Source organism: Kitasatospora sp. NPDC001683 (assembly GCF_053596495.1).
The window spans coordinates 1-44,084 of sequence record NZ_JBSFGK010000066.1 but is presented as its reverse complement, the minus strand read 5'-3'; the positions used below and the strand labels follow the sequence as shown (position 1 = coordinate 44,084).

Below are 44,084 nucleotides of genomic sequence, written 5' to 3'. Positions count from 1 at the left end.
TTTCGGTGAACCAGAGGTTGCCGTCGGATCCGGTGGTGATGTCCAGCGGGCTCGAATCGGTGGTCGGAATCGCGTACTCGGTGATCGAACCGCCGGTGGTGATCCGGCCGATGTCGTTGCCGGCGTTCTCGGTGAACCAGAGGTTGCCGTCCGGTCCGGTGGTGATGCCCCACGGGAACGGGAAGAAGAGGGTGTCCGTGAGGTCGTAGCCGGTGAACACACCCGCCGTGGTGGCCTGTCCGATCTGGGTTGCTCCGGCATCGGTGAACCAGAGGTTGCCGTCGGGCCCGGAGGTGATGCCGATGGGCAGGGAGAACAGCGAGGGCACCGTGTATTCGGTGATCGTGCCGTCGGTGGTGATCTGACCGATGCTTCCGGTCAGCACTTCGGTGAACCACAGGTTGCCGTCCGACCCGACGGTGATGCTCAGCGGGAAGGCACTGGAGGTGGGGAGCGCGTACTCGGTGACCGTGCCGCCGGTGGTGATCCGGCCGATGTTGGCGGCACCGGGCTCCGCGAACCAGAGGTTGCCGTCCGGCCCGACGGTGATGCCCCACGGGTAGGCGCCGGAGGTCGGGAGGGCGTACTCGGTGACCGTGCCGCCGGTGGTGATCCGGCCGATCTGGTCGACGTTCGACTCGGTGAACCACAGGGCGCCGTCCGGCCCGGTGACGATCTCGGCCGGCCCGGCGCCGGTGGTGGGTACCGAGTACTCGGTGAAGGTGCCGCCCGTGGTGACCCGCCCGATCGCGTTCGCGGAGTTCTCGGTGAACCACAGGGCGTCGTCCGGCCCAGCGGTGATGCCGACCGGTTCCGCGTCGGCCGTGGGCGTCGCCAGTTCGCTGATGGCGGGCGTCTGGCGGGTCTGTGCCCTCCGCGGTTGGGGGTGCATCCCGCGGAGGCAGGCGATGAGTCCCGCCGGCCCCCGGTGCCGGACGCAGGACTTCACCCACGGGCGCAGGGATCCCGGGGGGCGGTGCGTGGAGTCGCCCAACGCCACGGAGCCGGGCGCTGCGACGACGGCCGTCAGAACCAGGACGGTGAGCACACGGTAGAGCCGCCTGAGGCGGCCAGGACGGTGGGACATGAGACCCCTTTCCGAACGACACGGCGGGAGCCGGAACGCCGAACCCGTGCACCGGCGGTCTCCCCGCCCCGAGCCGTGACCGACAAGCACAGCGTGACGGCCGAAAGCCCGCCCTGCCCCGATTGCTTCGAAAGCGGTATGTCACACACGGACAACGTGGCGCCCATCCGGTATGAAGAATCCCCCGGAAACCGCATGAAACACCCACAAACACCAGACGGACAGGGTGAGCTGTAGGCGCCGGGGCTGGAGGGGTGCGGCGGTCTACCGTCCGGTGCGGAAGCAAAGCCAGCGAGGCTGGCCGCCCTGGCGCGGAGGTCGGCACTCTGCCGGAGTGTCAGCCGGCGGTGATGCGGGCGAGGGTGGCCTGGAGGCGGCGGACGGCGTCCTCGGCTTCGGTGTAGTGCTCGGGGGTCGGGGGACGGCGCCGAAGGCGTGGTCGTCTGCGGCGGGCAGGGCGCGCCAGCGCAGGACGGGTTCGAGCGCGGCGACGGCGCGCGGTGGAGATGTACCGCTCCGCCGACCCGAAGCCGGTGATCCGGCAGATGGCCCGCGATCTCGGGGTGCACCACGAGGCCCTGCGGAACTGGATCCGCCAGGACGAGGCCGACCGGGGCGAGCGCGACCATCCACACCCGTCCTGACCAGGTAACAGCACCTCCCGCACAACGGGGGAAGCTCAGGGCAGCTGGAAGCCCTCGGGGTGGCCTGGTAGGCCCGCCCAGCCTTGGGTGTCTTACGCACGGCGATCCGGGAGCCGCACGGGCCGTCAGTCGTCGGCCGATCCGCCGTGCTCCGCGAGCCACGCGCGGGCGATCGCGCCCAGTTCGGCATCGCGGCCGGAGAGCATCATGCCGATCATCCGCGCGTCCCCGCGCAGGGACCAGACCGGGTGTCCGAAGGTGGCCGGGTTGTTCCCCTCGACGAGGAAGTGCGCCGGCCAGGCCGTGCCGTACCCGATCAGCGGAAGGGCCACCAGCCGGCGCTTCAGGCCGCGCGCCAGGCCATGGGCGCCCACCGCGAGCCCGGTGAGGGTGCCCACCAGGTGCACCCACCTGGTGGCGGCCTTGGAGTGCATCGCCACGTAGTAGGGCCAGAACTCCTCGAAGGACGCGAAACGCCTGCTCTCAACCATGCCAGGACGGTAGCGCCACGCCGACGCTCCGCCCAGGGCACGGTCGGATGAGCCGACGACGCGACCGGGCGCCGCGTCGTCGACCCCGCCCTACGCGTTCGGGTCCCAGGCGAAGAGTCGCTCGAAGATGACCTGGTCGCCGTCGATCTTCACCGAGTCCAGCGGGGCGCGTCCGTAGAACCACAGGACCAGCTCACCGGCCGTGCCCCGGACGGAAGCGTCGGCCGGGGCCAGGGCCTCGCCCTCGCCGGCAGCCGGGAGGCGGACGGCGCGGGCGCCGTCCGCCTCGACCGTGAAGCGCCAGGAGCGGCCCTCGGTGGTGTGGTAGTCGACGACGGCCGACTCGTGCGGCCAGACGCCCGACCACGCGCAGCAGGTGAACAGGAAGTCCTCGACGCCGTCCAGCGCCACCTCCGCCGGCAGCGGCTGCGCGGCGCCCACGGTGAGCTGGGCGTCATAGGTGTGCATCGCGATCTCCTGAAGCTGGTGCCGGGCGACGGCACCGCTGGTCCGCGGCGACTGCGAGGCGCCCCACCACGTCCAGCACTCGGCGTCCGGGCCGACCTTCCGCAGGGTGTCCAGCAGCTCCTGCGTCGACGCGGCCAGCCAGGCCACCAACGCCTCGCGCTCCCGGGGCGCCTGCGCCTCGGCGCGCGCCGCCACGGCCTCGGCCGGCGGGGCGTCGGCCGGACCGGCCTCGACGACGGCGGCCCAGAACGGGCGGCCCGAGCCCAGGTGCCGTGCCAGGTCGAACAGCGTCCACTCGGGACAGGTCGGCACCTGCACGTCCAGGCTGGGCGCGGCGGCGATCGCGGCCCGGAAGGCCGTCGCCCGCTCGTCGATCAGTCGCAGCAGGTCAGGGAGTTCAAGATTCTTCTGCACTACGACTGTCTATCACCGCCCTCCGGCGGCCGAAAGCGAGTTTCCCGGCCGCCGCCTGCCGCCGCGGGCCGCTCCACCCCCGGGCCCGAGCAGCAGCAGTGCTTCGAGGACGGCGCGAAGACCATGCGGGAGCTGAAGGACCTGTACGGCCCGCTGGGTCGTCCGGGGCGGATGACCTGTTCGCAGCCCGGGCACTCCAGCCGGTTGGGGCCAGCCTCCTCCCGCAGCTCCAGCTTCGAGCCCTCCTTCCCGCCGATCGAGCCCCGGCACGTCCAGCACGGGCGCAGGGAGGCATTCGCCGTACCGCCGGACGAAGACGAAGGGGTAGTGCCTCGAGGGGCTCGGTGGAGTCGGAGGAGGACTGGGCTATGTCCGGGGCGGGGCATCCACCGCCCCACGCGCGATGCGGCCGTCCCGGCGGCTCCGACGACGTCGGCCACGCCCAGCCCGGCCACCTTGGTTCAGTCGCTGAGCTGCCCAGACGTCACCTGGCGCCTGGGACGGGGGTGCTGGCATCAGGAGCCACATCGGGAGTTACAGCAGGAGCCGCATCGGGAGGTCCGGGAAGGGCTCTTCCCGGGCCGCACACCCGGGGGGACGGTGCGTCAGGGCGCGGGAGCCGCCGCCAGGGGCCGTCCGTGGGGCTCGGCTTCCCCTGGAGGGCCGGTAGCGGTGTCAGTTGGTGGTGATGCGAGTGAGGGTGTCCTGGAGATGGCGGACGGCGGTCTCGGCGTCCGTGTACTGCTCGGGGCTCGCGGGGACGGTGCCGAAGGTGCTGCCGTGATCGGCGTCCAGGGCGCGCCAGTGCAGGACGGGTTCGAGCGCCGTGATGGCTCCGGAGAGGAACCAGGCCAGGCGTCCGTGGGTGCGGGCCAGGGCGATCGCAAGGACAGCGAGCACCTCCCGCAGACGCTCCAACCGGTCCTTCTCGGACCGGAGTTCCTGGGTGTCCGGCGAGCCGACGGCTTCCCGCAGGCCGGCCTCGGCCTGGAGCGCGAGGCTTCGGTCGCTGGGTGTCAGTTCCCATACCCCGTCGCGGATCTGCCGCTCGGCTTCTTCGGCAAGGCTCGCGACCGTCGTCTGCATGTTCACGTGGCTCACCGTAGTGGTGCGTCCCGGCCTGGCGGGGCCCGGGGGCGTCCGGCCTACGCCGGGCGCTCACCACCACCACGACCCCGCAGGGTGCAGACCCCTGCCGGCCGGACCGCCACCCACCACCGCCCTCCACCTACCAGCGAGCCGGGCAAAGGGATGGACAGAAGGGGTCGTCGCATTTTCCGGCCGCCCGAAAGTGGCCTGTGAGCTGCAGGAACGCGCAGAGCCCGCTGGGAGCGGCGGGGTACCTACGGCGGTACCTACGGCGGTACCTACGGGGCTGCCTACGGTGGCACATATGGGGCTGCTGTGACCCGGAATGCTAGACCCGCGCGACGCTCGCGAACAGGCCTGCGACCTGCAAACTTTCGGCCGCGGACATGCCAGGAGGTCAGAAATTTCTTACTCGCGGCCAGCCAAGAGCACCTGACCGGATTCGGGACCGGGATGCCTCGGGCTATGGCCGCTACTGTCACACCGTCGGCTCGGTCTCGAGGTCTCGCGTGCAGAGGTGGGCGGTCGGGCAGGCCGGGCATCCGCGGGCGTCGATGAGGTGGGCGACGGCGTCGAACAACTGCTGGGCACGCTCCTCAGTGCCGACACCGTCGAACGACGCGTACTCCTGAGCAGGCCTACCAGCAGCAGTGCCGCCGGCCCTGCTGCTCCTGGGCCTCGTCTCCGTGACCACCCACCGCCTCTCGGCCGCCGTCCCGGCCTGGACACGGTCACCGTCCTGAGACAGTGCCTGGCGCGAGTGCAGAACGAGCGAGGTCCCCTGGCGGTCGAGCGAGATGTCCGAACGTGTCGACCCGCGCGCCAGGGAGCCTCGCTGTGCTGGTTCAGGCTTCCGGTCGGCGGACGCACTCGATCAGGTAGTCGCCGGTGACAGTCTCGACGGTGACGCCGTGCGCCTCGCTGTGGAAGCCGGGGAAGGCCCTGTCGAAGGACTCCAGAGCGCGCAGGTAGCGCAGGAGCGGTCCGTCGGCGGCACCGGTCGACTCACCGGGCATGAGCACCGGGATGCCCGGAGGCGTCACCGTGACCATGGCGGCCGCGACCCGATCGGCGGCCGCGCTCAGGCGTACGCGTTCGGTGCCCCCTCGGATCAGCCGCTGGTAGCAGCGCTGGGGCGGTTCCACGGGCTCGGGAAGCTGCTGGAACGCGGTGTCGAGTGCGGTGATCAGCTCCGCGCGGGTGAGGTGCTCGTGCATCCGCTGACACAGGTCGCGCAGCGTCGTGCCCGCGTACCGGGAAGGGAACTGGGCAACGAGGCCGGGCAGCACCCGCTCCAACGGCGCATCGGTGTCGTAGAGGGACTTGAAGTCCATCAAGGCGTCCATCAAGGTGCCCCACTTGCCCTTGGTGATGCCCATGGAGAACAGGATCAGCGTGGTGTAGCTGTCGGTCTTCTCCACGACGATCCCGCGGGTGGCCAGGTACGCCGTCAACACGCGCGCGGGAATGCCCCACGGCGAGGTCTCGCCCTTCGCCGTCACCCCGGGGCAGGTCAGGGTGACCTTGATCGGATCGAGCATGCAGTAGCCGTCTTCGAGGCCCTCGAAGCCGTGCCAGTCGGCGCCCGGTTCCAGGAGCCAGCAACTCGCCTCGTCGCGCAGCAGCGCCGCGGGGGCGTCGGCGAAGGGCATGCGCCGGCCGGTGGCCGGATCGGTAACCTCGTCGGGCTGCCAGATGCCGAAGAACCAGTCGGGCCGGTCTCCCGCGTCGACGATCCGGCGCCCGGTACGGATGACGGCCTGGCGGAAGCGGATGGCCTCGGTGAGCGCCTCGTCGATCAGCCACCGGCCCTGTGGGCCGTCCATCATCGCGGTTGCCACGTCGAGGGAGGCGATCGCCGGGTAGAGCGGTGACGTGGTGCCGTGCATCATGAACGCCTCGTTGAAGCGCTCGTGTTCGACGGGCGCGCGGGGCGAGGTCCTGACGTGCACCATGGCGCCCTGCGACAGCGCGGCGAGCAGCTTGTGCGTGGACTGCGTGGCGAACACGGTGGGCCGCTGCGGGCCCTCGAAGGTGTCCGGGCCGACGGCCATGCCGTAACGGCGGGCGTAGAGGGGGTGGAAGCGGGCGTAGGCGAACCACGCCTCGTCGAAGTGCAGGCGCGGTGTGCTCGGGGCGAGAGCGTGTGCCGCGGCGAGGGTGTCGTAGCACAACCCGTCGTAGGTGGAGTTGGTCACCACCGCGTACTGGGCCCGGTCGGACACCGCTCCGGCCGTCAGCGGGTTGGCGGCGATGCGGGCGGCCACGGCGTCCGCGGCGATCTCGGCTGGCGGCAGCGGGCCGGCGAGGCCGTAGCCGTTGCGGGTGGGAACCAGGTACACGGGACGGGCACCGGAGATCACCAGGCCGTGCAGCACGGACTTGTGGCAGTTGCGGTCCACGAGCGCGATCTCGTCGGCGGTGACGCTGTAGTGCCCCACCATGCGGTCCGCGGTGGAGTTGCCGTGCAGGACGAAGTAGGTGCGGTCGGCGCCGAAGACCCGGGCGGCGTTGCGCTCGGCCTCCCCGATCGGCCCGTTGTGCTCGAACAGCGACCCGAGCTCTCCCACCGAGATCGACAGGTCGCTACGGAAGAGGCGCTCGCCGAAGTAGTCGAAGAAGGCCCGCCCCGCCGCGGACTTCAGGAACGCGACACCGCCGGAGTGCGCGGGGGTGTGCCAGGAGTACTCGTGCGCGTCGTCGAAGCGGCGCAGCGCCTTGAAGAACGGCGGAAGGACGTCCCGGTGGTAGGCGCGGGCGGCGGCGGTGACCCGGCCGGCGATGAAGGCGGCGGTGTCCTCGAGCGGCCAGATGTAGCCGACCACGGCCTCCGAGACCCACAGCGGCAGCCGCTCCAGGTCGTGGTCGGACTCGTCCGCCATGAGCAGGAAGACCGGGAGGTCCTTGAACCGGCGCTGGATCAGCCGCAGGACGTCCGCGCCGCCGTCCTCCTGGTCGCCGCCGTCGTCGCCCGGCAGGTCCCAGGCCACCACGGCCGCCGCGAGCCCCGACTCCGTGCGCAGGACCGCCCGCGCGTCCCGGGCGGTAGCCGCCCAGCGGAGGGCCAGGCCCTGGTTCTCCAACTCCTTGCCGATCCGCCGCAACTGCTCGGTGCTCACCCCTCCTTGCAGCGGGTTCTCGCGCAGCGCCAACAGCACAGTGCCGCTCACCATGACAGCCCCCTCCCTGACCCACGGCGCCCTTCGGCGCCCGGCACAGTCTCGTCCGGCCGGGGCACGTCAGCGGCGGTATTCGCTGTGCTTCACTCGAAGGCGCTAACGCCTGACAGCGTTCCCATGGGGTGAGGGGTCTCCAGCCACAGGTCTGGGTGGCGGCGCGGTACAGCTGAGCTCCACCCTCGTCGGCGACTTCGGCCGCCAGCTCACCCGCGCCCTCGCCGCCCTTCCCGCCACCTGCGTCATGGCCTTCCCCAGCCGCAGCGAGAGCCTCGCCAACGTCCTCTTCGAAACCGGCCTGTGGGCACAGCACGGCAGCGCCGTCGTCCTCACGCCCGCCCGCAACGGCTTCCCCAGGCCGGTCGACGGCCTCACTGTCAGCGGGGTGGGAGGGTTCTTGGTACCGATTCTTTACAAGAGGGACGCCAGCACTGCCAGCGGTCGTTTTACCGGAGACCGGACGGGTGGTGTCCGGCAGTGGGATCCTCGGGGAACTTCAGTGCTCGCAATGTAGGTGACATAGGCGAATGACGGTTCGGTGCTGCTGCCCATGATGTGCTCCGCTCGCTCGTTCTCCACCATGGCAGTGTGGACGGAAAGCCGGTGTACGGCGGGGCCGAGCCGGTCGGCGCGCTCGAGGTGGCGCCGACGGCCCGGACGGCGGTGGCGTGGCTGCCGCCGCAGGAGCTCTGGCCGGCGATCCAGGACATCCGCTGGGAGCATGATCCGCAGGTACGGCGGTGGCCGCCGCATGTGAACCTGCTGTTCGGCTTCGTGCCGGAGGAGGAGTTCGCGCGGGCGGTGCCGCTGCTCGCCGCCGGAGCGGCGGAGAGCGCGGCGTTCGCCGCGCGTCTGGCCGGCGTGCGGTACTTCCGGCACCGGCATTACGCCACCGTGTGGCTCGACCCGGCCGCGGCGGGCCCGGCGCCGTGGGCCTGTCTCCACCGGGCGCTGGAGCAACGGTTCCCGCTCTGCCGCGGGCGCGGTGGCCGTTTCATCCCGCATCTGTCCCTCGGCCGCACACAGGACCCGCGGCAGCTGGCCGCCGAGTGCGCCGCCAGGCTCGGCGCACTGTCGGCGGTGGTCGAGGAGGTGGTCTTGCTCTCCCGGCGCGGCGACGAACCGATGCGGCCCCGGGCCGCGATCGCGTTGGGCACGGGCGAGGTCCGTCAACTGCCGGATTGCTAGCGGCGAGAGGCCGCGACCATCGGCCCGCGCGGCCAGGCACGGTCATGCCGGGCGCCTGGCGCGACCCTGGGCTTCCCCCGCTGTGCGGGAGGTGCTGATTACCTGGTCAGGACGGGGGCGGGTGGTTCGACGGCCACCGGTTCGGCCGTCGCCTGGTCGGCGTAGTACTTCGCCTCGTATTCGTCGGGGCTGAGCCAGCCGAGGCGCTTCCGGATGCGGCGGGTGTTGTACCAGCCGTCGACGTAGGCGAACAGGGCAAGGCGAGCGGACGGTGTTGGCGGCCATCAGGACGGAGACAGCGGCGCCGGAGAGCAGGAGCCTGCCATCCTCGCGGCGGCCACCGCCGGCGTAGCGCTCACCCGGGTCTCCCGTCGATGGGTGTGGCGGTGGTGAGGGACGCACGACGAGTTGCGCGGCCGTGAGCGCCGGTGCTGCGTAGATGAATCCGATCTTCGTCGGCCAGCCGGCCCGGGGCCCCTCGACGGCGGTGGCCATCAGTGGCAGCAGGTCTCGGCCGGGCGCGTACCGCAGGCCGGTCTCCTCGAACGTCTCGCGCACCGCGGTGTGGAGCGGGGTCGGGTCGGTGAAGTCTGCGTCACCGCCGTGAATTGAAGTCCCTTGGCGGGGTTGGTGGAGTGCAGCAGGACCACCTTGCCCTCGGCGGTGGTGAGGAAGGGGTCGGCCCACATCGTGGCAGCGGGGTACCGGCCAGGTAGGCGCGCAGGGGTAGGGCATGGGCTGGGCGGCATGCCGGCCGATGAGGTCCCGCTCGTGCTCGGCGAGCAGGTCGGGAAGGTCGGCGGGCAGCACCCATCGGTGCGCGTCGTGCTCGGCGCCGAGTACGACATCCTGCGGGTGGTCGAGGGCGGCGGCGAAGGCGGTGACCCGCGCTCCGGTGATGCCGGTCTCCTCGGCCAGTCCGCGCTGCGCGGCCGCCAGGAGGCTCTCGCTGCCTGGATTCCGCCACCGGGCAGCTCCCACGGACCGCCCGCCGGCGCGGTAGCCGCGCGGCGCACCAGCAGCATCTCGCCGCGGTGGTTGACCAGCAGGACCGCGGCGGCCAGGCGTTGCGTGCCGGCGGCCCTGGCATCGGCGAGCAGGTCGAACGGCGGCCGGTCGGTCATCGGGCGCTCCAGGCCAGCGGGGTCGGCCCGGCGTGATCCCGGTAGCCGAGCGAGCGGGCCTGCTGTGGACCCTCGACCTGGGCAGCCCACGCTGACCGTCGAGGTCGTAGCCCCGCGCCCTGCGGCGAGCCGATCATGCGCTCGACCCTGGTGCGCTCGTCAACAGTCGAAGTCGCCCGGGCTCCCACGGAACCGCACGCGACGCCACTTACGCACCCATCGTCCGGGTTGGCCCTGCGATGCCCATGAGCGTGGCGAGCACGGAGAGCACGGCGATCAGGCACGTGGTGGACCGGACCATTGTTCAACGGTGTGACGGCACCCCTCCCCCGGGTCCCAGACCACAGGCCCCACAGCCGGTGTCCGGTCCTGACGCCGCGGTGCCGGCCCCCTTGTCCCCGTCCGGCGAGGCCTTCGCCGGACGGGTCCACCTGGTGGTGGTCGGCGGCCTGGTCCCCGTCGTCGGGGTCGGGTGCGGCGGGCGAGGTGGTGGCCATCGGTGGCCTTCCGTCAGCAGGAGACCGGCGCGGGCACGGTAGCCGGCTCCGGCACCCGGGCGAGCGCCCGGACGCGGCCGACCTTGCACGCCGCCCCCTCGTCCGCGGTCTGACCGCACCCCTCCAGCCAGTCCGGACCGGCCGCCGAAGCCGAGCTCGCCGGCTGCGACCACCACACGGTCCGGCGCTATGTCCAGCTCCGGGGCCAGGGCGTCGACCCGACCGAACGGGCGGTGCGATCGAAGCTGATCGACGACTTCCTGCCGAAGGTGGAAGAACTGGTCGAACGGTCCCGCGGCAAGGTCGTAGCCGACGCTGGCGGTAGGCGGCGTCGGCGGTGGTGCCGTCGGGGGTTTCGGGGGTGCGGTCGAGGCGGGCGTTCAGGCCGCGGCAGACACGGTCGATGGCAGTGTCGGGCGTGGTTTCGAGGGTGGTGAGGTGGTCGACGTGGTCGAGGGCGGCGCGGTTGAGGGCGTCGCGGGCGTCGTCTTCCTCGCGGGCGGTGTGTTCGGGTTCGAGGGCGAGGCCGGAGCGGTTGACCACGGCGGCCAGGGTGAGGCCCTGGACGACGAGGGTGAAGACGACGACTGCGGTGGTTGTCACCGCCGCCCACGCCTTCCTCACCCTCCGCCGACTCGACCCAAAAGTCCAAGCACCGGCCTGATCCTCTACCAGGTCCTCGACCAGCTCCAGGACCTGCTGAGCTGCTGGACCGGTGTCTGCCACACCTGCCAACGTCCGCTTCCCACAAGAAGATCCACAAACCGCACCCGACAGCCCGCCCCGACCTAACGAAGTACTACTAGTGTTGATCACGTAAGGCTTGATGTCGGCGAACTCGCTACACAGCAAAGTGATTGACGGGGGAGAAGTGAATGGCAGCGGGAGACATGCCAGTGGGTCGGGCCTGGTTCGGTGCGGCGGCGCTGGCCTCGGGGGCGTTCCCGGTTGTGTTCGCCGTGGCGACGTGGGTTGCGGACTGGGACGCGAACCATCCGGTGTCCGCCGCCGGTGACGGCTCGCCCGGCGGGGGGAACATGGGGGTCGCGCTCGCCGTGCCGTTCTTCGCCCTTGCCGCAGTCGTCTGCCTGGTCTTCCCGCTGCTGTGGGGGATCACGGTGATGCGCACGCGGAAGGGGCGGTCGGCGCGGGAGCTGCTGACGGCCTCCGCGATCGTGCAAGGGCTCACCCTGCTGCTGGCCCTGCCGGTCGCGGCGAGCCTGCCGTACGGCTGGGCCGGTGTCACGGCCCTCATCGCCGCGGAGCTGATCGCCCTCCGCATCGCCCTGCAACCGCTCTGGTCGCGACACCGGGCTGCGACCGCCTAGCGCAGAGCCTCTCCTGCGCAGGAAGTCGGCCGGTCCGACTTCCTGCGCAGCACCACCTGTCGCCTGCTACTGGACCCGGCCGGCCAGCGTCTCGATCGGGCCCAGGTTCGGATTGGGCTCACGGGTGAGGTTCGCCAACTCCTCGGGCGGTTCGCTCCCGTCCCTGACGATCGTCACGTAGTCCTTGGCGTCCCGCAGGCTCATCCGGAGGGCCTGCTTGCGCAGGTGCTGCATGGCGGCGGCGGTGCCGACGGAGTCCGCGAGCCGGAGGACGTCCGCGGCGAGGGGGTCGGGCGCCCGGATGCCCTTGGTCTGCCGGAGGTAGTCCTCTTCCCATTCGTCGGTCCAGTGGACGCCGGGTACGACGTGGATGCTCCCGTCCTCCCGGTCGACCAGGTAGGGGCCGCCCAGGAGGGTCCCGCGCAGAGCCGGGTCGCGGGCGCCCTCCTCCGAGGTCCAGTAGACGAGCCACCCGACCGACCGCTCCTCGACGGCGTAGACGGCCAGCTTCGGAATCAGCCTCGCCCAGGCCCAGTTCGGGCGCTCCCGCTCCAGGTAGGACTCGACCAGCTCGACCGCTCGTTCACGGGAAATCACGCCTCCCATCCTTCACCCCGGGTCAACCGGATTCCGCGCCTGACGACGCTCAGGCCGGAGGCGGCGCGTGAGACGGCCTACGAAGGCGACGACGCGGCCGAGTGCCCGTCGTAGAGCTTCATCGCCTGCAGGCCATGAGCCAGCGATCCGCCGGCACGCACCGCTCCGGCGACGAAGATGACCTCCGCGAGTTCCTCGGGGGTGACGCCGTGTCGGCGGGCCTGGGCGGTGTGCACGTCGAGGCAGTACGAGCACTGGGTGGTCAGCGCCACGGCGATCGCCACGAGCTCACGGTACTTGCGCGGCACAGAGCCGTTTCCGCGGTCGACGACCTCCTGGAAGGTCTGCCAGGCGGCGAACTCCTCGGGAGCGAGCCGGCCGACCTGCCGGGCGCGTTGCAGATCGGCCGGCTCGGCGTAGCCGTGGCTGTGCTGGTGCATGCGAGTGCCTCCGTCGGTGAGCAGGGGATCGGCCAACGATCCGGTCGATCGCGCCGGGACCAGCTCACCAGCGCACCCGAGGGGCCGTCCAAGACCGTTTCGATACTCCTCGGACCGTCTCGATATCGTGCACGGCATGGATCTTCGCCGCCTGCGGTACTTCGTCGCCGTGGCCGAGGAGTTGCACTTCGGTCGCGCGGCCGCGCGGCTGCACATGTCGCAGCCACCGCTCAGCCAGCGCATACGCGAGCTGGAGAACGAACTCGGCTGTCGGCTGTTCCAGCGGTCCGCGCAGGGCGTCCGGCTCACTGAGGCCGGCTCGGTCCTGCTGGACGAGGCACGGGAGTTGCTCGACGCGGCAGAGCGGGCGCGGGAACGGGTACGGGAAACGGGCCGGCGGCGCACCATCGTGGTGGGCACCGTTGCCGGAGCCGGTCTCGAATTCGGCCCCCGCGCAGCCGCAGCCTTTCGCCGTACCCATCCCGACGCGCAAGTACGGCTGTGCGAGGCGGACATCAGCGACCCGACGGCGGGGCTGCGGTCCGGTCGGGTCGACGTCGCGCTGACGCGGCTCCCGTTCGACACCGCGGGCCTCACGGTCCGGCTGCTGGAGACCGAGCCGCTGGTCGCCGTGGTTCCGGCGGACGACCCCGTGGCGCGGCGGCCCCACCTGCGGGTCGGCGACCTGCTGGGTCGACCGTGGATCCGCCTGCCCGAGGACGCCGACGCGGCCTGGCGGCGGTACTGGCTCGGCGAGGCCGACAGCGGCGAGGCGGTGGAGCGGTCTGCGGGCACCGGCTCTGGGCCGGTGGTCCGCACGGTGTCGGAGTGCCTGCATGCCATCGTGTGGCAGGGTGCCGTCGGCATCCTTCCCGCCGGTGCGACCCACCGCCACCGAACCGAGGGCATCGCCTTCGTCCCGCTGACCGACTACCCGCCGAGCCGAGTCGTGCTCGCCTGGCCGTCAGAGGCCCCCGACCCTGCGGTCCTCGCCTTCGTCGAGGCGGTCGGTGCGAGGACCGTTCCGGACACGGACGGAGCGCCAGGTACCGCCTACGACCTCTTCAACCGGCCGCCGGACCTGCTGAACATCCCCTGACCGGACCGCTTACACGATCACCTGGACTTTGAGAGGGCATCTCGCGTGAGTAGTTTGTCCTTGATGCCCCAGTACGTACCTCGCCGGGTTGGTGTGGTCTCGTCCGTCTTCGAGCAGTGCCCGCACCGCATGGCGCCGACTCCCCGGCAGATCGGTATCGCAGCGCAGGCCACCGTGCTGCCTGTCATTGAGATCAACCGGCATCCGACAGGGCAGTAGCGCTCAACGGCCCAGCCGGTGCCGAACGTAATCCGGCTGGGCCGCACCGACCTCGATGCGGTTCTCGTCAAGGCCGTTGACGATCCGCAGACAGTCCCCGGCGAAGACGAACTCCACCGCCACCGTTCCGGCTGCCAGGTCATGCTCTGCCGGCCGCCACTCGAGCAGCGCGACCTCGCACAGCTCCTGGCCGACGAACGGCTCCAGGCGTTCATCACTGCGAGACCACTGGGGTGTGAGCTCGAACCACTCCCAACCGGTGATCGTTGCCGCGGTGTCGCTCGTGTCCCAGCCGATCGAGAGGAGGTCGAGCTGCGAGTGACAAACCTCCACCTGCACGCCGTCGAAGTCCAGCACCACCGGGCAGTCGGCGAACCAGTCCCCGTCCTCGACGAAGCGCACCAGGGCGAACCCCGTCAGCTGCCTACCGGCGAGCGCCGCCAGACGTGATCCGTGCGCCTGCCGAACCACCTCGACCCCGACCAGGAAGGACGGCTTGAAACCAGAGATCCCCATGTCCACAGCAGCGAGTCTCCCGGGCTTCAGCCCGACCGGCCAGCGCATATTCGAAGCAGCAGGATCCTCAGCGCCACTTGACTCGGATTCCACAGAAGGCGACGAAGATGGTCCTCTGGGTACGGCCGATCTCCAGAATCGCTTGGCAGGTGGGGTGGGAGGCGGCCCTGGTGCGTCGGTAGTCTCCGCGGGTGTCGTTGACTCAGTACGTCTACTTTGCGATCTCCAGCGTGGGCACCACTGCCGACGAGATTACCCAGCTGCTTGGCGTGGAACCGGACACTCCTTTCTGTTTCCGCATCTCGTGGGGATGCGGATCGAGTGCATGGAGGTGCGGGACGGCCGTGTGGTGATCGAGGCATCGACGCCGGAGGCCGTTCCCGCGAGCGGCCGGGAAGGACGCCTCGCGGTCGACCCCCGCCGACTTCCTGCGCTGTCCGCGCCTCTCACTCACCGGGGGCGAAGGCCGCCTCCATCAGCTCCGTGAAGAGGCCGAACGGCTGGCCCCAGTCCGCGTTCAGGTGCTGGGCGACGATCGTTCCACCGTCCCGAGTCCCGTACAGGTACGACCAGTTGCCGTTGATGAAGCCGCCGTGGCCGTAGACCGTCACGCCGTTGGCCAGCGTCACCGCCGAGATGCCCAGGCCGTAGCTGTACCCGTCGAGCCACTTCCCGTCCGGGACGGGCGTCAGCGCCATCAGCTCCTCCATCTGCGCTGGCTTCAACAGCCGCCCGCCCAGCAGCGCGCTCAGGAAGGTGGTCAAGTCGCCCACCGTGGAGATGACTTCACCCACTCCGTAGCCGTACGACGGGTTCAGCTCAGTCAGGTCGTGCACCGCCGCGTCGGGCTCGGGCGACATCAGCCTGGTGTAGGCGCGGCAGTGCGGTCCGCGGAACCCGGTCTCGTCCCCCGGTGCGTACGTGTCGCTCAACTTCAGTACGCGGGCGATCCGGTACTCGATCGCCTCCGCGTACGACATTCCCGTCGCCCGCTCGATGATCAGCGCCGCGAGCACGAAGTTGGTGTTGCAGTAGCCGAAGTCCTCACCGGGCCGGAAGTCCGCCGGGTGGGACATCGCGAGGCGGACCAGCTCCTGCGGGGTGAACTTGTCGTAGCGGTGCTCAAGGACCTTCTCGCTGTGGAACCGTCCGAGCAGGTCCTCGTCCAGCGTGTAAGTGAACAACCCGCTGGTGTGGTTGAGCAGTTGGCGGATCGTGATCGCCTCGCCGCCCTCGACCAGGCCGGACAGGTGCCGTTCCACCGTGTCGTCCAGCCCGAGCTTGTACTCCCCGGCCAGCTGGAGGATCACCGCCGAGGTGAACAGCTTGGTGATGCTGCCGACCCGGAACTGCTCCTCCGCCCGCCGTGCGACGCCGCTGCGCAGGTCCGCCACCCCGGCCGTGCCGAACCAGGCCTCTTTGCCCTCGCGCACCTCGGCGATCATGCCCGGGTAGCCCTGGCCGTCGCCGGTGCCGTTGCCGGCGACGGCGCCGTCGATGACGAGCTGGACGGCGGCGGCGCGGATCTGGTCGATGGCCATGTCGGTTTCCTCCGTTGAGCGTTGCCGCTCTCTTCGAGACACGAGAAAGGCTAAGTTGCGTTCACAATTTTGACAATTGCATGGACGCCGACGAGTGGACATTTCAGCAGCTCAGGGCTGCTGAATTGCTGCAATGAACATGATGGCAAGTGCAACATATCGCATCCACGTGTTGCAATGACCTGAATATGAACGCCACACTGTGACCCGGCCGCACACCCACCGCACCAGGAGGCAAACCCCCCATGCCCGGAGGCAGGCTCACCCAGCAGGATCGTCGGCAGATCGCCGCCGGACTCGCCGACGGGCTCTCGTACACCGAGATCGCCAAGCGCCTCGAACGCCCGACCTCCACCATCACCCGCGAGGTGATGCGCAACGGCGGCCCCAACGACTACCGCCCCGACCAGGCGCACCGCGCCACCGAGCGCCGCGCCAAGCGCCGTCGCCCGACCGCCCAGTCACCCGCCGCCTCGCCGGCGCAGCCCGACCCGTACGGTCGCGACCCCGAGGCCGTCCAGGCCTTCGAGACGCACCTGACCGACCTCTTCGAGGGCACCGGCTTCCCGCGCATGACGGCCAGCGTCCTGGCCTGCCTCCACACCACCGACAGTGGCAGCCTCACCGCCGCCGAACTCACCGAGCGGCTCAAGGTCAGCCCGGCGTCCGTCTCGAAGGCCGTCGGCTACCTGGAGGCCCAGGAACTGGTCCGCCGTCGGCGCGACCCGGGCGCCCGGCGCGACCGGTACGTCATCGACGAGGACGTCTGGTTCCGCGCGATGATCGCCAGCGCCCGGATGAACGCGCCCCTTGCCGAAGCCGTCCACAAGGGCTCCGGCATCCTCGGCCCCACCACCCCGGCGGGAGAGCGGCTGGAGGACATGGGCCAGTTCCTGGAACACATGGGGCGCGACCTGATGCGGGCGGCCGAGCACTGGCGGGAGGTCTTCTCGGCGCGGGAGGCGTGACGAGGACCGGGGCAAGGGCCGGGGCGGAACCGGACAGCGAGACGCGGGAGGTGGAGATCACCTCCACCGCCGAGCCACTGCGGCGCCTGGCCGCGTGCGGGGTTGCTCCGAGGTTCGGCGGGCCTCCCAAGAGCAAAACGGGTTGTCGGGGGTTGGCTCGGTGACAGGATCGGTGCGGTGAACGATCCATCCCTCACCGAACGTCACGCCCAGGTCGTCCAGGCGGTCCGGCTCGCCGAACTGCACGGTCGGGATCGTGCAGGCAGCGCGGCGCAGCACCTCGAAGTCCTCCGCCCGCTGCTGGGCAGGGCCAGCCAGCACACGGTGAACCAGACCATGCCTGCGGCCGCGATCGCCCAGGCGGAGGGTGGAGGCGGTGGCAACGTGCAGCGCGTGCGCAGGCCACACCGCGCACCCCGGCGGAGCTCTCGGCAACGGGCAGAGCGTGCCCTACCGGGCATCCAGCCCTACTGGGGAGCCGGCCACCGGCGTGGCAACCGCCGGCCCGAAACGTCGGGGACTATGCAGGACCCATGTCCTTCCGGCATCCCGCCGAACGCGCCGATGGTAGCCATGGCCGTTTCGAGCGCATGGCCGAGCGTGCCTCGAACTTCACCAGCTCGCCCGCGTTCTTCCTGCTGTGTCTGCTCCTGGTGGCCGCCTTCATCGCCGTCCACGCAGTCGGCCTTTCCCTGAGCCGCCAGTTACTGATCGGCGACCTGATGACCGCCGTCACTCTGCTGCTGCTCGCGCTGCTGAAGAACGCCGAACGCCGTGCCGAACACGCCATCCAGCGCAAACTCGACGCGATCGCTGCCGCTCTGCTGGAACAACGCAGCGGACACACCGACAAAGCGGTCGAGTCCCTGGAGGAAGCGATCCGACTCGAGGACGAAACCTGAACCACACGCTGGGGCGTCCCCGGCGGTCTCGCTCGGATGCCGAGCGGAACCACTCCCCGTCCACGGGGTATGTCCTCGAGCGGCGGTCCGTCGCTCATTCCCACACATCGGGCCCGCCGCCCCGCCATTCGACGACCTCGGGATCCTCGATCAGCGCCGCGTCCAGACCGGCGCGCCGCATGAACTCGGTGACATCGGCCGCGCTGTAGGCGTTGCCCACCGGCATCCCGTCCACGTCCACGCGCCGGGTCGCCTCGCCCGAACCGTCGTCGCTCACCGGCCGGACGATCACGTGCGTCCCGCGCCCGGCCCGCGTCTCCGGAGCACCCATGCACGCAACCTCAGTGGCCAAGGGCGTTGGCGAGCTGCTTCTTGTTCATCTTCGAACGCCCGTGGATGTTGCGCTGCTTGGCTTCGTTGTACAGCTGCTCCTTGGTGGGGCCTTCGGAGCCGGAGTGCGAACGCTGTCCGCCACGCCGCGAGGAGGACATGTCGTGGGTCGAGGAACGGCTGGCCGTCTTCGACTCGCCGTGCCGGGCCCGTTCCTTGTTCACGGTCCGGGCCGCGATCTCCTTGGCCCGCTTCTCACTCTCGCCACGGTCCAGGGCGCTCTCCTTGACGTGCTCGTACTGACGTTCACGCTTCTTGCTCGAACCGGCAGGCATGACGCCTCCTCCTGGGGTGATGCGCTACGGCGTCTACCCAGAACGTAGTTCTCCACGCCCTCGCGCGCCTGGCCAGGGAGCCGGCCGGCCCTCGCCGTCGCCGTCGCGTAGATCCGACTCGGCGGGTATCGGAACCCGAAGCCGGGCCTCGTGGCATGGCGGCACCGCGGTTCTGTCTCCTGCCGGGGTGACACCGCTCGACAAGGCCCAACCGGTGCCGACCCAGCTCAGCTGATTCCCCCTTCACATCGGCCCGCCCGTTCCGGAACCCCCGGTACAGGCGGGCCGCTTTCTTTTTCCTTGGGCCTCACGTGTTCATCGACTCCCGCGCAATGGCGCGGGCAGTAGGACTTCCGGTACGACCTGTATTGGGACCGGTCCTCTTCCGCGCCCAGCCGCTTGTCCTGCGCGCTGTCCCGCTGCCGTGATCGCCGGAAGTCATGTCCCGGGTCGTGCCGCCCGGCGTTTGCCCGTGCGTAGCGCGATCCAGGGCAGCACGAGCCAGCAGATGGCGAACCAGAGCATCACGGCTCCCGCGACCACCCAGGCGGCGGGTGAGTGGGTGGCGACGTGGAGGAGCAGTACGAGGGCGGCGCCGACGGTGATGCCGAGCAGGACGAGGCCCAGGACGATCATTTTGGCGCCGGCGCGGACCAGTTCGGGCATCATCTGGTGGCCGGCGAGGAAGCGGTGGAAGGCGACCGGAGCGATCAGCGTGCCGGTGGCGACCGCCCCCAGGACCACGGTGACGTCGTACAGAGTACGGTCGGCCGGGCTGATCTGGGTGAACCGCGGGGTGAACACCACGCTGATGAGGAATCCGAAGAGGATCTGCGCGCCGGTCTGGGCGACCCGGACCTCCTGCAGCATCTCCGTCCACTTGCGGTCCGCCTTCTCCTCCGACTCCTCGCTCTCGCCCACCATCACATGGTTCTCCATCGGCTTGACCGCGCGGGGGCAACCACGCATTGCGGCCGGCACGCGTCCTTCGATCGGCCCACAGCTCTGCCGATCCCACCGAAATCGCCTGCTACATCTGCTTCTGCCTGGCCGGAACCGCACTCGAGGAAATGGTCCGGGTCGCGGGACACGGTGGATGGCTGAGGAATGCTTCCTGACCGCGAAGAACGAGACCGGACTTGACCACTATCAGGTTCGCGACTACACCGCCTGGTACCGGCACATCACCCTCTCCATGGCAGCCCTCGCCTCTCGCCACCCTGCGAGCAAAGGTAAAAAAAGGGGATGAGGACACCCGAACAAATGACGCCCTCATACCCATCACCATGAACGAGGCAAGGCGACTATTCAACCGCGTCTCCTCTCCCGTACGCCATGCAGTCCGGCATGCGCTCACCTGGTCCCTATGGCGCAGGAAGACCCAAGCTCGCGCACGGGCCAGTCATTTCAAGCGACGAGGACATCACGGAGTGTCGTTGCAGTTACTAGGTGTCGATCGGTTCGCTGTCCGTCAGCGGCTTCCCCAGTTGGACCAGGGCTCCGTTGGGACGCTGGGGCTGTCCGGTGCGCCGGTCCACGGGGATCGGCAGCGGGGCCAGGGGGTGCCGGCGGAGGTGCCAGGTCTGGTAGGCGATCAGGACCAGGAGCAGGGCGCTCAGCGCCGCGGTGCCGCCCGCCGTGCCCCAGCCCAGGCCGCCCTGGGCCGCGGGCTTGGTCAGCGCGTCGCCGCCGGCCGCGCCCAGGGGGCGAGTGAGGACGAACGCCAGCCAGAACAGCACCGTCTGATTGATCGACGTCAGGTAGTACGCGGCCACGATCAGCGCCATGGAGCCCACGATGACCAAAAAGGCGTTACGGAAGCCCAGACCGGTGTCGTCCGAGAGCCAGTCGCCACTCGAGGTGCCCAGGGTGTTGGAGACCAGGATCGCGATCCAGTACAGGATCTCGCCGGTGCGGCTGGAGATGTTCTCCACGTCGTACGTCTGCCCGGTGCGCCACCACACGAGGAAGACCAGCGCCAGCAGAGCGCTGAGGAGCATGGCGCCGGAGGCGTAGCCGATGCCGTCAGGGGCGCTGGCGTGGCCGAATCCGCGGTTGAGGAAATCGGATACCTCGGTGCCGACCATGCTCGTGCCCAGCACCACCGACCAGTACAGCGCCGGGTGGAACCGCTTCGCCCGCACCTGGGCCACGACGGCGACCAGGAAGAACGCGAGGAAGAGGAACGCGGTGGTGACGTAGCCGAGTTGGAGGCTGATGCCGAGCAGGTCTCCGGCGGACTCTCCGAGAGTCACGGCGACCGTCTTGAGCATCCAGAACAGCACCGTCACCTGCGGGAGCTTGCGTAGCACCACGGTCATGCCGTCCAGCGGTGCGTGTGCGCGAGTGTTCGAGGCCATCCCTGTCGTCCGTCCGTCGGCCACCAGCATCGGGCGCGCCATTGTGCAGGCGGCGCTGCGGGTCCGCCGGGCTGTTCGCGGCCGGTGGCGGCCGATCGCCACTCGAAGGAGCTGCTCGGTAGGCCTGAATGGACTGTCGGCTTCGGGGGCGCCCGTGCGGCGGGGAGTCGACGGACCGCCGAGCACGCAGGGCATGGCGTCCGGGTCGACGCCCCGATCGGCACTGATGACTCTGCGCGACCCATCGATTACCCAGCGCTATGATATTGATCATGTTCATTCTTGACCTGACCTACGTCGCGCCGCTCGATCGCATCGAAGCGGCCCACCCCGAGCACGTCGCCTGGCTCGACTCGAACTACGAATCCGGTGTCTTCATCGCATCGGGCCCCAAGGACCCCCGCGATGGCGCGGTCATCGTGGCGGTCGGTGTCGACCGGGCGCGGATCGAGGACATCGCCAAGAGCGACCCGTACTCGGTGGCGGGGCTGGCCGAGTACACCATCACGGACTTCCGTGCGATGAGGACGTCGCCGGCGCTGGAGGAGTACCGGCACCAACGGCCGGCGTAACAGGTCAACCGGTCACCGCTCCCGGCGGACGGCGAGCAGGGCCGCGTCGTCCGGCTGCTGACCTGCGCCGACGCCCGAAGCTCACCAGGTCGGGCTGGCAACCCCACCAGCGCCCCGGAGCGAAACTCCCCGGTGCAGGTCAGCGGGGGTGTCGAAACTCCCCGGTGCAGGTCAGCGGTCTGTGCCGGGGCGTGGGGCCGGGTCACGCACATCGCCACCTGGGCCGGAGTCGTCTACGCCGCTTTCGTCGTGGACGCCTTCTCCCGCCGCATCGTCGGCTGGTCGGCCGCGACCTCCAAGGAGACCCGGCTCGTCCTGGACGCGCTGGACATGGCGCTGTGGCAGCGCGACCGCGACGGATTCCCTCACCAGCAAGGCGAGTTGATACATCACTCGGAGGCCGGGTCAAGCCCGCGCGTCTACCCCCTCCGTGCCAACCGACCCAGCCGCCTACGGCGTTTCCGCCGGCCGGCGGTTCACCGGCCGCCACGGGTCCAGCGTGTCGCGCGCCGTCGTGGCGGCCGGTGCGGCCGGTGTCAGTCGTCCAGTGCGGCGAGCGCCGCCTGGTACTGCTCCGGATCCACCAACTCCCCGGTGACCAGCAGGAAGTCACCGATCGGGGTGGCCAGCAGGGTGCCGGCGCCGACGGTGCGGGTCCGGGAGAGCAGGTCCGGGCCGGGCTGTTCGGGGCGGCGCAGCAGCAGACCGTGCACCGGCTGCCCGGCGGCCAGCGCGGCGGCCACCTCGGGCGACGTCCCGGCCCATGCCGGACCGTCCGTCCCCTCGGCCGGGGCGTCCGGTGCCCCGGCCGCGGCCCGGCGGTCCGTTTCGCGGGCCGCCGGGCCGGCCAGGGCGGCCGTCAACTCGTCGGGCACCCCGGTGCGCAGGGACGGCACGGTGCGGACGCTCTCGCACAGCTCCAGCAGTTCGGGGGCCAGGTGGTAGTGCTCGGCGGCGGCCACGAGTGCGGCGACCGGCGCCTCGGCCGAGGCCAGCACGACGGCGAGGTCGAGCCGGTCCTTGGCGGTGAACGGGCGCTGGAAGCGCTCCTCGGCGAGCGCGAGGACGTCGGCCAGCAAACGGTCCTCGGGCGGGGTGGCGCGCATCGGCACCAGGCCTGGCTCCCCCGGGTAGGCGAAGGTACTGATCTCGATCTTCGGTTCGGGGTCGAGCATCGGATCCTCGGCCGGCCAGCGCAGGGTCACCAGCAGGTGTCGGGTGCCGCCGTCGTCGAGCAGCGACACGTCCAGCTCGTCCACCGGCCAGTCCCGGAGGACCAACCGGGCGGCGTCCCAGAGCGCGGCCTCGTCCGGGACGACCACGTCGAGGTCGCCGAGCGGCCGCAGCACCCCGGCGGGGTAACGGGCGGCCAGCGAGGGGCCCTTGAGGACCCGCGCGCCCCGAACGGTGTCCAGGTCGGCCGTGATCCGCTCGTAGAGTGCCGCCCGGTCGCGCATCCGGCGCAGTTCGTCGCGCGAGCCCGGCCCCATGGCGGAGCCCGCCAGCTCGGCCACCGAGAGCACCAGTGGCGGCAGGTGCCCGCGCACGGCTCGCGCGTTGCGCAGCAGGACGATCGGCGGCCAGTGGTCCTCGACGTCGAGCAGCTCGTGCAGCAGGGCGAGGTCGATGGGCAGCGGTGCCATCGGGGCGGTCCTCTCGGTAGGTTTTCCGACGTTTCGTCACGCCCGGTGCGGCGACGAGGACGTCACAGGCCGGCCACGTGCTCGGCCCGCAGGGCGGGGGTGACCGGGCGAGCGACGGCGTCGCCGGGGCGGGCCGTGGTCGTCCCGGCGCGTGCGGCGCGGTCGGTTGATGACGGCGCCTGGGCGGGCGCGGTGGTCGGCGGGGCGGCGGCCGGGGTGCGCGGGGCGGGGGCGGTGCCGCGGTCCGTGCCGAGCGTGGCGTAGCGCGCCAGGAAGCCGAGCGCGATGGTGAGGTCGCGGACCGGTTTGACCAGCAGGAAGGTGAGCCGGTGGGCGAACAGCGCGCCGTGCAGCGCCCGGTGGTGGGCCGCGCTGCTCAACACCACGGGCAGCGCGGCCGCGGTCGCGAGCCACGGGTTCAGCACGGCGCCGGCGGCCAGCGCCGCCAGGACCGCGAACCAGGCGACCAGGGTCCGCCACGGCCGCCAGCGGCAGTGGGCCCAGAACTCGGCGCCGTGGCGGCGGGCGCACTGCGCCATGCCCCGTCCGGACTGGAGCGACTTGCGGAACAGCGCGCGGAAGCCCAGCTGGTCGTGGTGGTCGACGGCGAGGTCCGCGCGGAACTGCACCAGCCAGCCGCGCCGGGTGGCGCGCAGCTGGAAGTCCACGTCCTCGAAGGCGCTCCTGGCGAACATCTCCTCGGTCAGGCCGAGTTCGCGTGCCGCGGCGACGTTGACGATGGTGTTCCCGCCGGCGCACAGGGCCCGCGGACTGGTGGTGGCCGCCTGCGGGGCGGCCGCGGCGAGCGCCAGCTTGCGCGAGTCCCGGGTCTCCATCGCGCGGATCAGCGAGCCCACTCCGGGACCCAGGACGGGGTAGCGCGGCCCGTACACCAGGGCGGTCCGCTCGGCCTCGGCGCAGGCCGCTAGCGCGGCCTGGGTCCAGCCGGGCAGCGGCACGCAGTCGTCGTCCAGGAAGGCGATGAAGCCGCGCGCACGGTGCTGGTCGACCAGGAACTGCCTGGCCTCCCCGATCCGCATGGCGCGCGGGGTGCAGACCGCCTGGACGCCCCACGCCGCCTGGAGGTCGGCGACCGCCCGGGTCGCGGCGGGCGAGGGCGCGCCGGTGTGGAACAGCACGATCCGCGCCGGGTCCTCGCCGTCGGCGCACAGGGCCCGCAGGACCGGCTCCAGCGTGTCGGGCAGGGTGTGGGTGACGACCGCGACGAGCAGGTCAGGTCCGGAAGTCAGCGGCATGACGCAATCCTCAGCAGGAGACGATCGATGACCTTCGCGACGGTGTGCCGCGCGGCGGCCCGCGCTGTCGCGGCGCTGAGCCTGGCCAGTCGGCCCTCGTCGAGCAGCAGCGAGCAGACGTCGGCCACGAAGCGGTCCCGGACCTCGCCCGAGGTGATGTCGCCCTCCACCAGGACACCGGTGGCGTCCGGGACGACCCGCTCGCGCAGCGCCGCCACGGCGGACAGCACGGGCACCGTGCCCAGTGCGCAGGATTCCAGCGCACTGATGCAGCACATCTCCTCGTAGCCGGTCGGGTAGAGCATCAGCTCCGACTCGCGGACCGCCCTCGCGTAGCTCAGCCGGTCGACGGCGCCGAGGTGGCGCACGCCCTCGGGCGGCGAGGCGAGCCGCGGCACCTCGCCGGCGGTGAGCGCGCGGGCCTCCTCGGCGGGGTAGCCCCACAGCTCGTAGCCGCCGAGGACGACCAGCTCGGCCTGCGGGACCCGTTCGCGGATCCGGGGCCACAGCGCCAGCAGGTGGGCAAGCCCGCGGTAGGGCGCGGCCATGTGCACGCACTGGTAGCGGCGGCGGGCCACCGTGCCGGGATCGGGCAGGGCGTGGCCGAGATTGTCCACGTGGAAGCCGTGGCGCGGGCGCAGGGCCGGGGAGTAGCGCTCCCAGGCCGCCAGGGAGCCGACCAGGGCGAGGTCGCAGCGGCCGGAGGCGGCCAGTTCCGCGAGGCCGGGGGTGACCCGGTCACCGGTGAACAGCACGCCCAGCGGGCCGGGCGGGAGGTCGGACAGCGGGGCGGCGTCCCGGAAGGCGACGACGACGTCCGCCCCGGCCGGGCCGGGGTAACCCGCCAGCGCCTGCCAGCCGGGCTCGGTCGGGCCGGGCGGCGCTTCGGCGCCCAGGTACACCCGCACGTCGACGCCGCGCTGCAGCAGCTCGCGCCGCCACAGCACCAGGGTGGCCTCGTTGCCGCCCAGCCCGCGCCCGTCGAGGTCGCCCGGGTCGAACCACGGACTGCGCGGGGCGATCACGTCTATCCGCATGACGCCGCTCCCTGCCGGACGTCCCCGGCGGAGGCCTCGAGTGCCTGCCGGGAGGCGTAGGAGAGGAAGACGTCGAGGGCGTCCAGCGCCGGCAGCCGCACCCGGCGGGTGCGGTAGGCGGCGACCGCCTGGTCGACGGTCAGGCCCTGGCGGACCAGGAGCGCCAGGGCGACCACGCCGGTGCGGTCCAGGCCCAGGGTGCAGTGCAGGATCAGCTGGCGGCCGGGGGCCAGGTCGCGGATCTCCTCCACCAGCTCCCCGAGCAGGCCGGCCGGGTCGGCGGACTCCCAGTAGGTGAACGGGCGGTGGTGGACCCGGACGATCTTGCGGGTCGAACGGTCGTACACCTTGGGCACGGTGCGGGACAAGCAGACGACTTCGGTCGGCCGGTCCGGCAGGTCCCAGGCGTCGGCCCGGACACCGGCGGCGAAGATGCCGGGCAGCACGCGCCAGGCCCGGTCGGCGTCGCCGGAGGTGTCCGCCGGCCAGACGGGCGCGGTGCGGCCGGTCTGGTCAGTCAACGTACTCGGCCTTCGCGTCCGTGCCGGCGAGTTCGACGCCCAGGGAGGCGGCCGCCACCACGGCCGCCGTCTCGGCCTGCGCGGTGCCGTGCTCGCCCCACTGCAGCAGGCCGGGCGCGCGGTCCAACGAGGTCATCAGACGGCGATAGGTCCGGCCGGTGGACTCGTCGGGCGCCCGCTCCAGGAACTCTTCCAGCAGGCCTGCGAGCCGGACCTGGGCATAGGGTTCCTCACCCGGATCCTCGACCCGCACGTACCCGAGGTAGGCGGTGCGGCCGATGGCGACCTGGCTCTCCTCCAGCGACTCGCGCGCCAGGATGGTGTGGTAGTCCTCCTCGCCCGGTTCGGGCTTGCCGCCCGGCAGGTTGAAGCGGCCGAGGTCGTCCTGCAGCAGGACGCGGCCCTCTCCGTCGAAGAGGTAGCCGTAGACCTGCCGGACCGGAAGGCCCTGCGGCACCGGTGCCGCGTACCAGCGCATCATCGTGTTCCCACCCTTTCGTGTGCCTGGACCAGTGCGGCGATGCGGTCGGCGACCGTCTCCGCGCTCAGGCTCGCCGTATCGATGAAGATGTAGCCCGACTGCCGGGCCAGCTGCGTGAGTTCGCTCTCCAGCTCCCTCTCGAACCGGTCCGCGGCGGCGGCGAAGCGTCGCTCGTCGCGCTCGTTGGGGGTCCCGAAGCGCCGGTAGCGGCGGCGTCGTTCGTCCAGCGGGCAGTCGAGCCAGACCCAGAGGTCGACGTGGCCGGCCACCCGGGTGCCGAGCCGGTCGGCGACGGCGGCCAGCAACCGGCGTCCGCTCGCTCGGTCGTAGGCCAGCACCCGGTGGATGTAGCTCTGCTGGACGATGACCTCGCCCGGGCCGGCCCGGCGGGCCAGGTGGACGTCGGCCAGGTAGGCGGCGTGGTACACCGCGCTGCGCAGCAGGGACGGCAACCTGCGGGCCTCGTAGACGCGCTCGACCGTCTTCTCCACCCAGCCGCCGGACAGGCAGCTGGTGGACTCCACCACCCGGGTGCCGGACGCCTCCAGGCGCTGCCTTACCAGCTCGCAGACGGTGCTCTTGCCGGCGAAGTCCAGGCCCTCCACGACGATGGTCGTCATGACCGCACCGCCGATCGGCGCGGCGTGCGGCGCGGCGCGGGGAGCCGGCCGGGACCGGGGTCGCCCGTGGCCGGCCGGGCGCACTCGCGGGCCCAGCGCACCACGTCCGCCACGATGCGGTCGGTGCCCGCCTGCGAGGTGTCGATGAACCAGACGTCGCGATGGCGCCGGCCGGCGGTGCGCAGCGCCCGGGTGAAGGCCTCCTGGAACTCCTCCCCGGAGACCGAGCGGTGGTCGATCACGTTCGCCTCCTTGCGGCGTTCCAGTCGGCCGCGCCGGATCTCCAGCGGGGCGTGCAGATAGAGGGCCAGGTCGAAACCGGTGAACAGGTGCGGGAACCGCAGGGCCAGCCGGGCCGCGGCCCAGGGCCCGTTGGCGATGCCGTAGGCCAAGGAACGGTCCACGTAGGACTCCTGGATCAGGATGCCGCTGCGCTCCCAGGCCGCTGCGCCGCGCAGCGGGCGGTCGAGCGCACAGGCCACCAGGTAGGCGGCGTTCAGCAGCGCACTGGTGGGGTGCTGCGGGGCACTGATCCCACGCCGTTCCAGCAGGGCGGCCACCGGGTTGCGCGGTGCCAGCACTCCGCGGTGGTGGACGACGGCGGCGCCTTCGGCCCGCAGGGCCTCGGCCAGTTGCTTGGCCAGCGTCGTCTTTCCGGTGAGGTCGAGGCCGTCGATGAGGATCCGCATGAGGTGACTCTCCTGATCGGGTTCCTGCGGGAACGGCTGGAACCGGCGGGCACGGTGGCGGCCGGGGGCGGGTCGGGCGGGGCGACTGCGGTCGGGCGGGCGCGGTCAGGCGCTCGGGAGCGCGCGCCACCAGTAGCTGTGGTGGTCGCGCCAGCCCTCGTGGCGCAGGCCTGCCAGGACGGCGGCGGCGTGTCCGCCGTCGGCGGGCGCCGGGTGCGGGTGGACCACGTGGCCCAGCAGCGGCAGTCGCACCGCGGCCGCGTGATGGCGGGCGGCGGCGACCAGCGCCGCGCGGGCCGCGCGGGCCTGCGGTCCCGGTACGACCAGGACGTCCACCAGTTCCAGGTGTCCGGCCCCGGTCAGCTCGTCCTCGAAGGGCACCAGCGTCACGTGCCCCAGCAGTGGTTCGCCGGTCGTCATGGCTTGGTCGGACTCGACCGCCACGAAGCTCACCCGGTCGGGGTCGTCGGTGACCGCGCCGGCCTGTTCGAGCGCGACCGCGGAGTCGGGCACCGCACCGAGGTCGCGGGCGCCGCCCTCGATCGCCTCGGCCAGCCAGCGGCGGACCTGGCCGGTGTCCGCGGCCACCGCACGGCGGACCGTGTAGCCGGCGGTGTCGCGGATGCCACCCGGGTCGGTGTCGGCCCGGGTGGCTTCGCCGGTGTCGCAGGGCAGTCGCAGGTAGGTCTGGCGCGGCAGCCACGGCGCCGGCAGCACGCCGGGGGCGGCGACCCGCACCACCAGCGCCCGGGCGGCGGGGTGCTCCGCGCACAGCTGCCGGGTGAGTTCGCCGAGCGCGGGAGCGGTCAGCAGCGCGGGATCGGCGTACTCGACCAGGCAGCTGACCTCGCCGGTCACCGGATCGGTACTGAGGCCGGCCACGTAGCGACCGGCCGGGTGCTCGGCGAGCAGACCGGCGTCCTGCGCCAGCTCCAGGTAGGCCTTGCTCGGCGCACCGTCGACGGTGTCGCTCATGTCGCCTCCGGCCTGACCACCCAGATGAGCCGGGCGCCCAGCTCGGCGGCGGCCCGGCGGACCGCGCCGGCGTCCACCGCGTCCAGTTCCGCGACGGCTTGGTCCAGGCTCCACGGGCGGGTGCCCCACAGAGTGCCCGTCGCCAGCCTGGGGCTGAAGTGCTGGGGCTGCTCGCTGTCCAGGACGAGCTCCATGACGGCCTGGCGGCGGGCGGCGGCGAGGTCGTCCGGCGCCGGGCCGTCGGTGCCGAGCAGGTCGAGCAGCTCCCGGACGACGTCCAGCGCCCGGGCCGCGTTGCCCGACTCGAGCCCGAGCAGCACCCGCCACGCCCCGGTGTCGGTATAACCGCGCGACCAGGCGTAGAAGTTGTAGACCAGTCCCTCGTCGTCGCGCAGCCGCTGGAAGAGCAGCGACGAGGCGCTCGACCCCAGCAGCTGGGCCAGGACGGTGTAGGCCGGCCCCGCGGGATCGCCCAGCGCCGGTGCCCTGCCGCCGATGCAGATCCAGCAGAACGCGTCCTGCGGGACGCGCAGCGGCCCGGTGTCACCGGTCAGCCGCTCCAAGGGCAGCGCCGCCGCGACGGAGGGCTGCCCGTGGTCCGGGTCGGCGGGCGCGAGGGCGAAGGCGGAAGCGTCGGCGGCTTTGCGAAAGGCGTCGCCGTCCAGCCCGCCGATGCCGAGCAGGGCGGACCTGCGGCGCGCGAACAGCTCGTCGTGGACCGCCAGCAGGTCGGCCGCGGTGGTCCGTTCGATGTCGTGGACGGTGCCGCCGACCGGCCGTCCCAGTGGATGCGACGCGAACAGGCGCGCCAGGAAGGCGTCCTGGACCACGTCGCTGGGATCGGCCGCGGCGGCGGACAACTCCTGGAAGACCACCCGGCGTTCCGCGTCGAGGAGGGCGTCGTCGAAGGCGGGGCGGATCAGGGCCTCGCCCATGAGCGCCAGGACGGCCGGCGCGTCCTCGTTGAGGACCTGCGCCTGGAACACCATGGAGTCGAGCCCCGTCTGGGCGTTCACCAAGCCGCCGAGGTGCTCGACGCGCCGGGTGAGCGAAGGGCCGCCGGCCACCGGTGCGGTCATCAGCAGGTGCTCCAGGAGGTGGGCCGCGCCACTGAGTCCGGCCGGGTCGTCCCTGGAGCCGAAGTCCACCGAGAAGGTCAGGGTGGTGATCCGGTCCTGCGGCCTGACCGCGGCGATGGCAGTGGTCGTCGGCGAGAGCCGGTGCACCTCGTGCTGGGTCATGTTGGTTCTCCTGCTTCGACTCTCGGCCGCGGCGTGGGCGGCCCGGGAGGGGCCGGGAAGCCCGAGGGCTTCCCGGCCGTCCGGCTCAGCGACCGGTCTTGATCTTGTCCAGGCGCGGGCGGAGGCCGACCTTGTGGTTGCGGGACATGCGGAACACCTCCTCTCGGGTCTCGGGCCCGTCGGCCGCCGGCGGACCGGCGGCCGGAACGTGCGGGGCTGACGCGGGTGACGCGCACAGGGAGGCGCCACCCGTGGACCTCCCCCTGGGCCGAGGCGCCGCGGAGGAGGGGCAACGGGGATCGGCGGGACGCGGTGGCCACTCGCCACTCGCGCAGGGCCGCCGGGCGGAGTGCTTTCCGCCGGGGCGATCTACGCCGCCGCCTTCATGACTGAAGTCTGCTCGGGTCAGTCATGCTTGTCAATAAGATATAGTCATAGCCGTCATAGGTCTGCGGCGCGGCCTCCCGGAGCACGCGGCCGTGCGGGCGAACGCCGCCGCCCGGGCCCCTGGACAGGGGACCCGGGCGGGGTGGCGGGGCGGCGGAGCGCCGCAGGCGGTCAGGCGGTCAGGCGGTCAGGCGGTCAGGCAGAGCGGGACGCCCCCAGGCCGTTGCCCTGAACGCCGAAGAAGCTCCGGTGGCCGAGCAGCTGCATGCCCTGGCGGTAGGCCCAGAGCGCGCGCTCGGTGTCCCCGGACGAGGCCAGCACCTCGGCGAGCTCCGCCCACGCGAAGGTGGCCTGACGGCTCGCGTCGGACGCCTCCAGGTGCAGCGCGGCCCGCTCGTAGACCTCCCGGGCCTCGTCCGTCCGGCCGGTCTGCAGCAGCGCCGCCGCCAGCACCACCAGCAGCCGCGCGGTCTGCAGCCGGTGGCCGGGGCCGAGTTGGTCGAGCCCGCGGCGGGCGTGCTCGACCGCCGATTCGGATTCCCCCAGCAGCAGCGCCGCCCGGGCCAGACCCGACTCGCAGTACGCGCGGTCCACCGCGCTGCCGCCGATCGAGTCCAGCGACAAGAGGACCTCCTCCAGCGTGGACTTGGCCAGCCGGGGCCGGACCTGGTCCCCCTGGAGCAGCACCGAGGCGTGTGCGATCCGCAGCCGGGCGACGCTCCGGTCGTTGTCCCCCTCGGCGTATATGGCCAGGGCGCGCTCGACCAGCATGCGGGCGTCGGCGACGCGCCCGGTGCGGTGCGCGACCAGCCCGGCGTTCCAGTAGGCCGCACCGAGCGCCTGCCGGTCCTCCACCGTGCGGGCGGTCTCCACCGCACTGGCGGCCAGGTTGCCGGCGCTGTACAGGTCGCCGCGCTCGCTGTAGAGCCCCACCAGGGTGGAGATCACCTCGATGCTCTCCCGGGACGGCGCCAGGTCGAGGTCGCGCAGCTCGGAGAGGGCGGACTCGGCCAGCTCGACCCCGCGCGTCAGGTCGCCCAGCTCCCGGTAGCAGCGGCAGAGCGCCACCACCACCAGCAGCGGGGCGACGACCGCGGCGGTCGGCTTGGCCCGGTGGAGGCGTTCGTAGTCGGCCGCGGCCTCCTCCAGCCGGCCCAGGTTCTCCAGCGCACGGGCCCGGCCCCACAGGGCCCGCGCCGCGAGCGACTCGTCCGCGCGCGCCTGGGCCTGCTCGTGGAGGACCGCGAAGGCGTCGTACGCCGCCTGGGCCTGCCCGGAGCGCAGCGAGAGCTCCGCGTACCGCAGTTCGAGCTCGACGTCGTCGTCCGACTCGGGCGTCTCGATCAGTTCGAACAGCACCTCCGGATCGCAGTCCAGCCGGGACGCCAGGGCCCGGAGGATCTCCTTCGACGGGCTCCGCTTGCCGGACTCGATCAGCGAGACGTAGCTGGCCGACAGTCCCTCGCCCGCGAGGTCTCCCTGGGAGAGCCCCTGGCGCTTGCGGAGGTCGCGGACGCGCCTGCCGAGTGCCTGCAGATCGGCCACTGCCATCACCCCTGTCCCTGTTCGGTTGCCGCCCCGCTCCCGCCTCCGGGACCCGGCCGAAGTCCGAGCGGGCCGTCGGGCGCCGATTGCTCGACTGCGACTAGCGATGACATCCCACTGCCTTTCATGACAAGGTCCCTTGACAGGCATGACTGGCCCCGACGACCATGCTAGCTGCTCCACTCCGCCGTGCGCTGGGGAGCAGATCGAAGAGAGACTCCCACGAAAGGCGCCACCCATGCGATCCGCCCTGACTTCCAAGCTGCTAGGGGTCGGCTTCGGCGTTCTCGCCCTCTCCGCCAGCGCCCTGCCGTTCGCGGCGTCGGCGACCAAGGCGCCGGCCGGACCCGAGAGCCACCAGGCGGCCCCGCTCGCACCGCCGGCGGACAAGCCCCCGGCCAACAAGCTGACGGACTTCCCCGCCTGCTGCTGAGCCGCCGGTCACGTCCGCAGGAAGCAGGAAGGTCCTCATGCCCGTCAGCACCACCCACCCGTCATCCCCCGCCGCCGCGGCGCCCGGGGGTGCGCGATGACCGCGGTGCAAGTCCGAGCACTGCGCCGGACGTTCTCCACCGGCAAGGCGGGCGCCGCCGAGCGGGTGGCCCTCGACGGCATCGACCTGGACATCGAAGCCGGGACGGTGCACGGCCTGCTCGGCCCCAACGGTGCCGGCAAGACCACGCTCTGCAAGGTCCTCTCGACGGTGCTGCTGCCCACCTCCGGGCAGGCCCTGGTCCTGGGCCGGGACCCGGCGGCCGACCCGCGCGGCGTGCGCCCGCTCGTCGGCATCGTCCTGGGCGGCGACCGCGGTCTCTACGGACGCCTGACCGCGCGTCAGAACATCCGCTACTGGGCCGCGCTGTACGGCATCCGGCGGGCCGAAGCGGCCGTGCGCACGGCCGAGCTGCTCGACCGCTTCGGCCTGGCCGACCATGCCGACGAGCCGGTCGAACGCTTCTCCCGGGGCATGAAGCAGCGCCTGCACCTGGCCCGGGGCCTGATCCACCGCCCCCCGGTCGTCCTGCTGGACGAGCCGACCACCGGGATGGACCCGGTCTCCGCCCGCGCCTTCCGCGACGTGGTCGCCGACCTGCGCACCGAGGGGCACACCGTACTGCTCACCACGCACGACATGGCCGAGGCCGAGGCGCTGTGCGACCGGGTCACGCTGATCGACCGCGGGACCGTCCTGGCCACCGCTCACCCCAGGGAACTCGGCGAGTGGTTCGGCGGGTACGAGCGGGTCGAGGCCCGCGACGTCCCCGAGGCCGTCCGCCCGGAGCTGCTGGCCCTCGACGGCGTCGCCGCCCTGGAGGACCTGGGAGACGGACGGATCCGGATCCAGGTCCGCGGCGCCGACCGCTCGGCCGCCGTCCTGAGCGTCCTGCTCGACGCGGGGGTGCGTGAACTGTCCACCTCCCCGCCCGGGTTGGAGGAGGTCTACCTCCAGGTCATCGGCGACCGGGGCTTTCGGGTGGGAGCGCGGTGAGGGGCGTGGCGGCCGGGTTCCGCCTCCAGTTGACGCTGCTGCGACGCTCACCCGGCGAACTGCAGGTGCTGTTCACCGTTCCGCTCTACACCCTCGTCTTCCTGTCCGTCTCGGTCCACACCGGCCACCGGGACCTGGCCTCCTACGCCGTCCTGGCGCCGGTGCTGATCGCGCTCTGGAACATGGCACTGTTCACCGCCGGCGACCTCATCGGCCAGGACCGGGCGGACGGCCTGCTGGAGACCGTGGTGGCCACGCCCACCGCACTGATCTCGCCCGTCACCGGACGGATCGGCGCCGTGGTGGCGGTCAGCCTGCTCTCCTTCGGCGAGGCATGGATCGTCGCCGAGGCCGCCTTCGGCATCCACCTGGTCCCGCGGCACCCGGTGCTGCTCGTGGCCTGCCTGCTGCTCAGCGCCTTCGCCATGGTCGGCACTGCGGCGACAATGGCCTGCGCCTTCGTGCTGACCCGCTCCGCGCGGATCTTCCAGAACTCGCTCAGCTTCCCGGTCTACCTGCTCGGCGGCGTCCTGGTCCCGGTCAGCATGCTGCCCGGACCGGTGCAACCGCTCAGCCGGCTGGTCTTCCTCTCCTGGTCCAGCGGGCTGCTGCGGGACTGCTTCGCCCCGGCGGCAGTGGCCGCGCCGACGGCCCGGCTGGCGGCCATCGCCGTGCTGGGCCTGGCGGGCTACCTCGCCGCGGGCCTGCTGATGCGGCGGATCCTGCGCCGGGTCCACGCCCTCGGCACCCTGGACCTGGCATGAGTACGCATCCGATCACCGCCCCGACGCTCCCGGAGCACGCCCCGCGGGCACCGCGGACCTCCGCGTGGCGCACCGTGCACGCCGGCGCGATGATCGCCGCAGCGGACTTCCGGGCCATGTACACCTGGACCACCTGGACCTTCGGCTGGCTGGCCCGGATGCTCTCCCAGGCCGTCTTCTTCGCCCTGGTCGGCAAGGTGTTCAGCAGCCCCGGGGGCGAGCGCTACCTGTTCGTCGGGAACGCGCTGATGGCCTGCGCCATCGAGGCGATGCTGGTGATCACCTCCAGCGCCTGGGAGCGGCGCAGCGCGACCCTGCCGCTGCTCGTCGCCTCACCCGCCGAGCTGGCCTGGGTGTTCGTCGGCCGCAGCCTGCAGTGGATTCCCAGCGGCATCGCCACCAGCACCACGACCCTACTCGTGCTGGGGCCGTTCTTCGGGGTGCACTGGACGGTGCCCGGCGCGGCGGCCATGGTCTGCCTGGTGGCGCTCACCGCGGTCGGCACCTACTGCTTCGGCCTGTTCCTGTCCGCGCTCGCCCTGTCGGCCACCACCTGGCGCAACACCATCTCCAACGTCGCCTACCTCGGCATGATGGCCATCTGCGGCGTGGAGGTGCCGGTCTCCGTCTGGCCGACCGCCGTCCGCTGGGTGGCGTGGAGCCTGCCGCTCACCCACGACCTGCTGGCACTGCGCGGCGTCCTGGACGGCGCGCCCGTAGGCACCGTCCTGCTCCGGGTGCTGCTGGGCACGGCGACCGCGCTCGCCTGGCTCGCGCTGGCCCTGCCGGCCTTCGGCCGGGTCGCCGCGAGCGGGCGCCGCAGCGGAACCCTGGAGTCCACAGGCTGACCGCCGCCGCCCGGCCCCCGACACCCCCTGTTCCGAGCCACCCGCCGACCCGAGGGACACCCGCGCATGCCGCTCTCCGACGCCCATCTACAGCACTACCGCGACCACGGCTGGGTCGTGGTCCCGCACTTCTTCTCCGCGCAGGAGCTCGCCCCCGCGCTCACCGCGCTGCCCGAAGTCGTCCCCACGGCCGAGGAGTTCGCCGAGCACCCGGACTGCGAGCGCTGCGCCGCACTGGTCAGCGGACCGTTCGAGGGACTGCTCAACTACCCGCTGGCGCAGCAGCCGTTGAACGCACTGGCCGTCGACGAGAAACTCCTGTCCGCAGTGGGCACGGTCCTCCGTACCCCGGACGTGCGGATCTACCAGGCGTGCCTGTGGGCCAAGTACGGCGGCCCGCACACCTACGACCAGCGCCTGCACCTGGACTACCGCAACCAGAGCCTGCTGGTGCCGTCCGAGGACCCGGCCTTCCACCAGGTCAACGCCTTCGTCTACCTCAACGACGTGGACGACGACAGTGCCACCCGGGTGGTGAGCCGTCAGCACACCAGCGGGCTCGCCTACGACGAGGCCGACCTCGACCGCGCCCGGCACCCGGAGCTGTACGCGCTGGAGCAGAGCGCGGTCGGCCCGGCCGGCTCGCTGCTCCTCTTCGAGGCCCGCACCTACCACCGGGCCGTCGACATCACCCGCCCGGGCGCGGCGCGCTTCGTGCTCAACACAGCCTTCCGCACGGCGCAGGCGGAATGGGTCGGCTACCACGCCTGGCCGTTCCGGGGGAAGCGGCCCGAGTGGGTCGCGTGGGTGGCACGGTCCTCCCCCGCCCAGCTGCGGGCACTCGGCTTCCCACCGCCGCACCACCCGTACTGGACGCCCGACACCCTGCGCGCCGTCGGCCTGCGCTACCCGGGCATCGACCTGAGCGCCTGGGAAGCCTGACCGGAAGGCCAACCGTCCGGGGGCGGCCGCGGTGGACGGGGCGGGGGCTTCCTCGGCTTGCTCGACCTCGTCGGCCGAGGTGAACCAGTGGGTCTCGAAGTACTCCGCGAGGGAGTAGGGGTGCTGCGGGTCGGTCAGCATCCGATAGATGAGCTCTGTCGAGGAGTCGTCAAAGCGCTCCCAAGGCTCCCACTTGTCGCTACGAGCGAAGACCGGCCGCTGTTCCGGGTCCTCTACCGCTGCGTCGCCCCCGTCGGCTGGACCGCCTTCCAGGCCCCCGACCTGGACAATCTGCACTTCGCGGACCTCGGCACCCGCGTCCTCGCCGCCGCCGGCGTCACCACCGCCGCATCGGTACCGCCGACTTGCCGCCTCGTCCCGGTCCGGCAGGCCGTCGACCTCGCCGACCGGTTCCTCCGCCGCACTCGCGCCTGAACCCGCCGCTCCGCGAGCCACTCCTGCGTGGGAAGTTGGCCGGGAAGGGGATCGGGCGCTCGCTGCCGCTGGCCTGGTGCTCGCGCCTTCCACCCTGCTCGAAATGCGGCTCGCCGGACGCTTCCCACCTGTGCGGTGGCTTGCCACGGCAACCGACCGGCACCCGCATTCGGCCGCCTGGGGTAGGGGCCGCCGGGTTGCCGGCCATCCCTCCGGGGTGTCGGCTTGCAGCCGTTCGGCACCGAACCTACTCTTCCGAAAGCCACTCAGATGACTCGAGGAACAATTCATGAGAGATCCGGAGACCGCTCCCGGGCAACCGCTTCCGACGTTCGAGGAAGCCAAGGGGCTGGGTCCACAGGACAGCCAGTTCGTGCGCGATCTCGTGGAAGTGCTGGAAAGGCACGGGAATCTCGACCGTTTCGGCCTGTGTCTGCTGCACGAGCACTTTCCGGTCGCGGGCGACGAGGTCCTGGTCGAGACCCATGACCTCGCGGCACGCACGCTCCAGATCCGGGTCGACAAGGCGGACGCGACCGGTCACACCAAGCCCTCGCAGTGGCGGTTCGTGAAGACCGGACGCGGCAGCGGTGAGGTCGAGAGCCACGCCTACCAGGTGATCCTGCAGTGCAGTCCGATCAGCGGGTGCCCGGGAAGCAGGAGCACAGTGCGTTGAAGAACGAGGACGGCGGCGAGGTGAACACGAACACCTCGCCGCCGTCGCACGGTCGCAACGCAAGAGTCCGCAGGGCCGCGCTGTACCGGTGGGGACTGTGCGCCGTGCCGTTGTTGGTTCTCCTGACCCTCTGGGGCGGACAGCCCGCCCGAGCGGACTCCCCGTCCGCGAGCGGCTGTCATGCGGAGCAGTTGACCGCGGCCCATGTGAACGTCGAACTCAGACTCGCCAACCACGCCCACAACACGGTCGAGGGCCGGGGAGTCATGACCGTCCGCGTACCCAGGTCCTGGGAGTCCGCCGAGGGCCTGCTGCTGCAGAAGAGTTCTGTTGCCTACCGCGATGCGATGCGCTGTCTCCTGCGCGACGAGCAGGAGTCGGGACGGCCCCCGCAACAGTACCTGCGCGGACGCGAGTGGCGTTCGTCCAATCCGGCGGTGAGCGCCGAGCCTGACTGGGTCGAGGTCGAGTACCCGACGATCTTCTGGTTCGACCAAGCCGGCATGTTCCGCGTCGGGCCGTGGGAAGTCGATGTGCACCCCGGCCAGTGGAAGCTGTCCCTCGTTCCGCCGACGGCTCTGGCAGGGGCCCATTGGGACTCGGTCGCGGTCGATCTGGGCGGCCTGGAGGCATCCAGCGTGGTGCCCGAACCCTCGACCGCCGGCAACGGGAGCATGCGGTGGGGCGACCCTGACCGGCCTCAGGAGTCGAGCTCCTTGCTGACGGTTCGGGTGGCTCCCCCGTGGCAACGCGCATGGGCGGCGGTGAGCGGCAAAAGTGCGTTTCTCGTCAGCAACAGGATCGGGATGGCCGCCTGGTGGGTGGTCATGTCCGTTATCGCCGCGGTGGCCGCTCTACGAGCCCGTCGCCGGCCGGCCCACATCGAGGCCACCGGGCTCGAGATCTGCAGCAGCACGGTCCTGCTGCAGTGGGGTCTGGTCAGCGCCGTCATCAGCCTGACGTTCCTGCCACCGCAGTACGCGCTCCTCGGTCAGGACCGTTTCAGGATCCTGATCGGGGTTCTGGTCGGCTGGGCGTTGACGGCCGCCGCCCGTCCGAAGAGGTCGGTGCTGCTGGCCGCCTCGCTGGTGGCGGCGGCCGGCGGCCTGGTAGCCGGCTGGCCGTCCCTGTTCGGCCTTCCCCAGACGCTCTCCTCCCCCGGGACCGGCTCCGTCCACGGCTTCGCCCCCCTGGTGGCCATGGCTGCGGCACTCCTGTGGCTGTGGCTGACCGGCCTGGCGCTGTGGATCTGGCGGCTCGCGTGTGAGGGAGGACTGATCCGGACACCGGCTTCACCCTGGCGGCTGCGCCGCGTCGGGTCGGTCCTGGCCGTGGTCACCATCCTTCTGCTGGGGTGGGAGTGGTGGACCCAGGACCGCGGGTGGGAGCGGGCCAGCTGGCTGAGCGACCGCACCGTGCGGGAGTACGGCTGGCTGCACCGCTCCTTCCTGAGCGAGCATCTGGTGTCCTACACCGTCCAGGTTCCCGTATGGTGCGTCGCCGGGACCTGGGTGCTGACCGGCATCGCCATCGTGGCCCTGCTACGGGCCAGGGACCTGGCGTTCCCCGTGCCGTGCGCGGATCCCACCAGGTTGGACTGCCTCCTGCTCGCCGTGTTCTTCGCCGTCGTGGTCGCCTACCGCCAGGGCTCGTACGCAGGCAGCCAGGCCGCGGCTGTCCTCTGGCTCGTCCTGGACATCGCCGGGTTCTACGCCCTGCTGGCGGTCGGGAAGCGGTGGGCGGTCCTGGCCCAACACTTCGAGGGAAGCGGGGACACTCCGAGGCTGAGCGAAGCGATCACGGAGGCGGGCCGTTCCGACCTTATCGTGCGTGCACGCCGCTACCGGGAGCTGACCGACGAGCTCCGTGACATGGAGCCGGGGAAGAGCGAGGGAGCCGCGAGCCGACATGCGGCGGAGAAGGAACGGCACGCGGTGGAACGGGAGCTGAGCGGACTGCACCGCTGGCGGTCGCCGACCGGAACCGCCAACACGACAAGGCCCTGGCTGCCCGGCCGGTTCACGGTCATGGACGTCGCCCTGAGCTGGGGCCCGCATGCCAGGTGGTGGGAGAACGCCCGCAGGGCCGCCCTGCTGGCGGCCGCCTTCGGCCTTCCCGGCACTCTCGTCATCCTCTGGTTCTCCTACCAGGGCGAGCAAACTCAATGGATGCACACCGCGCAGGACTCCTTCGGGGCCCCCGAGATGATCCGGCAGTTCTTGGTCGTGGAGCTCACCGCGGCAGGCGCGGGCCTGGTGCTGGGAGCGCTCTGGCGCCTGCTGCCCGGCCGCCGCGGTCCGACACGCGCCCTGAGCCTGACCGCCGTCTACACCCTGCTGATCGTCCTCGGGCTCCTGGGCGACCTCCTCACCGACCAGCCACTCGGCAACTGGGCCATCGCCATCTGCCAAATGCTCCTGGTGCTGACCCTCACCAGCCTCGCCATGGACGCGGACACCTTCCGCGCCGAGCGGCGTCTGTGGCCCAGCCGCTTCGGACTGCTGCTCTCGATCTACCAGCTCCGCGGCTTCTCCGCGCAGATCGCCTACGTACTGGCCCAGTTGGCCGTGCTGATCGCGATCGCGAAGTTCTTCATCGGCCCTGATATCCGGACCATGACGTTTTAAGTCCAGGCGCTGCTGCCACTCCTAGGCTCGCTCCGGCGATGCACGGGCCGCAGTCGACCATCGGCGCGTTCATTCCCGCGACGGTCGCCGGGCCGATCCACAGGACGCGGGTCCGATGCCGGCCGCAGTACAGCCGGCAGACCCCCTCGACCCACCTTGCCGAGCGGTCCGCTCACCCTGCTGACACCTGCGGGCGGGTCGGTGAGCCGGGCCTCGGCGGCGATGCTGATCCAGTGGTCGTCCCGGCCGGGAAGGCAACGCCCAGCAGGGTCGGTCGTGCATCCGGCCCGGCCGAACGACGCCGCTGAACAGCGTGCGGCCCCGGGCATCGCTGAAGGTGGTGGTCTTGATGGTGTTCTGCTTCCGCTTGCCGGACACGAACGCCCTTCGGCCGGGGTGTCCGGCGCGCGGGCGGCGGACCTGCACCTCGGTGCCGTCGAGCCGTAGGTCCACGTTCTCGGCGTCGGCGTAGGCGACCAGGTCCTCCAGCGTGCGCAGTCGCAGCCCGGGGCGGTCGGGGACGGCGAAGCCTCGCGCGGCCAGTGGTCGCCGCACTTCGCGGGTCGCTCCGGAGACGGTGGAGCGGTCCACGCCGTACAGCTGGGCCAGGGCCGCGTGTGGCAGGTGCAGGTGCAGGTGCAGGTGCAGGTGCACCAGCGTGACCGGCAGACGGTCGGTGAATACCAGAGCCCCGTGCCGGCCGCCTTCTACGAGGTGGAGAGCGCTCCCTGTTTCACCGACCGGGCCTCCCTGGCCGTCGAGCACCAAGGGCTCACGGGGTGCCGACCGCGCCAGGGCGTCACGCCGGGACGGTGAGCAGCCGCTGGCCGTCGCCGGCGTCGATTTCGAAGTGACTGATCATTCCCGGGGACATGGGTACGGTCCCGGAGACCTTGGCGCCACCGGGGTAGTCGCCGGCCTGCCAGGTGGCGGCGGTCGCCGTGGCGCCCGTGATCCCGACCGCTTGCAGGCTGCAGGTGATCCCGGCGGGCGCTCCCTTCGCCGTGACGCGCAGGGTGCTGCCCCAGGCGGCGGGCGAGACCTCGACCGAGGCGGACACGCCGGTGGTGGGGTCGGTTCCGGAGAACGTGCGGACCGGAGCAGGTGACGTCGGTGCGGGCTGCGCCACCTGGCTGCCCGTGGACGCGACGGTGGCCAGCCACGTACCGCCCGATGCCGCCGCGGCGACGAGCGTCGCGGCGGCCGCGGCCCCGACCAGTTGCCTCCGCACGGCGGTACGACGTCGGGACGCGGCCTGCTGGAGCAGCCGGTCGAGCCGGCTCCGCCCGGTTCGCTGCGGTCCGAGCGGCACGGCAGTGGCCGCAGGCTCCGGCTCCGGCTGCGCCCGCTCGCTCGCGGCGGCCCGCTGTACCAGCCGGTCGGCCAGTTCCTCGCTGGGCGCGGGCGGTACCTCTCCCACGGCCTCGGCCTCGCTGACCGTCGCGAGCAGTGCCGGCAGTCCCGCCAGCTCGGCATGCTCGGCCTGGCACTCGGCGCAGTCTGCGAGGTGGGCGCGGACCTGCTCCGTCTCCGCCGGGGACAGCCTTCCCAGCACGTATCCGCCCAGGGACAACCGGACGGCGTCGTGGTCGCCGTTCAAGGTCCGCACCTCCTCCACGTCGCTGTCACGGCTCGATACCCCGTTCCCGCAGCGCCAGCCGCAGTGCTTTCAAGGCGTAGTACGTGCGCGACTTCACGGTGCCCACCGGAATGCCGAGCACCTGCGCGGCCTCGACCATCGTCCGGCCTCTGTAGTACGTCTCCAGCAGCACGGCCCGGTGTTCCGGGGAGAGGGTCCGGATGGCCTCGGCCACCGCCCAGCTCCGGAGCGTTCGCTCGAGCTCGTCTTCTCCGGGTGTCTGTTCCGCGAGCCGTTCCAGCGCCTGCCCGTCGACCTCGGTCGGTCTGGCCCGGCGGGCCCGGTGAGCGTCGATGACCAGGCGCCTGGCGACCGTGCACAGCCACGCCCGGGCCGGTCCGCGCTCGGGGTCGAACGCCGCCGGGTGCTGCCAGGCCCGCAGCAGTGTCTCCTGCACGACATCCTCGGCCCATTGCCAGTCTCCTGAGGTCAGTCGTAGGACGAAGTGAAGCAGCGGCCCGGCATGCTCCGCGTACAGCGTGCGGAGTAGTTCCTCGTCCGCCCGGGAGATGGTCCCCGTACCAGAGACACGGGTCCCGGAGCGATCCGGCTCACTCGATGGACCGCGTCTCCGAAGACTCCACGGCATAAGTCGATCATCGCATATGCCAGTAATCGGTGAAATCTCGCAAAAGGTGCTTATGCACCGAACCGCACGGTCCCGGCACCCGTGGAACCTGACGAGCACCGATCCCCGGGATCCCCTCCTTCCCCCGTCCCGCAAGGAGTCCCCGGAACGGAACACCAACCGCATGACCGACTCACGCCCGCTTGCGGCCGCCTGTTGCCACGGCCCGCCACCAGCAAGAAGGAGCCACCGAAATGAGTGGGAAGCAGAAGACACTCGCCGTCCTGACCGGGACCGTGCTGGCGGCCGGACTCACCAGCCCGGCCTTCGGGGCCACCGCCCCCGCCGCTCCGTCACCGACCACGAGCACCGCCGCTGCCGGGTCCGGGGCGTCGGTCGTGGAGTGGAACCGAGAGCTCATCGGAATCCTGAGCGATCCCAAAGCCCAGCCGCCCACCGTCCACCCCACGCGCAGCTTCGCCATGCTCCAGGCCGCCGAGTACGACGCCGTGGCATCGATCACCCGGACCGATCCCGCCTACCTGTTCTCGGTGCCGGCACCTCAGGGTGCCCGTGCGGACGCCGCGGCGGACCAGGCAGCGCACGATGTGCTGGTCGCCCTGTACCCCACCAAGCGGGCAGGCGTGGACCGGCAGCTGAGCAGCCAGTTGTCCGCGATCGCCGACGGCGCCCGTAAACAGGCGGGCATCGGCGTGGGAGCAGCGGTCGCGCGCCGGCTGATCAGTCTGCGGTCCGCTGACGGATCCTCGGCCAAGCCGCCGCGGTTCGCTCCTGGCAGCCTGCCCGGCGACTACCGGCCCACGCCGCCCGCCTTCCCCGCGCCGGTCTTCACCAACTGGGGCTCGGTCACACCGTTCGTGCTGACGAGCGGGAGCCAGTTCCGCCCGGCGGCGCCGCCGGCCGTGGGCACCGCCGCGTACGCCGCCGCCCTGAACGAGGTCAAGGGCCTGGGGAGCAAGACCAGCACCACCCGCACCGCCGATCAGACCGCGGCCGCGAAGTTCTGGGCGGCGGCACCCGTCTGGAACGTCTGGAACCAGGTCGCGCAGGGCCTCGTCACCTCCCAGAACGCGAGCCTGGAGCAGGCGGTGAAGGTCTTCGCCCGGCTCGACCTGTCCCTCGCCGACACCGCGATCGCGATGTACGACGCCAAGTACGCCTTCCACGTCTGGCGGCCCGTCACCGCCATCCGGCTCGGCGACACGCACGACAACCCGGGCATCGTCGGCGATCCCCACTGGACTCCCCTCCTGCCGACCGCCCCGGACCCGTCCTACCCCGGCGCCCACGGCGCTCTCAGCCAGGCCGCGGCAACGGCACTCGCCGGGTTCTACGGCGCACATCACCAGTTCACGGTGACCTCGAAGGGTGTCACCCGAACCTTCGCCGGCTTCCAGGACGCCGCCACCGAAGCGTGGCTCAGCCGGATCTGGTCCGGCCAGCACACCTCCATCGACAACAGTGCCGGGCAGCAACTCGGCACACAGGTAGCCGAGTTCGTGGCGCACCGTCTCTGACGGCCACCCGAGCGGCGCCAGGGCTCCGGGACCAGGAGCCGGCTGCACCCGACGCGTCGGGTGCAGCCGGCCAACGCGGCGCTCACGGTGGAGAAGCTGGGCGACTACTGCAAGCCGGCCGGGCCTACCGCCGGGCTGGCGGGAAGTCAGGTGTGTGGAGCTGGTGTAAGACCGATGGGCGGCACACCGTCCCTCCGCCGGCAACCCCGGGTCGGCAACCGGCCGTGAAGCAGAAAGCCCGACCCGCGAGGGTTGGAATCCTCCGGCTCCAGCCGGAGGAGGACGTCAAGCCACCAGCGTCGACCCTGCCCCCAGGGCAGGGTCAAGACGCATTTCGCCGGCCTCGCCGTAGTGCCGGCCGCCTCGCGTCAGCCGTCGGGGCGGATGCCGTACTGCTTGCCGAGGAAGGCGAAGTGAGTGCCGGCTCCGTCCAGGGTCCGTCCCGGCCGGCCACAGGCACACGCGGGCCGCAACAACACGGTCGCTCACCTGCGGAGTCTTCGATCCGTCAGCGGTTCGTGGTGACAGCTGTCATACGGATCCGGGCACAGGAGTCACTGACGGGGAGTCGGCTCCGCACGGCAGGCTGGGCGCACGCGAACAGTCGCCGAGCACCCGGCAGAGGAGCAGACACGATCATGAAGGTCATGGTGGCCGGAGCCGGAATCGGCGGCCTCTGCCTGGCCCACGGGCTGCTCCGAGCCGGAGTGGACGTGCGGGTCTACGAGCGGGAGAGGTCGGCGCACAGCCGCTACCAGGGCTTCAGGGTCGGTCTGAA

Annotated in this window: 47 protein-coding genes and 3 pseudogenes; 21 read left to right on the top strand and 29 right to left on the bottom strand. The window is 71.6% G+C overall.

Going from position 1 to position 44,084, the window contains the following annotated elements; all coding sequences use genetic code 11:
* Positions 1 to 892 (bottom strand): Vgb family protein (locus tag ACWCYO_RS29130; protein WP_449785856.1); only part of this gene is annotated, 892 nt, incomplete at its 3' end.
* Between the two features lie 695 nt (positions 893 to 1,587).
* On the opposite strand from ACWCYO_RS29130, the gene ACWCYO_RS29125 reads away from it, so the two are divergent.
* Positions 1,588 to 1,731, top strand: a complete 144-nt coding sequence (locus ACWCYO_RS29125; protein WP_270150437.1) for a transposase — start codon at positions 1,588 to 1,590, stop codon at positions 1,729 to 1,731.
* 125 nt (positions 1,732 to 1,856) lie between these two features.
* Here ACWCYO_RS29125 and ACWCYO_RS29120 read toward each other — a convergent pair whose 3' ends face one another.
* The 5 genes from ACWCYO_RS29120 to ACWCYO_RS29100 all read right to left on the bottom strand — a co-directional run bounded on the left by ACWCYO_RS29120 (position 1,857) and on the right by ACWCYO_RS29100 (position 7,366).
* On the bottom strand, positions 1,857 to 2,222 hold the full coding sequence (locus ACWCYO_RS29120; RefSeq protein WP_449785855.1) for an Mpo1-like protein: 366 nt from the start codon (positions 2,220 to 2,222) through the stop codon (positions 1,857 to 1,859).
* Between the two features lie 90 nt (positions 2,223 to 2,312).
* Positions 2,313 to 3,104, bottom strand: coding sequence for a maleylpyruvate isomerase family mycothiol-dependent enzyme (locus ACWCYO_RS29115; protein WP_449785854.1), 792 nt, complete (start codon positions 3,102 to 3,104; stop codon positions 2,313 to 2,315).
* Positions 3,105 to 3,779: 675 nt separating this feature from the next.
* Positions 3,780 to 4,190, bottom strand: a complete 411-nt coding sequence (locus tag ACWCYO_RS29110; protein WP_270151478.1) for a hypothetical protein — start codon at positions 4,188 to 4,190, stop codon at positions 3,780 to 3,782.
* Positions 4,191 to 4,671: 481 nt separating this feature from the next.
* Positions 4,672 to 4,887, bottom strand: coding sequence for a hypothetical protein (locus tag ACWCYO_RS29105; RefSeq protein ID WP_270150433.1), 216 nt, complete (start codon positions 4,885 to 4,887; stop codon positions 4,672 to 4,674).
* 151 nt (positions 4,888 to 5,038) lie between these two features.
* The gene (locus tag ACWCYO_RS29100) at positions 5,039 to 7,366 is read right to left on the bottom strand and encodes an Orn/Lys/Arg family decarboxylase (RefSeq protein ID WP_449785853.1); all 2,328 of its coding nucleotides are present in this window, start codon (positions 7,364 to 7,366) and stop codon (positions 5,039 to 5,041) included.
* Positions 7,367 to 7,957: 591 nt separating this feature from the next.
* Here ACWCYO_RS29100 and ACWCYO_RS29095 point away from each other — a divergent pair.
* The gene (locus tag ACWCYO_RS29095; protein WP_270150430.1) at positions 7,958 to 8,557 is read left to right on the top strand and encodes a 2'-5' RNA ligase family protein; all 600 of its coding nucleotides are present in this window, start codon (positions 7,958 to 7,960) and stop codon (positions 8,555 to 8,557) included.
* Between the two features lie 98 nt (positions 8,558 to 8,655).
* Here the strand turns inward: ACWCYO_RS29095 and ACWCYO_RS29090 are convergent, their stop codons facing one another.
* On the bottom strand, positions 8,656 to 8,811 hold the full coding sequence (locus tag ACWCYO_RS29090; protein ID WP_449785859.1) for a hypothetical protein: 156 nt from the start codon (positions 8,809 to 8,811) through the stop codon (positions 8,656 to 8,658).
* A gap of 240 nt (positions 8,812 to 9,051) precedes the next feature.
* On the bottom strand, positions 9,052 to 9,582 hold the full coding sequence (locus tag ACWCYO_RS29085; RefSeq protein WP_449785858.1) for an NUDIX hydrolase: 531 nt from the start codon (positions 9,580 to 9,582) through the stop codon (positions 9,052 to 9,054).
* Positions 9,583 to 9,591: 9 nt separating this feature from the next.
* Here ACWCYO_RS29085 and ACWCYO_RS29080 point away from each other — a divergent pair, with 9 nt between their 5' ends.
* The 4 genes and pseudogenes from ACWCYO_RS29080 to ACWCYO_RS29065 all read left to right on the top strand — a co-directional run bounded on the left by ACWCYO_RS29080 (position 9,592) and on the right by ACWCYO_RS29065 (position 11,506).
* Entirely contained in the window at positions 9,592 to 9,717 is a 126-nt protein-coding gene (locus tag ACWCYO_RS29080; protein ID WP_449785860.1) for a hypothetical protein, read from the top strand.
* Positions 9,718 to 10,321: 604 nt separating this feature from the next.
* Positions 10,322 to 10,492, top strand: a pseudogene (locus ACWCYO_RS29075) (IS21 family transposase); the annotation flags it as partial.
* Positions 10,493 to 10,616: 124 nt separating this feature from the next.
* Positions 10,617 to 10,970 carry a hypothetical protein gene (locus ACWCYO_RS29070; RefSeq protein ID WP_449785852.1) on the top strand — a complete coding sequence of 118 codons (354 nt, stop codon included), beginning with the start codon at positions 10,617 to 10,619 and terminating at the stop codon, positions 10,968 to 10,970.
* An 83-nt stretch (positions 10,971 to 11,053) separates the two neighbouring features.
* The gene (locus tag ACWCYO_RS29065; protein ID WP_270150427.1) at positions 11,054 to 11,506 is read left to right on the top strand and encodes a hypothetical protein; all 453 of its coding nucleotides are present in this window, start codon (positions 11,054 to 11,056) and stop codon (positions 11,504 to 11,506) included.
* A 66-nt stretch (positions 11,507 to 11,572) separates the two neighbouring features.
* Here the strand turns inward: ACWCYO_RS29065 and ACWCYO_RS29060 are convergent, their stop codons facing one another.
* Both ACWCYO_RS29060 and ACWCYO_RS29055 read right to left on the bottom strand, forming a co-directional pair.
* Entirely contained in the window at positions 11,573 to 12,103 is a 531-nt protein-coding gene (locus ACWCYO_RS29060) for a YrhB domain-containing protein (RefSeq protein ID WP_449785851.1), read from the bottom strand.
* A 77-nt stretch (positions 12,104 to 12,180) separates the two neighbouring features.
* Positions 12,181 to 12,543, bottom strand: coding sequence for a carboxymuconolactone decarboxylase family protein (locus ACWCYO_RS29055; RefSeq protein ID WP_449785850.1), 363 nt, complete (start codon positions 12,541 to 12,543; stop codon positions 12,181 to 12,183).
* A 136-nt stretch (positions 12,544 to 12,679) separates the two neighbouring features.
* Here ACWCYO_RS29055 and ACWCYO_RS29050 point away from each other — a divergent pair, with 136 nt between their 5' ends.
* Positions 12,680 to 13,642: a LysR family transcriptional regulator gene (locus ACWCYO_RS29050; RefSeq protein ID WP_449785849.1), complete on the top strand. Its 963-nt coding sequence runs from the start codon at positions 12,680 to 12,682 to the stop codon at positions 13,640 to 13,642.
* Positions 13,643 to 13,864: 222 nt separating this feature from the next.
* Here ACWCYO_RS29050 and ACWCYO_RS29045 read toward each other — a convergent pair whose 3' ends face one another.
* The gene (locus ACWCYO_RS29045) at positions 13,865 to 14,377 is read right to left on the bottom strand and encodes a hypothetical protein (protein WP_449785857.1); all 513 of its coding nucleotides are present in this window, start codon (positions 14,375 to 14,377) and stop codon (positions 13,865 to 13,867) included.
* Between the two features lie 446 nt (positions 14,378 to 14,823).
* Entirely contained in the window at positions 14,824 to 15,918 is a 1,095-nt protein-coding gene (locus tag ACWCYO_RS29040; protein ID WP_449785848.1) for a serine hydrolase domain-containing protein, read from the bottom strand.
* Positions 15,919 to 16,163: 245 nt separating this feature from the next.
* Here ACWCYO_RS29040 and ACWCYO_RS29035 point away from each other — a divergent pair, with 245 nt between their 5' ends.
* Positions 16,164 to 16,886: a MarR family transcriptional regulator gene (locus ACWCYO_RS29035; protein WP_449785847.1), complete on the top strand. Its 723-nt coding sequence runs from the start codon at positions 16,164 to 16,166 to the stop codon at positions 16,884 to 16,886.
* A gap of 533 nt (positions 16,887 to 17,419) precedes the next feature.
* Positions 17,420 to 17,788 carry a low affinity iron permease family protein gene (locus ACWCYO_RS29030; RefSeq protein WP_449785846.1) on the top strand — a complete coding sequence of 123 codons (369 nt, stop codon included), beginning with the start codon at positions 17,420 to 17,422 and terminating at the stop codon, positions 17,786 to 17,788.
* Positions 17,789 to 17,882: 94 nt separating this feature from the next.
* Here ACWCYO_RS29030 and ACWCYO_RS29025 read toward each other — a convergent pair whose 3' ends face one another.
* The 3 genes from ACWCYO_RS29025 to ACWCYO_RS29015 form a co-directional block, all read right to left on the bottom strand.
* Positions 17,883 to 18,065 (bottom strand): hypothetical protein, encoded by a 183-nt coding sequence (locus tag ACWCYO_RS29025; RefSeq protein ID WP_449785845.1) that lies wholly within the window; start codon positions 18,063 to 18,065, stop codon positions 17,883 to 17,885.
* Between the two features lie 64 nt (positions 18,066 to 18,129).
* Positions 18,130 to 18,453 (bottom strand): plasmid stabilization protein, encoded by a 324-nt coding sequence (locus tag ACWCYO_RS29020; protein ID WP_270150416.1) that lies wholly within the window; start codon positions 18,451 to 18,453, stop codon positions 18,130 to 18,132.
* A gap of 438 nt (positions 18,454 to 18,891) precedes the next feature.
* Positions 18,892 to 19,392, bottom strand: a complete 501-nt coding sequence (locus ACWCYO_RS29015) for a DUF6328 family protein (RefSeq protein ID WP_270150414.1) — start codon at positions 19,390 to 19,392, stop codon at positions 18,892 to 18,894.
* A gap of 47 nt (positions 19,393 to 19,439) precedes the next feature.
* Between ACWCYO_RS29015 and ACWCYO_RS29010 the strand changes: the two are divergent.
* Positions 19,440 to 19,702, top strand: a pseudogene (locus ACWCYO_RS29010) (IS701 family transposase); the annotation flags it as partial.
* Positions 19,703 to 19,898: 196 nt separating this feature from the next.
* On the opposite strand, the gene ACWCYO_RS29005 reads toward ACWCYO_RS29010, so the two are convergent.
* A complete protein-coding gene (locus tag ACWCYO_RS29005; RefSeq protein WP_449785844.1) occupies positions 19,899 to 20,813 on the bottom strand; it encodes a COG4705 family protein in 915 nt (304 codons plus the stop codon).
* A 272-nt stretch (positions 20,814 to 21,085) separates the two neighbouring features.
* On the opposite strand from ACWCYO_RS29005, the gene ACWCYO_RS29000 reads away from it, so the two are divergent.
* Positions 21,086 to 21,385 (top strand): YciI family protein, encoded by a 300-nt coding sequence (locus ACWCYO_RS29000; RefSeq protein ID WP_270150410.1) that lies wholly within the window; start codon positions 21,086 to 21,088, stop codon positions 21,383 to 21,385.
* 132 nt (positions 21,386 to 21,517) lie between these two features.
* Positions 21,518 to 21,733 (top strand): annotated as a pseudogene (locus ACWCYO_RS28995) (DDE-type integrase/transposase/recombinase); the annotation flags it as partial.
* Positions 21,734 to 21,921: 188 nt separating this feature from the next.
* On the opposite strand, the gene ACWCYO_RS28990 reads toward ACWCYO_RS28995, so the two are convergent.
* The 10 genes from ACWCYO_RS28990 to ACWCYO_RS28945 all read right to left on the bottom strand — a co-directional run bounded on the left by ACWCYO_RS28990 (position 21,922) and on the right by ACWCYO_RS28945 (position 31,786).
* A complete protein-coding gene (locus ACWCYO_RS28990; RefSeq protein ID WP_449785843.1) occupies positions 21,922 to 23,028 on the bottom strand; it encodes a hypothetical protein in 1,107 nt (368 codons plus the stop codon).
* Between the two features lie 62 nt (positions 23,029 to 23,090).
* A complete protein-coding gene (locus ACWCYO_RS28985; RefSeq protein ID WP_270150407.1) occupies positions 23,091 to 24,284 on the bottom strand; it encodes a glycosyltransferase family 2 protein in 1,194 nt (397 codons plus the stop codon).
* Positions 24,275 to 25,321 (bottom strand): glycosyltransferase, encoded by a 1,047-nt coding sequence (locus ACWCYO_RS28980; protein WP_270150405.1) that lies wholly within the window; start codon positions 25,319 to 25,321, stop codon positions 24,275 to 24,277. Before ACWCYO_RS28980 ends, ACWCYO_RS28985 begins: the two co-directional genes overlap by 10 nt.
* A complete protein-coding gene (locus ACWCYO_RS28975) occupies positions 25,312 to 25,842 on the bottom strand; it encodes a tyrosine-protein phosphatase (RefSeq protein ID WP_270150403.1) in 531 nt (176 codons plus the stop codon). The genes ACWCYO_RS28980 and ACWCYO_RS28975 overlap by 10 nt, the downstream gene beginning before the upstream one ends.
* Positions 25,835 to 26,323 (bottom strand): NUDIX hydrolase, encoded by a 489-nt coding sequence (locus ACWCYO_RS28970; protein WP_449785842.1) that lies wholly within the window; start codon positions 26,321 to 26,323, stop codon positions 25,835 to 25,837. The genes ACWCYO_RS28975 and ACWCYO_RS28970 overlap by 8 nt, the downstream gene beginning before the upstream one ends.
* Positions 26,320 to 26,943 carry a hypothetical protein gene (locus ACWCYO_RS28965; RefSeq protein WP_270150400.1) on the bottom strand — a complete coding sequence of 208 codons (624 nt, stop codon included), beginning with the start codon at positions 26,941 to 26,943 and terminating at the stop codon, positions 26,320 to 26,322. Before ACWCYO_RS28965 ends, ACWCYO_RS28970 begins: the two co-directional genes overlap by 4 nt.
* Positions 26,940 to 27,632 carry a nucleoside/nucleotide kinase family protein gene (locus ACWCYO_RS28960; protein WP_270150399.1) on the bottom strand — a complete coding sequence of 231 codons (693 nt, stop codon included), beginning with the start codon at positions 27,630 to 27,632 and terminating at the stop codon, positions 26,940 to 26,942. Before ACWCYO_RS28960 ends, ACWCYO_RS28965 begins: the two co-directional genes overlap by 4 nt.
* Positions 27,633 to 27,737: 105 nt before the next feature.
* Positions 27,738 to 28,607, bottom strand: a complete 870-nt coding sequence (locus tag ACWCYO_RS28955; RefSeq protein WP_449785841.1) for a hypothetical protein — start codon at positions 28,605 to 28,607, stop codon at positions 27,738 to 27,740.
* Positions 28,604 to 29,848, bottom strand: a complete 1,245-nt coding sequence (locus ACWCYO_RS28950) for a M16 family metallopeptidase (protein ID WP_270150397.1) — start codon at positions 29,846 to 29,848, stop codon at positions 28,604 to 28,606. Before ACWCYO_RS28950 ends, ACWCYO_RS28955 begins: the two co-directional genes overlap by 4 nt.
* A 582-nt stretch (positions 29,849 to 30,430) precedes the next feature.
* Positions 30,431 to 31,786, bottom strand: a complete 1,356-nt coding sequence (locus ACWCYO_RS28945; RefSeq protein WP_270150395.1) for a helix-turn-helix domain-containing protein — start codon at positions 31,784 to 31,786, stop codon at positions 30,431 to 30,433.
* Between the two features lie 232 nt (positions 31,787 to 32,018).
* Between ACWCYO_RS28945 and ACWCYO_RS28940 the strand changes: the two genes are divergently transcribed.
* The 8 genes from ACWCYO_RS28940 (at position 32,019) to ACWCYO_RS28905 (ending at position 39,561) form a co-directional block, all read left to right on the top strand.
* Entirely contained in the window at positions 32,019 to 32,213 is a 195-nt protein-coding gene (locus ACWCYO_RS28940) for a hypothetical protein (protein WP_270150393.1), read from the top strand.
* Positions 32,214 to 32,309: 96 nt separating this feature from the next.
* On the top strand, positions 32,310 to 33,269 hold the full coding sequence (locus tag ACWCYO_RS28935) for an ABC transporter ATP-binding protein (protein WP_270150392.1): 960 nt from the start codon (positions 32,310 to 32,312) through the stop codon (positions 33,267 to 33,269).
* Between the two features lie 5 nt (positions 33,270 to 33,274).
* The gene (locus tag ACWCYO_RS28930) at positions 33,275 to 34,033 is read left to right on the top strand and encodes an ABC transporter permease (RefSeq protein ID WP_449785840.1); all 759 of its coding nucleotides are present in this window, start codon (positions 33,275 to 33,277) and stop codon (positions 34,031 to 34,033) included.
* Positions 34,030 to 34,881: an ABC transporter permease gene (locus ACWCYO_RS28925; protein WP_449785839.1), complete on the top strand. Its 852-nt coding sequence runs from the start codon at positions 34,030 to 34,032 to the stop codon at positions 34,879 to 34,881. Before ACWCYO_RS28930 ends, ACWCYO_RS28925 begins: the two co-directional genes overlap by 4 nt.
* 66 nt (positions 34,882 to 34,947) lie before the next feature.
* The gene (locus tag ACWCYO_RS28920; RefSeq protein ID WP_270150387.1) at positions 34,948 to 35,823 is read left to right on the top strand and encodes a phytanoyl-CoA dioxygenase family protein; all 876 of its coding nucleotides are present in this window, start codon (positions 34,948 to 34,950) and stop codon (positions 35,821 to 35,823) included.
* 87 nt (positions 35,824 to 35,910) lie between these two features.
* Positions 35,911 to 36,258, top strand: coding sequence for a hypothetical protein (locus ACWCYO_RS28915; protein WP_449785838.1), 348 nt, complete (start codon positions 35,911 to 35,913; stop codon positions 36,256 to 36,258).
* A gap of 289 nt (positions 36,259 to 36,547) precedes the next feature.
* Positions 36,548 to 36,934, top strand: a complete 387-nt coding sequence (locus ACWCYO_RS28910; protein WP_270150386.1) for a hypothetical protein — start codon at positions 36,548 to 36,550, stop codon at positions 36,932 to 36,934.
* The gene (locus ACWCYO_RS28905) at positions 36,931 to 39,561 is read left to right on the top strand and encodes a DUF6185 family protein (RefSeq protein ID WP_449785837.1); all 2,631 of its coding nucleotides are present in this window, start codon (positions 36,931 to 36,933) and stop codon (positions 39,559 to 39,561) included. Before ACWCYO_RS28910 ends, ACWCYO_RS28905 begins: the two co-directional genes overlap by 4 nt.
* Before the next feature lie 69 nt (positions 39,562 to 39,630).
* Here ACWCYO_RS28905 and ACWCYO_RS28900 read toward each other — a convergent pair whose 3' ends face one another.
* Genes ACWCYO_RS28900 through ACWCYO_RS28890 form a run of 3 tightly spaced genes read right to left on the bottom strand, consistent with a single transcriptional unit; the run spans position 39,631 to position 41,789 of the window.
* Positions 39,631 to 40,326 carry a transposase family protein gene (locus tag ACWCYO_RS28900; RefSeq protein ID WP_449785836.1) on the bottom strand — a complete coding sequence of 232 codons (696 nt, stop codon included), beginning with the start codon at positions 40,324 to 40,326 and terminating at the stop codon, positions 39,631 to 39,633.
* Between the two features lie 34 nt (positions 40,327 to 40,360).
* A complete protein-coding gene (locus tag ACWCYO_RS28895) occupies positions 40,361 to 41,170 on the bottom strand; it encodes an anti-sigma factor family protein (RefSeq protein WP_449785835.1) in 810 nt (269 codons plus the stop codon).
* Positions 41,171 to 41,186: 16 nt separating this feature from the next.
* Entirely contained in the window at positions 41,187 to 41,789 is a 603-nt protein-coding gene (locus ACWCYO_RS28890) for a sigma-70 family RNA polymerase sigma factor (RefSeq protein ID WP_449785834.1), read from the bottom strand.
* A 233-nt stretch (positions 41,790 to 42,022) separates the two neighbouring features.
* Here ACWCYO_RS28890 and ACWCYO_RS28885 point away from each other — a divergent pair, with 233 nt between their 5' ends.
* Positions 42,023 to 43,306, top strand: a complete 1,284-nt coding sequence (locus ACWCYO_RS28885; RefSeq protein ID WP_449785833.1) for a vanadium-dependent haloperoxidase — start codon at positions 42,023 to 42,025, stop codon at positions 43,304 to 43,306.
* Positions 43,307 to 44,084: the final 778 nt, after the last annotated feature.

Bases quoted from the DNA above. Each gene is read 5' to 3' on its own strand.
- ACWCYO_RS29120 (WP_449785855.1), bottom strand. From the start codon at position 2,222: ATGGTTGAGAGCAGGCGTTTCGCGTCCTTCGAGGAGTTCTGGCCCTAC.
- ACWCYO_RS29110 (WP_270151478.1), bottom strand. From the start codon at position 4,190: ATGCAGACGACGGTCGCGAGCCTTGCCGAAGAAGCCGAGCGGCAGATC.
- ACWCYO_RS29100 (WP_449785853.1), bottom strand. From the start codon at position 7,366: ATGGTGAGCGGCACTGTGCTGTTGGCGCTGCGCGAGAACCCGCTGCAA.
- ACWCYO_RS29085 (WP_449785858.1), bottom strand. From the start codon at position 9,582: ATGCTGCTGGTGCGCCGCGCGGCTACCGCGCCGGCGGGCGGTCCGTGG.
- ACWCYO_RS29065 (WP_270150427.1), top strand. From the start codon at position 11,054: ATGGCAGCGGGAGACATGCCAGTGGGTCGGGCCTGGTTCGGTGCGGCG.
- ACWCYO_RS29055 (WP_449785850.1), bottom strand. From the start codon at position 12,543: ATGCACCAGCACAGCCACGGCTACGCCGAGCCGGCCGATCTGCAACGC.
- ACWCYO_RS29050 (WP_449785849.1), top strand. From the start codon at position 12,680: ATGGATCTTCGCCGCCTGCGGTACTTCGTCGCCGTGGCCGAGGAGTTG.
- ACWCYO_RS29045 (WP_449785857.1), bottom strand. From the start codon at position 14,377: ATGGGGATCTCTGGTTTCAAGCCGTCCTTCCTGGTCGGGGTCGAGGTG.
- ACWCYO_RS29040 (WP_449785848.1), bottom strand. From the start codon at position 15,918: ATGGCCATCGACCAGATCCGCGCCGCCGCCGTCCAGCTCGTCATCGAC.
- ACWCYO_RS29035 (WP_449785847.1), top strand. From the start codon at position 16,164: ATGCCCGGAGGCAGGCTCACCCAGCAGGATCGTCGGCAGATCGCCGCC.
- ACWCYO_RS29030 (WP_449785846.1), top strand. From the start codon at position 17,420: ATGTCCTTCCGGCATCCCGCCGAACGCGCCGATGGTAGCCATGGCCGT.
- ACWCYO_RS29020 (WP_270150416.1), bottom strand. From the start codon at position 18,453: ATGCCTGCCGGTTCGAGCAAGAAGCGTGAACGTCAGTACGAGCACGTC.
- ACWCYO_RS29015 (WP_270150414.1), bottom strand. From the start codon at position 19,392: ATGGAGAACCATGTGATGGTGGGCGAGAGCGAGGAGTCGGAGGAGAAG.
- ACWCYO_RS29005 (WP_449785844.1), bottom strand. From the start codon at position 20,813: ATGGCCTCGAACACTCGCGCACACGCACCGCTGGACGGCATGACCGTG.
- ACWCYO_RS29000 (WP_270150410.1), top strand. From the start codon at position 21,086: ATGTTCATTCTTGACCTGACCTACGTCGCGCCGCTCGATCGCATCGAA.
- ACWCYO_RS28990 (WP_449785843.1), bottom strand. From the start codon at position 23,028: ATGGCACCGCTGCCCATCGACCTCGCCCTGCTGCACGAGCTGCTCGAC.
- ACWCYO_RS28985 (WP_270150407.1), bottom strand. From the start codon at position 24,284: ATGCCGCTGACTTCCGGACCTGACCTGCTCGTCGCGGTCGTCACCCAC.
- ACWCYO_RS28980 (WP_270150405.1), bottom strand. From the start codon at position 25,321: ATGCGGATAGACGTGATCGCCCCGCGCAGTCCGTGGTTCGACCCGGGC.
- ACWCYO_RS28970 (WP_449785842.1), bottom strand. From the start codon at position 26,323: ATGATGCGCTGGTACGCGGCACCGGTGCCGCAGGGCCTTCCGGTCCGG.
- ACWCYO_RS28965 (WP_270150400.1), bottom strand. From the start codon at position 26,943: ATGACGACCATCGTCGTGGAGGGCCTGGACTTCGCCGGCAAGAGCACC.
- ACWCYO_RS28960 (WP_270150399.1), bottom strand. From the start codon at position 27,632: ATGCGGATCCTCATCGACGGCCTCGACCTCACCGGAAAGACGACGCTG.
- ACWCYO_RS28955 (WP_449785841.1), bottom strand. From the start codon at position 28,607: ATGAGCGACACCGTCGACGGTGCGCCGAGCAAGGCCTACCTGGAGCTG.
- ACWCYO_RS28950 (WP_270150397.1), bottom strand. From the start codon at position 29,848: ATGACCCAGCACGAGGTGCACCGGCTCTCGCCGACGACCACTGCCATC.
- ACWCYO_RS28945 (WP_270150395.1), bottom strand. From the start codon at position 31,786: ATGGCAGTGGCCGATCTGCAGGCACTCGGCAGGCGCGTCCGCGACCTC.
- ACWCYO_RS28940 (WP_270150393.1), top strand. From the start codon at position 32,019: ATGCGATCCGCCCTGACTTCCAAGCTGCTAGGGGTCGGCTTCGGCGTT.
- ACWCYO_RS28935 (WP_270150392.1), top strand. From the start codon at position 32,310: ATGACCGCGGTGCAAGTCCGAGCACTGCGCCGGACGTTCTCCACCGGC.
- ACWCYO_RS28925 (WP_449785839.1), top strand. From the start codon at position 34,030: ATGAGTACGCATCCGATCACCGCCCCGACGCTCCCGGAGCACGCCCCG.
- ACWCYO_RS28920 (WP_270150387.1), top strand. From the start codon at position 34,948: ATGCCGCTCTCCGACGCCCATCTACAGCACTACCGCGACCACGGCTGG.
- ACWCYO_RS28910 (WP_270150386.1), top strand. From the start codon at position 36,548: ATGAGAGATCCGGAGACCGCTCCCGGGCAACCGCTTCCGACGTTCGAG.
- ACWCYO_RS28890 (WP_449785834.1), bottom strand. From the start codon at position 41,789: ATGCCGTGGAGTCTTCGGAGACGCGGTCCATCGAGTGAGCCGGATCGC.
- ACWCYO_RS28885 (WP_449785833.1), top strand. From the start codon at position 42,023: ATGAGTGGGAAGCAGAAGACACTCGCCGTCCTGACCGGGACCGTGCTG.